The organism is Collinsella sp. AM20-15AC (assembly GCF_003471405.1).
Taxonomy (GTDB): Bacteria; Actinomycetota; Coriobacteriia; order Coriobacteriales; family Coriobacteriaceae; genus Collinsella.
In genome coordinates this window covers 1-57,671 of sequence record NZ_QRJA01000016.1, presented here as the reverse complement: position 1 = coordinate 57,671, position 57,671 = coordinate 1, and the positions used below count along the sequence as shown (strand labels likewise).

At 61.1% G+C, this 57,671-nt stretch carries 46 protein-coding genes and 1 tRNA gene (1 of these 47 running past the window's edge); 34 read left to right on the top strand and 13 right to left on the bottom strand.

Annotation, left to right across the window (positions count from 1 at the left end; all coding sequences use genetic code 11):
• The 3 genes in view from DW233_RS06675 to DW233_RS06665 are tightly spaced (at most 3 nt apart) and all read left to right on the top strand, a layout consistent with a single transcriptional unit that may run on beyond the window.
• Window positions 1–827, top strand: partial view of an L-aspartate oxidase gene (locus DW233_RS06675; protein WP_233547960.1) — the 3' portion only. Its footprint begins 550 nt before the window's first position; the window shows 827 of its 1,377 coding nt (coding positions 551–1,377); its start codon lies beyond the left edge, outside the window; its stop codon occupies window positions 825–827.
• 3 nt (window positions 828–830) lie between these two features.
• Window positions 831–1,691 (top strand): carboxylating nicotinate-nucleotide diphosphorylase, encoded by an 861-nt coding sequence (nadC, locus tag DW233_RS06670; protein ID WP_118267373.1) that lies wholly within the window; start codon window positions 831–833, stop codon window positions 1,689–1,691.
• A complete protein-coding gene (locus DW233_RS06665; protein ID WP_118267371.1) occupies window positions 1,691–2,236 on the top strand; it encodes a transcription repressor NadR in 546 nt (181 codons plus the stop codon). The genes nadC and DW233_RS06665 overlap by 1 nt, the downstream gene beginning before the upstream one ends.
• A gap of 86 nt (window positions 2,237–2,322) precedes the next feature.
• On the opposite strand, the gene DW233_RS06660 is transcribed toward DW233_RS06665, so the two are convergent.
• The gene (locus DW233_RS06660) at window positions 2,323–2,508 is read right to left on the bottom strand and encodes a DUF362 domain-containing protein (protein ID WP_006235216.1); all 186 of its coding nucleotides are present in this window, start codon (window positions 2,506–2,508) and stop codon (window positions 2,323–2,325) included.
• Window positions 2,509–3,051: 543 nt separating this feature from the next.
• Here DW233_RS06660 and dnaK point away from each other — a divergent pair.
• The 5 genes from dnaK to DW233_RS06635 all read left to right on the top strand — a co-directional run bounded on the left by dnaK (window position 3,052) and on the right by DW233_RS06635 (window position 9,941).
• Window positions 3,052–4,944, top strand: coding sequence for a molecular chaperone DnaK (gene dnaK, locus DW233_RS06655; protein WP_118267369.1), 1,893 nt, complete (start codon window positions 3,052–3,054; stop codon window positions 4,942–4,944).
• 2 nt (window positions 4,945–4,946) lie between these two features.
• Complete coding sequence (locus DW233_RS06650; protein WP_118267368.1) at window positions 4,947–5,789, top strand: nucleotide exchange factor GrpE; 843 nt, start codon at window positions 4,947–4,949, stop codon at window positions 5,787–5,789.
• Window positions 5,790–5,897: 108 nt separating this feature from the next.
• Window positions 5,898–6,863 (top strand): DnaJ C-terminal domain-containing protein, encoded by a 966-nt coding sequence (locus DW233_RS06645; RefSeq protein ID WP_055250811.1) that lies wholly within the window; start codon window positions 5,898–5,900, stop codon window positions 6,861–6,863.
• Window positions 6,864–6,936: 73 nt separating this feature from the next.
• The gene (locus DW233_RS06640; protein ID WP_089573643.1) at window positions 6,937–7,353 is read left to right on the top strand and encodes a heat shock protein transcriptional repressor HspR; all 417 of its coding nucleotides are present in this window, start codon (window positions 6,937–6,939) and stop codon (window positions 7,351–7,353) included.
• Window positions 7,354–7,640: 287 nt separating this feature from the next.
• Window positions 7,641–9,941 (top strand): hydratase, encoded by a 2,301-nt coding sequence (locus DW233_RS06635; RefSeq protein WP_118267366.1) that lies wholly within the window; start codon window positions 7,641–7,643, stop codon window positions 9,939–9,941.
• A 271-nt stretch (window positions 9,942–10,212) separates the two neighbouring features.
• Here the strand turns inward: DW233_RS06635 and DW233_RS06630 are convergent, their stop codons facing one another.
• Window positions 10,213–10,881 (bottom strand): hypothetical protein, encoded by a 669-nt coding sequence (locus DW233_RS06630; RefSeq protein WP_118267364.1) that lies wholly within the window; start codon window positions 10,879–10,881, stop codon window positions 10,213–10,215.
• Window positions 10,882–11,115: 234 nt separating this feature from the next.
• Between DW233_RS06630 and DW233_RS06625 the strand changes: the two genes are divergently transcribed.
• The 12 genes from DW233_RS06625 to DW233_RS06570 all read left to right on the top strand — a co-directional run bounded on the left by DW233_RS06625 (window position 11,116) and on the right by DW233_RS06570 (window position 25,827).
• Window positions 11,116–11,787: a hypothetical protein gene (locus tag DW233_RS06625; RefSeq protein WP_147329350.1), complete on the top strand. Its 672-nt coding sequence runs from the start codon at window positions 11,116–11,118 to the stop codon at window positions 11,785–11,787.
• A gap of 286 nt (window positions 11,788–12,073) precedes the next feature.
• The gene (gene clpB / locus DW233_RS06620; protein ID WP_118267362.1) at window positions 12,074–14,701 is read left to right on the top strand and encodes an ATP-dependent chaperone ClpB; all 2,628 of its coding nucleotides are present in this window, start codon (window positions 12,074–12,076) and stop codon (window positions 14,699–14,701) included.
• A 133-nt stretch (window positions 14,702–14,834) separates the two neighbouring features.
• A complete protein-coding gene (locus DW233_RS06615; protein WP_233547959.1) occupies window positions 14,835–15,041 on the top strand; it encodes a hypothetical protein in 207 nt (68 codons plus the stop codon).
• A gap of 345 nt (window positions 15,042–15,386) precedes the next feature.
• Window positions 15,387–18,140: a PRD domain-containing protein gene (locus tag DW233_RS06610; protein WP_118267360.1), complete on the top strand. Its 2,754-nt coding sequence runs from the start codon at window positions 15,387–15,389 to the stop codon at window positions 18,138–18,140.
• A gap of 260 nt (window positions 18,141–18,400) precedes the next feature.
• Window positions 18,401–18,889, top strand: coding sequence for a PTS sugar transporter subunit IIB (locus DW233_RS06605; protein ID WP_117759098.1), 489 nt, complete (start codon window positions 18,401–18,403; stop codon window positions 18,887–18,889).
• 15 nt (window positions 18,890–18,904) lie between these two features.
• Window positions 18,905–19,690 carry a PTS sugar transporter subunit IIC gene (locus DW233_RS06600; RefSeq protein WP_089573286.1) on the top strand — a complete coding sequence of 262 codons (786 nt, stop codon included), beginning with the start codon at window positions 18,905–18,907 and terminating at the stop codon, window positions 19,688–19,690.
• Complete coding sequence (locus DW233_RS06595) at window positions 19,683–20,564, top strand: PTS system mannose/fructose/sorbose family transporter subunit IID (protein WP_158561640.1); 882 nt, start codon at window positions 19,683–19,685, stop codon at window positions 20,562–20,564. The genes DW233_RS06600 and DW233_RS06595 overlap by 8 nt, the downstream gene beginning before the upstream one ends.
• Window positions 20,565–20,780: 216 nt before the next feature.
• Window positions 20,781–21,182, top strand: coding sequence for a PTS sugar transporter subunit IIA (locus DW233_RS06590; protein WP_117759094.1), 402 nt, complete (start codon window positions 20,781–20,783; stop codon window positions 21,180–21,182).
• Between the two features lie 57 nt (window positions 21,183–21,239).
• Entirely contained in the window at window positions 21,240–22,106 is an 867-nt protein-coding gene (locus DW233_RS06585) for a Nif3-like dinuclear metal center hexameric protein (protein WP_089573283.1), read from the top strand.
• A gap of 66 nt (window positions 22,107–22,172) precedes the next feature.
• Window positions 22,173–23,405: a neutral/alkaline non-lysosomal ceramidase N-terminal domain-containing protein gene (locus DW233_RS06580; RefSeq protein ID WP_118267358.1), complete on the top strand. Its 1,233-nt coding sequence runs from the start codon at window positions 22,173–22,175 to the stop codon at window positions 23,403–23,405.
• Window positions 23,402–24,229, top strand: a complete 828-nt coding sequence (locus DW233_RS06575; protein ID WP_158567820.1) for an HAD family hydrolase — start codon at window positions 23,402–23,404, stop codon at window positions 24,227–24,229. The genes DW233_RS06580 and DW233_RS06575 overlap by 4 nt, the downstream gene beginning before the upstream one ends.
• Before the next feature lie 245 nt (window positions 24,230–24,474).
• On the top strand, window positions 24,475–25,827 hold the full coding sequence (locus tag DW233_RS06570) for an ATP-binding protein (RefSeq protein WP_118267354.1): 1,353 nt from the start codon (window positions 24,475–24,477) through the stop codon (window positions 25,825–25,827).
• A gap of 44 nt (window positions 25,828–25,871) precedes the next feature.
• On the opposite strand, the gene DW233_RS06565 is transcribed toward DW233_RS06570, so the two are convergent.
• From DW233_RS06565 to DW233_RS06555, 3 genes are all read right to left on the bottom strand, one after another.
• Entirely contained in the window at window positions 25,872–27,371 is a 1,500-nt protein-coding gene (locus tag DW233_RS06565) for a hypothetical protein (protein WP_118267352.1), read from the bottom strand.
• A gap of 237 nt (window positions 27,372–27,608) precedes the next feature.
• Window positions 27,609–28,616, bottom strand: a complete 1,008-nt coding sequence (locus DW233_RS06560) for a DUF5692 family protein (RefSeq protein WP_117806530.1) — start codon at window positions 28,614–28,616, stop codon at window positions 27,609–27,611.
• 63 nt (window positions 28,617–28,679) lie between these two features.
• On the bottom strand, window positions 28,680–29,360 hold the full coding sequence (locus DW233_RS06555) for a TetR/AcrR family transcriptional regulator (protein WP_118267350.1): 681 nt from the start codon (window positions 29,358–29,360) through the stop codon (window positions 28,680–28,682).
• A gap of 188 nt (window positions 29,361–29,548) precedes the next feature.
• Between DW233_RS06555 and DW233_RS06550 the strand changes: the two genes are divergently transcribed.
• The 7 genes from DW233_RS06550 to DW233_RS06520 all read left to right on the top strand — a co-directional run bounded on the left by DW233_RS06550 (window position 29,549) and on the right by DW233_RS06520 (window position 36,719).
• Window positions 29,549–32,326 (top strand): FAD-dependent oxidoreductase, encoded by a 2,778-nt coding sequence (locus tag DW233_RS06550; RefSeq protein WP_199574601.1) that lies wholly within the window; start codon window positions 29,549–29,551, stop codon window positions 32,324–32,326.
• Window positions 32,327–32,380: 54 nt separating this feature from the next.
• Window positions 32,381–32,851 carry a hydrogenase maturation nickel metallochaperone HypA gene (locus DW233_RS06545; RefSeq protein WP_370448054.1) on the top strand — a complete coding sequence of 157 codons (471 nt, stop codon included), beginning with the start codon at window positions 32,381–32,383 and terminating at the stop codon, window positions 32,849–32,851.
• A gap of 374 nt (window positions 32,852–33,225) precedes the next feature.
• Complete coding sequence (locus DW233_RS06540; protein ID WP_089573275.1) at window positions 33,226–34,215, top strand: PTS sugar transporter subunit IIB; 990 nt, start codon at window positions 33,226–33,228, stop codon at window positions 34,213–34,215.
• Window positions 34,216–34,233: 18 nt separating this feature from the next.
• On the top strand, window positions 34,234–35,052 hold the full coding sequence (locus tag DW233_RS06535) for a PTS mannose/fructose/sorbose transporter subunit IIC (protein ID WP_118267347.1): 819 nt from the start codon (window positions 34,234–34,236) through the stop codon (window positions 35,050–35,052).
• Between the two features lie 16 nt (window positions 35,053–35,068).
• Complete coding sequence (locus tag DW233_RS06530) at window positions 35,069–35,989, top strand: PTS system mannose/fructose/sorbose family transporter subunit IID (protein ID WP_117564942.1); 921 nt, start codon at window positions 35,069–35,071, stop codon at window positions 35,987–35,989.
• Window positions 35,990–36,109: 120 nt separating this feature from the next.
• Window positions 36,110–36,508 (top strand): DUF956 family protein, encoded by a 399-nt coding sequence (locus DW233_RS06525; RefSeq protein ID WP_117736764.1) that lies wholly within the window; start codon window positions 36,110–36,112, stop codon window positions 36,506–36,508.
• A gap of 135 nt (window positions 36,509–36,643) precedes the next feature.
• Window positions 36,644–36,719, top strand: a tRNA-Arg gene (locus tag DW233_RS06520).
• A 279-nt stretch (window positions 36,720–36,998) separates the two neighbouring features.
• On the opposite strand, the gene pknB is transcribed toward DW233_RS06520, so the two are convergent.
• From pknB to DW233_RS06490, 6 genes are all read right to left on the bottom strand, one after another.
• On the bottom strand, window positions 36,999–38,954 hold the full coding sequence (gene pknB / locus DW233_RS06515) for a Stk1 family PASTA domain-containing Ser/Thr kinase (protein WP_118267345.1): 1,956 nt from the start codon (window positions 38,952–38,954) through the stop codon (window positions 36,999–37,001).
• Window positions 38,955–39,086: 132 nt separating this feature from the next.
• On the bottom strand, window positions 39,087–41,957 hold the full coding sequence (locus DW233_RS06510) for an FtsW/RodA/SpoVE family cell cycle protein (protein ID WP_117797273.1): 2,871 nt from the start codon (window positions 41,955–41,957) through the stop codon (window positions 39,087–39,089).
• A 16-nt stretch (window positions 41,958–41,973) separates the two neighbouring features.
• Entirely contained in the window at window positions 41,974–43,908 is a 1,935-nt protein-coding gene (locus DW233_RS06505; RefSeq protein WP_117655890.1) for a Stp1/IreP family PP2C-type Ser/Thr phosphatase, read from the bottom strand.
• On the bottom strand, window positions 43,905–44,321 hold the full coding sequence (locus tag DW233_RS06500; protein WP_006235180.1) for an FHA domain-containing protein: 417 nt from the start codon (window positions 44,319–44,321) through the stop codon (window positions 43,905–43,907). Before DW233_RS06500 ends, DW233_RS06505 begins: the two co-directional genes overlap by 4 nt.
• Window positions 44,322–44,327: 6 nt before the next feature.
• Window positions 44,328–45,338 carry an FhaA domain-containing protein gene (locus DW233_RS06495; protein ID WP_117564937.1) on the bottom strand — a complete coding sequence of 337 codons (1,011 nt, stop codon included), beginning with the start codon at window positions 45,336–45,338 and terminating at the stop codon, window positions 44,328–44,330.
• Window positions 45,335–47,188, bottom strand: coding sequence for a serine/threonine-protein kinase (locus DW233_RS06490; RefSeq protein WP_118267343.1), 1,854 nt, complete (start codon window positions 47,186–47,188; stop codon window positions 45,335–45,337). Before DW233_RS06490 ends, DW233_RS06495 begins: the two co-directional genes overlap by 4 nt.
• Window positions 47,189–47,627: 439 nt before the next feature.
• Between DW233_RS06490 and DW233_RS06485 the strand changes: the two genes are divergently transcribed.
• From DW233_RS06485 to DW233_RS06465, 6 genes are all read left to right on the top strand, one after another.
• Window positions 47,628–49,763 (top strand): LuxR C-terminal-related transcriptional regulator, encoded by a 2,136-nt coding sequence (locus DW233_RS06485; protein WP_158551214.1) that lies wholly within the window; start codon window positions 47,628–47,630, stop codon window positions 49,761–49,763.
• A 109-nt stretch (window positions 49,764–49,872) separates the two neighbouring features.
• Window positions 49,873–50,283: a hypothetical protein gene (locus DW233_RS10175; protein WP_147357140.1), complete on the top strand. Its 411-nt coding sequence runs from the start codon at window positions 49,873–49,875 to the stop codon at window positions 50,281–50,283.
• A gap of 156 nt (window positions 50,284–50,439) precedes the next feature.
• Window positions 50,440–51,321 (top strand): hypothetical protein, encoded by an 882-nt coding sequence (locus tag DW233_RS06480; protein ID WP_089573265.1) that lies wholly within the window; start codon window positions 50,440–50,442, stop codon window positions 51,319–51,321.
• A 38-nt stretch (window positions 51,322–51,359) separates the two neighbouring features.
• Window positions 51,360–52,157 carry a hypothetical protein gene (locus DW233_RS06475; protein ID WP_147326479.1) on the top strand — a complete coding sequence of 266 codons (798 nt, stop codon included), beginning with the start codon at window positions 51,360–51,362 and terminating at the stop codon, window positions 52,155–52,157.
• The gene (locus DW233_RS06470) at window positions 52,154–52,798 is read left to right on the top strand and encodes an ATP-binding cassette domain-containing protein (RefSeq protein ID WP_089573263.1); all 645 of its coding nucleotides are present in this window, start codon (window positions 52,154–52,156) and stop codon (window positions 52,796–52,798) included. Before DW233_RS06475 ends, DW233_RS06470 begins: the two co-directional genes overlap by 4 nt.
• 5 nt (window positions 52,799–52,803) lie before the next feature.
• On the top strand, window positions 52,804–53,463 hold the full coding sequence (locus DW233_RS06465; protein ID WP_117584193.1) for a DUF5028 domain-containing protein: 660 nt from the start codon (window positions 52,804–52,806) through the stop codon (window positions 53,461–53,463).
• A gap of 105 nt (window positions 53,464–53,568) precedes the next feature.
• Here DW233_RS06465 and DW233_RS06460 read toward each other — a convergent pair whose 3' ends face one another.
• On the bottom strand, window positions 53,569–54,285 hold the full coding sequence (locus tag DW233_RS06460) for a hypothetical protein (RefSeq protein ID WP_089573261.1): 717 nt from the start codon (window positions 54,283–54,285) through the stop codon (window positions 53,569–53,571).
• Window positions 54,286–54,401: 116 nt separating this feature from the next.
• Here DW233_RS06460 and dnaX point away from each other — a divergent pair, with 116 nt between their 5' ends.
• Window positions 54,402–56,882 (top strand): DNA polymerase III subunit gamma/tau, encoded by a 2,481-nt coding sequence (gene dnaX, locus DW233_RS06455; protein WP_158567818.1) that lies wholly within the window; start codon window positions 54,402–54,404, stop codon window positions 56,880–56,882.
• 21 nt (window positions 56,883–56,903) lie between these two features.
• Here the strand turns inward: dnaX and DW233_RS06450 are convergent, their stop codons facing one another.
• Complete coding sequence (locus DW233_RS06450) at window positions 56,904–57,377, bottom strand: hypothetical protein (protein WP_117648547.1); 474 nt, start codon at window positions 57,375–57,377, stop codon at window positions 56,904–56,906.
• Between the last annotated feature and the right edge of the window lie 294 nt (window positions 57,378–57,671).

The window sequence follows — 57,671 nt, the reverse complement described above, 5'->3', positions numbered from 1 at the left end:
ACAACTCGGTTCGTCCCGCCGACGAGCTGGCAAATGCCGCCGAGGGCGTGCATACCGGTGAGCCGTTTAAGATCCATGCCCGCCACACGCTGTGGGCAACGGGCGGCATCGGTGGCGTATACGATCATTCCACCAACTACCCGCAGCTCACCGGCGATGCCTGCTATATCGCTCAGGAGCACGGCATTAAGATGGAGCACCTGGACTACGTGCAGATCCACCCCACGGGACTGTTCTCGCCGCAGCCGGGCCGCACCTTCCTGATCAGCGAGAGCTGCCGCGGCGAGGGCGCGGTTTTGCTCAACGCCGCCGGCGAGCGCTTTACCGACGAGCTGCAGCCGCGCGACGTGGTCGCCGCCGCTATTCGCGAGCAGATGAAGCTCGACGGCGCCGAGCACGAGTGGCTGAGCTTTGCCCCCGTCGAGCGCGACGTGGTGACCGGGCACTTTGCCAACATCCGCGCGCGCTGCCTGGAGGACGGTCGCGACATCCTGGACGAGCCCATCCCCGTTACGCCCACGCAGCACTACTTTATGGGCGGCGTATGGGTCGATAAGGACGGCCGCACTTCGATGCCCGAGCTCTACGCCGCGGGCGAGACGGCTTGCAACGGCGTTCACGGCAAGAATCGCCTGGCTTCCAACAGCCTGCTCGAGTCCCTGGTTTGGGGCCGCCGTGCCGCCTGGTGCATGCGCACCGGCGAGTCGCTCGCCGTGGAGCAGGCGGGCGAGCCCGCGCTTGACGGGCGTCATCGCGCCCTGGGCGCCGAGACCCTTGCAATCGATGATTTGGCCCGTGCGGCCGGCACGCAGGCCGTGGAGGAGTAGACCATGAATCCCATTACCATGAAGCTCGTCGTCGATGATCTGATTTTGCAGGCTCTGCGCGAGGACATCACGTTTGAGGACGTGAGTACGGCGAGCGTGTGCCCTACGGCGCGCCCCGCTACCGTTGAGCTCATCGCCAAGGCCGATGGCATCATCGCCGGCTTGGATGTGTTCGCTCGCACTTTTGAGCTGCTGGATCCGCAGAGCTCCGTGTTGTTCGATGTCGCGGACGGCGACGAGGTGCACGCCGGTGACCACGTGGGCCAGGTGCGCGGCGATGCGCGCGTATTGCTTTCGGGCGAGCGCGTGGCGCTCAACTACCTGCAGCGCATGAGCGGCATCGCTACTTACACGCATCGGATGGCGGCCGCGCTCGAGGGCACCAAGACCGTGCTTGTCGACACGCGCAAGACCACGCCGGGCATGCGTGTCTTCGAGAAGGCCGCAGTCGAGATCGGCGGCGGCAGCAACCACCGTTACAACCTGTCGACGGCCGTCATGCTCAAGGACAACCACATCGACGCCGCCGGCGGCGTGATGCGTGCGATCGAGATGGCGCGCGCCCATGCATCGTTTACCACGACGGTCGAGATCGAGTGCGAGAACCTGGACATGGTGCGCGAGGCCGTGGAAGCCGGCGCCGACATCATCATGTTCGACAACATGACCCACGACGACATGGCTGCCGCGATTGAGCTTATCGATGGCCGCGCCAAGACCGAGTGCTCGGGCAACGTGGACGCCAGCAATATCCGCGTGCTCGCCGACCTGGGCGTTGACTTTATTAGCTCGGGGGCGTTGACCCACTCTGCGCCGATTCTCGACCTTTCGCTTAAGCACCTGCGTCTGCTGGACGGTAAATAATGGACGCCCGCGAGCGTCGCCGTGCCATCATGGGCGTGCTCGAGGGAGCCACGGGGCCCGTTTCGGGCAGTGCGCTTGCCCGCGAGGTTGGCGTGAGCCGTCAGGTCGTGGTTCAGGACATTGCCCTGCTGCGCGCCGATGGGCACGATATCGTGGCGACCAATCGCGGCTACGTGCTGCAGGAGGCCCCCAGCAGCCCCGCCGTGCCCACGCGCTTGGTCAAGGTTCGCCACAGCGTTGAGCAGGCAGGCGATGAGCTCACGAGTATCGTCGACGCCGGAGGCGCCGTGCTCAACGTGATCGTCAATCACCGCGTGTACGGTAAGATCACGGCCGACCTGGACATTCGCAATCGTCGCGATGTTGAGCGCTACCTGCACGATATCGAGAGCGGCAAGAGCTTTCCGCTACTAACGGTGACGAGTGGTTACCACTTCCATCGCATTGCGGCAGAGGATGAGCAAACCCTCGACGAGATCGAGACCATGCTCAAGGAAAAGGGCTACCTTGCCGATTTAATGCCCTACGAGGATGATTTGTCCTAGAACACATGCAAAAGGAGGCCTCCGCGGCGATGCGGAGGCCTCCTTTTTGTGCACGGTGTACTTTTGAGTGTGCAAGTGGGGAGTTGTTACTCCTCGACGATCTCGGTGATCGCGCCAGCGGGGCAAGCGTCCTGGCAAGCGCCACAGGCGACGCAGGAGTCCTCGTCAGCGACGGTAGCGACGTCCTGGAGCTCCAGAACGCCAGCGGGGCAGGAGTCGACGCAAACGCCACAAGCGATGCACTCGTCGGCATCAATTACGGGATGAGCCATGGTAGTTTCCTCTCTGTTGACCGACGCTACAGGCGATGCGCGTCGGTTTGATTCGGGCAAAAACATACCACGGGAGCGACCGTTTGCAATACCCTCTGGCCGGCATCTTCATACCGTTCGCCGAGTATGCCACGGCTTACTAAAAAACATGCAGGTGAGGCCGCTGAGCTGCGCAAATGTTAGCTAAAGATGACTTGAAATATTGAGCGATTGAGCGCGTCTGCGGAAAGGGCATCCCGTTATTTGGCCGAAAAACGGGTCGAACTTTCCCCAGGGAAGCCCGGGGCCGCCATGTGCGCTCCCAAGCCCAAACCTCAGCCATCTCTACATAGATCTCAATAGATCTGCCGAGAACTCAAACAGTGCATCTACCTGCGCATTTGAGAACCTAAACTCTCAGAGATAAGAAATCTTATATGAATTGACTTAGATTTTGTATATTCCGGCCCATAAGGGGATACACTACATCCTGAAAGACAAGCCGAAGCGCCACACGACAGACCGTCGAGGCGGCGCGAACGCAAAAGAGAGAGGGAATTTCTAATGAGTAAGATTCTTGGTATCGACCTTGGTACTACTAACTCCGCTATGGCCGTCCTCGAGGGCGGTTCTCCGACCATTATCGTGAACGCCGAGGGCGACCGTACCACCCCGTCTGTCGTGGGCTTCCGTGCTGACGGCGACCGCGTCGTGGGTAAGGCCGCTAAGAACCAGGCTGTCACCAACCCCAAGAACACCGTGTTCTCCATCAAGCGCTTCATGGGCCGCAAGTACTCCGAGTGCACCTCTGAGCTCAAGACCGTGCCGTATGAGGTCAAGGAGGGCCAGGGTGGCCGTGCCGTCGTCGACATCGAGGGCAAGGATTACACCGCCGAGCAGGTGAGCGCCATGGTGCTCGCCAAGATGAAGGCCGACGCCGAGAAGTACCTGGGCGAGACCGTCACCGACGCCGTCATTACCGTCCCGGCATACTTCAACGACGCCCAGCGTCAGGCCACCAAGGACGCCGGTAAGATCGCCGGCCTCAACGTCAAGCGTATCGTCAACGAGCCGACCGCTGCTGCTCTGGCCTATGGCCTGGACAAGCAGGGCTCCGACCAGCGCATCCTGGTCTTCGACCTGGGCGGCGGCACCTTCGACGTCTCCATCCTCGACCTCGCCGATGGCGTGTTTGAGGTTCTGTCCACCTCGGGCGACAACCACCTGGGCGGCGACGACTGGGATCAGCGCGTCATCGACTGGATGGCCGACAAGTTCCAGCAGGAGAACGGTGTCGACCTGCGTCAGGATCCCATGGCCCTGCAGCGTCTGAAGGAGGCCGCCGAGAACGCCAAGAAGGAGCTCTCCGCCGCCCAGCAGTCCACCATCAACCTGCCGTTCATCACCATGAACCAGTCCGGCCCGCTGCACCTCAACTACACGCTGACCCGCGCCGAGTTCGAGAAGATCACCCGTGACCTGCTCGAGCGCTGCAAGCAGCCTGTCACCAACGCCCTGCGCGACGCTAAGCTCAAGCTCTCCGATCTGACCGAGGTCATCCTCGTCGGCGGCTCCACCCGTATGCCCGCCGTCCAGGATCTGGTCAAGACCATGACCGGCAAGCAGCCCAACATGTCCGTGAACCCCGACGAGGTCGTTGCCGACGGCGCTGCCGTCCAGGGCGGCGTGCTCACCGGCGACGTCGAGGGCATCCTGCTGCTCGACGTTACCCCGCTGTCGCTGGGCGTCGAGACCATGGGCGGCATCATGACCAAGATGATCGACCGCAACACCACGATCCCGACCTCCAAGACCGAGGTTTACTCCACCGCTGCCGACAACCAGACCAGCGTCGAGATTAACGTGCTCCAGGGCGAGCGCGAGCTTGCCCGCGACAACAAGTCGCTCGGTAAGTTCCAGCTGACCGGCATCCCGGCTGCCCGCCGCGGCGTGCCGCAGATCGAGGTCACCTTCGACATCGACGCCAACGGCATCGTCAAGGTCTCCGCTAAGGACAAGGGCACCGGCAAGGAGCAGCAGATCACCATTTCCGGCTCCACTGCTCTGTCCGACGACGAAGTCGATCGCATGGTCAAGGACGCCGAGGCTCATGCCGAGGAGGACAAGAAGCAGAAGGAAGAGGTCGAGGTCCGCAACCAGACCGACAGCCTGTGCTACTCCACCGAGCAGACCCTCAACGAGCTGGGCGATAAGGTTTCCGCCGACGTGAAGTCCAAGGCCGAGGCTGCTATCGCCGACGCCAAGAAGGCGCTCGAGGGCTCTGACGTCGAGGCTATCAAGGCCGCTGGCGAGTCCCTGCAGTCTGTGGCCTACGAGCTGGCTCAGGTTGTCTACGCCGACGCTCAGCAGCAGACCGACGGTGCCGCCGGTGCCCAGCCTGCCGACGATGACGTTGTCGACGCTGACTACGAGGTTGTGGACGACGAGGACAAGTAATCATGTCCGCCCGTAAAGCTCGCACGGAGGCGGCTGCTGCTGGCGCCGCCCCCGTTGACTCTGAGGAGAAGGACGTGAAGATTCCCGTAGAGGCCGCAGACGATACCGAGGCCAACGAGGCCGAGGCCGCCGAGGCTGCCGAGAACCAGGTAGAGGATTCCAACAAGGAGGCGACGATGACCGAGGACGAGATGGTGGAAGCCGCTATCCGCGCCGGTGAAGAAGCCGCCGACAACGACTTTAAGCTCAAGTTCGAGCAGGCCCAAAAGGAGCTTGCCGATGTGCGCAATGAGCTCGATGCTGCGGCAGAGGCTCAGAAGGCCGCCGAGGACAAGGCGAAGGACGCTACCGAGCGCACCGCCCGTCTGCAGGCCGACTGGGAGAACTTCCGTCGCCGCACCGCCAACGAGCGCATCGCCGAGCGCGAGCGCGCGACCGAGAAGCTTGTCACCGCGCTGTTGCCGGTGATCGACGATATCGAGCGCGCGATCGACCATGCCCGCAGCCAAGAGCTTTCTGACGACTTTAAGCAGTTCGTCGATGGCGTTGACGCGGTACATGCCAAGCTGCTCGATGTGTTTGCGCACGAGGGCGTTGAGCCCATCGACCCCAAGGGCGAGGCGTTCGATCCGCTCGAGCACCAGGCTGTGGGTCGCGTCGAGGACGCATCGCAGTACGACGAGACCGTCAACGATGTGTACCAGAAGGGCTACCGTATGGCGGATCGCATTCTGCGTTCCGCGATGGTGACGGTGACCTACGGTGGCGAGAAGCGCCCCGCACCGGAGCCCGAAGCGGCGCCCGAGGATGCTACGGCCGATACGGCCGAGAGCACCGAGGAGTAATTGAGAAGGGCCCCGGGGCAACACCCGGGGCCCTTTCTGGCCTAGTGCCATATGAAAGCATGAGCCGTCGCCTGCATGGGCGGCGGACGTAACAGGAGAGGAGCTACGATGGCTGCAGGCAAAACCTTCTATGACATCCTGGGCGTATCCAAGAGCGCCTCCGACAAAGAGATCAAGAGCGCGTTTCGCAAGCTCGCGCAAAAATATCACCCCGATGCCGGCGGCGACGAGGCCAAGTTCAAGGAGATTAGCGAGGCCTACGAAACGCTTTCGGACGAGAAGAAGCGCAAAGAGTACGACCAGATGCTCATGTTCGGCGGCATGCCGGGCGCGGGCGGCGCGTATGGCGGCGGCTACGGTGCCGGCGCGGGCGCCAGCGGCTGGGGCGATATCTTCGACAGCATCTTTAGCGGCAACGGCGCCTGGGGCAGCGATTGGGGCTCGGGCTTTGCCGGGGCTGCGGGCGCTGCCGGTGCCGGCGCGGGCCGCAGCCGTGCTCGCAAGGGCGGCGACCTGTCGCTGACCGTCGATGTGACGGCCGAGGACGCGTTCCGCGGCGTGACGCACAAGGTCACCTATCGCATTCCCTCGACAGGCGAGCAGCAGACCATTACGGTCTCGGTGCCTGCGGGTGCGGTCGACGGCGGCAAGCTACGCTACAAGCGTCGCGGCGAGTATGGCGTTGCCGGCGGCGAGCGCGGCGACCTGGTCGTGACCACGCACGTGGAGGAGCACCCGCTGTTTAAGCGCAAAGGCGCCGATGTGACCATGGAGGTACCGGTCTCGGTCTACGAGGCGGCGCTCGGCTGCACGGTGGACGTGCCCACGCCCGGCGGTGCGACGGTCCGTCTGAAGGTGCCCGCGGGTACCCAGACGGGCAAGAAGTTCCGCTTTAAGGAGATGGGAGCGCCCGACGTTAAACACCGTGGCCGTACGGGCGCGCTGCTCGTCGAGATCAAGGTGCAGGTCCCCACGAACCTATCCGATGACGAGCGCGATGCCATGGCCAAGCTGCGTGAGGCCGACACGCGCGACTATCGCGAGAAGGTCAACCGTTACAAGGCGACGTACTAGGGCGGTTGCGTGGCCCACGGGCTGGCCGCAGGCTTATGATGGACGATAGCGAGACGGAAAGGGGTCAGGTAGCATGGCCGAGGACAATAGGAACAAACCGCTGTACATGATCAGCGTGGCGGCCGAGCTGACCGGCATGCATCCGCAGACTCTGCGCGTCTACGAGTCCAAGGGCCTGGTGAACCCCCAGCGCTCGGGCGGCAACACGCGTCTGTATTCGCGTGCCGATATCGAGCGCCTGGAGCTCATCAACCAACTGACCGACGAGGGCATCAACCTTGCCGGCGTGGTGCGCATCCTCGATATGAAGGAGCGTGCCGAGGAGCGCGAGCGCGAGAATGAGAAGCTCCGCGCTCGCGTGCGCCAGCTCGAGGACGAGCTGCACGAGTACAAGATGCAGAAGAAGATCACCGCCCTGGCCCCGCGCGATGGCTCGGTCAACCCCGAGCAAGTCATGCGCAAGCTGCTAGGTACGGGTAGCGACCTATAGCTCCGCCGACGCTGCCGGGCACTCATTGGGGACAGACTTAAATGAGTGCCCGCAGAATGAGAGTGGATAATCTCCCGTTTTTGGCCTGTTTGCAGGCTCAAAGTGGGAGATTATCCACTCTCGTCATTTCGGCGTCTAAGTCTGCCCCCGGCACCCAACTCGTTCTTTGCTTTACTGAGATAAAGTGAACGTGCAGATTCGTAACCCACTCGCAACCGTTCTATGGCACGATATTGAACGAATGTATGCTATGCGCCCAAATCGTTTTGGGCAGAGTGGGAGACAGTATGGTCAAGCTGTACGAGGACGGCATCTACCTGCGCGGCGGCAGCGAGGTCGTGCCTGCGGCCGAGGCTGCTGAGCGCGGCATTACGAAGACGCCCGAGGATGCCAAGCGCGGAACCATCGCGTATTCGATCCTCCAAGCACACAATACGTCCGGCGACCCCGAGGCACTCAAGATTCGCTTCGACGCCATGGCGAGCCACGACATCACCTTTGTCGGCATCATCCAAACGGCGCGTGCCTCGGGCATGGAGCAGTTCCCGCTGCCCTACGTGCTCACCAACTGCCATAACTCGCTGTGCGCCGTGGGCGGCACCATCAACGAGGACGACCACGTCTTTGGCCTCTCCGCGGCCAAGAAGTACGGCGGCATCTTCGTCCCGCCGCACATCGCCGTTATCCACTCCTTTATGCGTGAGAACTTTGCCGGTTGCGGCAAGATGATCCTGGGTTCCGACTCGCACACCCGCTACGGCGCCCTAGGCACCATGGCCGTGGGTGAGGGCGGCGGCGAGCTGGCCAAGCAGTTGCTGCGCGACACCTACGATGTCGCCTATCCCGGCGTCGTTGCCATCTACCTCACGGGTGCCCCGCGCCCCGGCGTCGGCCCGCACGACGTGGCGCTCGCCATCATCCGCGCCGTCTTTGCCAAGGGCTACGTTAAGAACAAGGTCATGGAGTTCGTGGGCCCCGGCATCTCGAGCATGACGACCGACTACCGCAACGGCGTCGACGTCATGACCACCGAGACCACCTGCCTGTCGAGCATCTGGGCCACCGACGAGGACACGCACGCATTCCTGGCCATGCACGGCCGCGGCGACGACTACCGCGAGCTCAAGCCTGCCGATGTTGCCTACTACGACGGCTGCGTCGAGGTCGACTTGTCGAGCATCAAGCCCATGATCGCGCTGCCGTTCCATCCTTCCAACGGCTTTGAGATCGACGAGCTCAATGAGAACCTCGAGGACATCCTTCACGAGGTGGAGCTCGAGGCCGCCAAGATCGGCGAGGGTAAGACGCACTTTAGCCTGCTCGACAAGATTGTCGACGGCAAGCTGCACGTGCAGCAGGGCGTTATCGCCGGCTGCTCGGGCGGCAACTACGACTCCGTGGTCCAGGCTGCCCGCGTGCTCAAGGGCGCCAACACCGGCTGCGGCGAGTTCTCGCTGTCGGTCTATCCCACGAGCCAGCCCGTGGCACTCGAGCTTACACGCCGCGGCTATATCTACGACCTTATGGAGGCCGGCGCGATCGTGCGCACGGCATTCTGCGGCCCGTGCTTCGGTGCCGGCGACACGCCCGCCAACAACGGCCTGTCGATCCGCCACACTACGCGCAACTTCCCCAACCGCGAGGGCTCCAAGCCGGGCAATGGCCAGCTGAGCGCCGTGGCTCTGATGGACGCCCGTTCCATTGCGGCGACGGCTGCCAACGGCGGCATCCTGACGCCGGCGACCGACCTGCCCGAGGACACCTGGGACGAGGCTTGCGAGTACACCTTCGACGACGCGCCGTACAAGAAGCGCGTGTACTGGGGCTTTGGCAAGGCGGAGCCTGCCGACGAGCTGGTCGAAGGCCCCAACATCAAGCCGTGGCCCGCGATGGAGCCTCTCGGCGACGACATTCTGCTCAAGGTGTGCTCCAAGATCATGGACCCGGTCACCACGACCGACGAGCTCATTCCTTCGGGCGAGACGAGCTCCTTCCGCTCCAACCCGCTGGGCCTGGCCGAGTTTACGCTGAGCCGTCGCGATCCGGCCTACGTGGGCCGCTCCAAGGAGGTCGACGCGGTGGAGAAGCGCCGCGTGGCCGGAGAGGCCGCGGGCGACCTGGCGGCGCTCGATGCCGAGCTTGCAGGCGTGTTTGAGGCACTGGCCGGCGCGGGTGTCGCGGCAGACACCAAGGCGACTGAGTACGGCTCCATGCTCTATGCCAAGAAGCCAGGTGACGGTTCTGCCCGCGAGCAGGCCGCGAGCTGCCAGCGCGTGATCGGCGGCCTGGCCAACATCGTCCACGAGTACGCTACCAAGCGTTATCGCTCCAACGTGATGAACTGGGGCATGGTGCCCTTTCAGATGGAGGCGGAGCCCAACTTTGAGGTGGGCGATTACGTCTTTGTGCCGGGTGTCCGCGCCGCGCTCGATGGCGACCTAAAGGACATCGCCGCCTACGTGGTGCGCGCCGATGGTGCGGTCGAGCGGATTGAGCTCTACATTGCCGATATGACGGCCGAGGAGCGTGCCATCGTCAAGGCCGGCTGCCTGATCAACTACAACAAGTTCAAGGCCGCTGCCGAGTAACGCACTTAATTGTCCGCCCGGGGCTTACCCTTTCCCGCTCGCTCACGCGCTTCGCGAGGGTCGCGTTCGGGAAAGGGTAAGCCCCGGGCTACATTTCTGCGTTCTCGTTGGGTCTTGAGGGGCGCCAAAAATAGACTTGCTTGATGCCGCCTCTGTTATCGGGGCGGCTTCTTTTTGTTGAAAACCACCACAAAGGGGGCAGGCACCTTTGTGGTGGTGGGGACGAGCTCGATGCTGTTGTGATCGTTGAGCGGCATGTTAATGGGCGGCTCTACAGAATTTCATCTGGGCTGGCGGGTTTGGTTGTTTTGGGGATGCCGAGTTTGGATGACGCGAAATCGTCAACATTGTCCTTAATTCCGTCTTTGGTGTAGACAGTGACCATATAGGTGCTGTGTCCGAATTCGCCCTTGTCGCGTGTTGCCCAGGCATCCCAGTAGGCGGCCCCGTTTCGCCCTTTGATTTTTCCGACACGGCGGAGTTCTGTTCGCTTTAATCTCTGGTTGCTATAGATGGTTCGACCGGCCTCCTCGGTGAGCCCGCACTGTCCAAGCATCTTGTCGAGGACTTGGTTCATGTGGCGCTCATCGGTGTTTGGTGCGTAGTCGTAGGCGAGGGTGATGAAGTCGAGTGGCTGGTCGTCGATTAGATAGTTTAGCGTCTGAGGTCCAAGGCAGAAATAGGGGGAGCATCCGTCGATCTGACCGAGCAGTGGCAACTTTGACTGCCAACTTCCGGTGGGAATTCCATCTTCGTAAAACACGCCGCGACAGATAAAGGAGAGCGAGGTGGCACGCGAGCCGGCGTCGACCATTCCGCATAAATCGAAGGGCGAGGTGATACCAAGGGAAAAGGGCGTGATGACGATAAGGAAGAGCATCACGATGGGTATGGCGAGAATGGCGATGACGTTGCGACCGGTGGAATGAGGCGGCTTCATATGCGCTCCTCGAGACAAAGATCTGTTGAGGATAGGCAGAAATGGATATGTTCAGAGAGCAATTCAAGTTTAATCTCATTGCGCGAGATGGTCGACCGTTAGCGTCGAAAACCACCACAAAGGTGCCTGTCCCCTTTGTGGTGGTGAGGAGCGCGCGGCTTCTTTTGGTAATAGTGTTAGCTGGCGGTATCATTAGTGCAGGTGGCGAAGGTTTGCATTGTGGGGTGTTTTGCCGTGAGCCGTTCTGCCCGTATTGGATTGATTGTCTTGGCGCTTGCGATCGCTGTGGTTGGCGCGGGCGCTGTCGGTATGGCATTTCTACCTGCTGCGGTGACGGAGCCGGTGGTCAAGCCTGTGACTCAATCTGTCGAACTTCTGACCGGCGACGACAAGCCCGAGACCATTACCGTTGATTTTGATGAGCAGCCGGCTGTGCTGGGTATTAGCAATTATCCGCGTATTCAGCTTGGGGCCATGCGCTATACCACGGATACAAGCCTGATCGATAGGGCGTCCGAGCTACTCAAGGGCAAAACATTTAAGCGTTGGTACGGATATGCGTCCTATCGGGCAAAAGCGAACGACATGGTTGGCGGATGCCACTCGTCCATCGAGCTGGACACTGCAAACGGCGCAAAGTTATGTGATGTCTCGTACGATCCGGGCTACGAGGGCAATGAGGGTCCGGGCATCTACATCATGGACGGCGATGTCGCCTATGTCATGGAGGGCGACCAGACCGAGCTCAACGATTTTATGGGTCAGTGTATCCAAGATGCCTATAAACAGACCTGCTTGCCTGACCCGCAGACTGCACGCGATAGTGGGTCTGCCCGTACATGGCTGTTCGAGGATGAGATGCCCTGGACCGTCGAATCGGGAAGTACGGGTTCGGCGAAGGAGTAGAGGCCGCGACCACCACAAAGGTGCCTGTCCTCTTTGTGGTGGTTTTCGGTCTGTCTCGATCTGTGACATCTAGGATCAAAAATGGCTGCTAGATGTTACAGATCGAGACGGTAGCGCGCCTGGGCAGCGGCGGGCTGACATCTCAGTACCCTATCCGTAATTCACTCAGAAAATCTTATATATAGAGACTTAGATTTGTGTATAAGATCGCGTAAAGCTGGCAACAATACTTCTCGAACAACGTGAAGCCGCCCCGTAGGGCGGCCGCCCCAAGAGAGGTGATTCCATGAGAATCGATAAGCTAGCAATGACGTCGCGCGAGGCGCTGCAGACCGCCATGAGCACGGCTGCCGATGCACAGGCCGGCGCGGTGGAGCCGATCCACCTGCTGTCTGCCCTGCTCGGTGCCGGCGAGCGCAATATCTCCGTGATCATCGAGCGCATCGGTGCCGACCCGGCTCAGCTCGCACGCTCCACACAAGATGCCATCGACCATGCGCCCAAGGTGTCGGGCGAGGGTCAGCAGATGGGCCTGTCCAACGAGCTCGTTCGCGTGATCGAGAAGGCCGAGAAAAAGGCCACCAAGATGGGCGACAGCTTTGTGGTGACCGAGCATCTGCTGATGGCACTTGCCGAGGACAAGGGTGAGGCGGGTCGCGTGCTGCGTGACGCCGGCGTGACCAAGGAGCGCATCGAGCAAGTCTACGAGGAACTGCGCGGCGATGACCGCGTGACGTCTGCCGAGGACAAGACGCAGTTTGAGGCGTTGGAGCAGTACGGTCGCAACATCTGCGATCTGGCTCGCGCCGGCAAGCTCGACCCGGTCATCGGCCGTACCGACGAGATCCGTCGTACTATTCAGGTTCTGTCCCGCCGCACCAAGAACAACCCCGTGCTTATCGGCGAGCCGGGCGTCGGCAAGACGGCCATCGTCGAGGGCATTGCTCAGCGAATCGTGGCCGGCGACGTACCGAGCACCCTGCGCGACCGCGACCTCATCGAGCTCGACATGAGCGCGCTGGTCGCCGGCGCCAAGTACCGCGGCGAGTTCGAGGACCGCTTGAAGGCCGTGCTCAAGGAAGTGCAAAAATCCGAAGGCAAGGTCATCCTGTTCATCGATGAGCTCCATACCATCGTGGGCGCGGGTGCCACCGAGGGCTCCATGGACGCCGGCAACATCCTCAAACCGGCGCTCGCTCGTGGCGACCTGCACGCGATCGGCGCGACCACGCTCGACGAGTACCGCAAGTACATCGAGAAGGACGCGGCGCTCGCCCGTCGTTTCCAGACCGTGATGGTCAGCGAGCCTACCGTCGAGGACACCATTTCAATCCTGCGTGGCCTGAAGGAGAAGTACGAGATCTTCCACGGCGTACACATCACCGATAGCGCGCTCGTGGCTGCCGCCGACCTCTCCGACCGCTACATCGCCGACCGCTTCCTGCCCGACAAGGCTATCGACCTGGTCGATGAGGCCGCGAGCCGCCTGCGCATGGAACTCGACAGCATGCCGGTCGAGATCGACGCCACCACGCGTCAGCTCACCCAGCTGCAGATCGAGGAACAGGCGCTCATGAAAGAGACCGACGACGCCTCTAAGGAGCGTTTGGAGGCTCTGCGCCAAGAGATTGCCGAAGTCCAGGAAAAGCTCAACGTGCAAAAGGCCGGCTGGCTCAACCAAAAGAACGCCATCGACCACGTGCAGGAGCTTAAGGGCCAGCTTGACGAGGCCAAGAGCGAAGAGGAGCGCGCGACGCGCAACGGCGACCTGGGCCGTGCGTCCGAGCTGCGCTTCTCCGTGATTCCGGGCTTGCAGCAGCAGATTCAGGAGTCCGAGGCTGCGCTCGAGGCACAAAAGGAGCAGGACGGCGAGGGCCTCAACGAGCAGGTGACCTCCGACGAGATTGCCGAGGTCGTGAGTGCCTGGACCGGCGTGCCCGTGTCCAAGATGATGCAGGGCGAGCTCGACAAGCTCAAGGGCCTGGAGGGCGAGCTGCATAAGCGCGTTATCGGTCAGGACGAGGCCGTGTCCGCTGTGGCCGCGGCCGTGCGCCGTAGCCGTGCGGGCCTCTCCGATCCGGACAAGCCCATCGGCAGCTTCTTCTTCCTGGGCCCCACCGGCGTAGGCAAGACCGAGCTCGCCAAGGCGCTGGCCGAGTGCCTGTTCGATGACGAGCGCGCGCTCGTGCGTATCGACATGTCCGAGTATATGGAGAAGTTCAGCGTCCAGCGTCTGATCGGTGCGCCCCCGGGATACGTGGGTTACGACGAGGGCGGTCAACTGACCGAGGCCGTGCGCCGTCGTCCGTACTCCGTGATCTTGCTCGACGAGATGGAGAAGGCCCATCCGGATGTCTTTAACGTGCTGTTGCAGGTGCTCGACGACGGCCGTCTGACCGATGGCCAGGGTCGCCAGGTGTCCTTCAAGAACACGATCATCATCATGACGTCCAACGTGGGCTCCAAGGCCATCGCCGAGCTTTCCGGCAAGGACGAGGAGGAGATGCGCCATCAGGTTGACGCGGCCATGGCTCAAACCTTCCGCCCCGAGTTCCTCAACCGTATCGACGATATCGTGGTGTTCCATCCGCTCGGCATGGCGCAGATCGAGAAGATCGTCGACATCCAGCTCGCCGACGTCCGCGCACGCCTGGCCAACGAGCGCATGACGCTTGCCATCACCCCGGCGGCCAAGCAGATGCTCGCTGTGGGTGGCCTGGACCCCGTGTTCGGTGCCCGTCCGCTCAAGCGCCTGGTCCAGCGCGAGGTCGTGGACGCCATCGCCGCCGCTATCATCGACGGCACGGTGCGCGAGGGCGATCAGGTGACAGTCGATGTCGACAAGGACGGCGGCTTTACCGTCGTGTGCGACAACACGCCGGCGGCTACCTACGAGGTCCCCGACGCGCAGTAGGTTTTTGGCGCATGCCTTACAATCTGCCTTTTGAGCCGAACGCCAAGGGCGGCGGATCCAATGGGGTCCGCCGCCCTTTTTCGTGCGACAATCGATAATGTTGAACACGATTGCATGGCAAGGAGATATGCAGATGATAGACAAGAACAAGACGAATGCGCCGGTCGCCAACGCCGCGCCGGCCGCACCCAAGCCTGCACCCAAGCCTGCGCCTAAGCCGGCACCCAAGCCGCGCGACCCCTACATCCGTGCCGAGAACGAGGATGACGACGGCTACGATCCCTACAGCGACCGCCGCCCCGAGCGCGAGCCGCTGTTCGAAGCCGACCCCTGGCGCTAACGAACTCATTTGGGACGGGGCTCTTTTAGCTACTTGGGCTGCTATGTGAGCCAGCATCTAATAGGAGCCGCTAGCCCTGGCCTTTGATGTTCGGCAACAGATGATTTTTCCAGGACGGGGATTTTTAAATCTCTCTGTACCTAATGATCTTTTAAGACTCTGCTAGACCGGAATTGACATGAGGCGACAATAGACAACACCCCCGTGGAGTTTTGCGTTCTATGGGAACGTTGCCTATCAATACTTCATGTCAATCCCGGTCTAACAGAGCCATTTTATTTGTATAGCACCGCCTCCCTTGGCTACAATCGCCCCAAGTGACCTAAGAGCAAAAGGGGCAGCGCCGTGATTACGTACGACACCAAAACCGAGATTCTCAAGACGCTCGACAAGATGACGCGCGACCTTAACCTGTGCAACATCGACAACTTCACGACGGCTAAGATCGCGAGCGAATGCCATGTGAGCCGCAGTCTGGCGAGCCAGTATCTTAACGAGCTCGTTCGTCAGGGCGACGTTATCAAGGTCAACGCCCGCCCGGTGCTCTATTTCCATCGCCACTCCGTCGAACGCTACTTTAGGCATGCGTTCGATAAATCCGAATATGCCTCGATAGACGAGCTGCTGGGTGCTGCGGGCATCGACGAAGAAGAGGACTTTGACAAGGCCATCGGCTTCGACCTTACGTACGGGACATGCGTCGACCACCTCAAGAGCGCCATCCGCTATCCGCCACATGGGCTCCCGGCGCTTTTGATCGGCGAGCCGGGGACGGGCAAGCGCATGATGAGCGAGCTCACTTTTGAGTACGGCGTCAATGCGGGGATTCTGCCGACGCAGGCCCGCTACGTGCGCATCGACTGCAAACGACCCGTCGAGGCGACAGAGGTCGAGTACGAGATCTTTGGTGCGGACGGCTTTGGTGGTGCGGTCAAAGAGGCCAACGGCGGCGTGATCTACCTGAGCGGCTACGACCACTTGCCCCGCGTGGCGCGTGAACGTATCCTGCAACGCATCGGTGCCGGCGACCCTACGGGCGAGACCGCGCGCGGCACGTCGGACGTGCCTCCCGCCCGCTTCTTGCTCTCGTCCGCCCTGCCTGCCGACAGCGATATCGTCAAGGGTATCGCGCGCTTTGTGCCCATCACCGTCACGCTCCCGCGCCTGGCGGAGCGCAGCGTCGAGGAGCGCACGCTCTTTGTGATGCACTACCTGCGCGTCGAGGGCCGTCGCGTGGGTGCCGACATCGCGGTAAGCCGCGGCGCCCTGCGCGCCCTCGTCGACGCCGACTTCAAGGACAACATCGACGGCCTCCGCTCATGTATCACCAACTGCTGCGCGGGCGCCTATCTCAACCGCGAGAGCGAGACGCTCACCATCCAGACCTACAATCTGCCCTCCAGCGTGCTGGGCAAGACGGCGCCCGAGCCCGACGACGACCAGCTCGTGAGCGGCGACAAGGATGTCAACGACCCGTCCGTGCGCGTGACGGGCTTTTTCCAAAAGATTGTCGACCCCGTTGAGGCACTCGAGCGCGGTCAGGTGAGCTTCACCGAGTTCTTTACCAGCGCGACCATGGCGGTGCGTGCCTACGACGACTACATGAACTTCGACTTTGAGAACAAGAGCGTCAACCCGCGCGTGGGCGCCTACGAGAAGATGGTCGCGCCCGTGATCGAGCAGGTGAACCACGCCTACGGCATCGAGCTTACGCGCAAGATCTCGCGCTCCATCGCGCAGTCGCTCTTTACGCAGCTCTGGGGCGGTGCGGGCCTGAGCAAGTGGCGGATCGCCAATGCGGACGCCGTGGAGCGGACTCTGACGCTTTTGGAGAAGAACCAACCCGGCACGGCGACCGTTGTGGAGGAAATCGCCGCCAAGACCAAGACAGCCCTCGGCATGGAGCTCGATGCGCTCTCACGCACGGTGCTCTTTATCGAGGTGGGGGACGCCCTGCGCGCCACGGGAGGCCCGCGCGACTACCTGGGCGTGGTGGTGTGCCACGGCTATTCCACCGCCACGAGCATCGCCGACGCCGCCGACCGCATCCTGCGAACGCATGTCTTCGAGGCCATCGACATGACCTACGACCAGGAGGTCACCGAGATCGTGGGGCAGCTCTCGCGCCTGCTCGCGCGCTACTCGCACTGCAAGACGGTGGCGATCCTGGTGGACATGGGTTCGCTCGAAAAGATCAACGACGCCATTACAGGGCTCACGACGTGCGACATCCACATCGTCAACAACGTGTCGACCGGCCTTGCCCTCGAGGTGGGAAGCGCGCTCATCGCCCACGCCGATCTGGACGAGGTGCTCGCCCACGCCTCGGCGGGGCTCGCGCCCAGCTACAGCGTGGTGAGGGGTTCGGTCGAAAACGACGCCGTGGCGTTTTGCTCGGAGTCGGGTATCGAGGCAGCCGACAAGATCCGCCAGATCGTGCAGAACAGCCTCCCCGGCACGCCCGAGGTGCAGCTCGTGACCTGCGACTACCCCATGCTCGCCCAAAAGGGCGACGGCGCCCCGGTCTTTAGCGACTACCGCGTGCGCGCCGTCGTGGGCACCATGGACCCGGGCATCGTGTCGGTGCCGTTTGTGGGGCTCGAGGACATTCTCTACGAGGGAAGCTCCGACGCGCTCGACCGGGCGCTCTTCCCGCTCGTGGACCCCGAGAGCGTCCAGGAGTTCCATGCCAACCTCCTGCGCAACCTGACCCTTCGCAACGTGATCGAGTCCATTACGATCCTTAACCCCGAGATGCTCTACATCGAGGCCGACCGCGCGGTCAAGCGCTTGGCGGAGCTGCAGGGCGAGGATATCGACGCGCGCCGCAAGATCGGCGTCTACGTGCACCTGTGCGGTCTTATCGAGCGCCTGGTGACCAAGAATTTTGTTGACTCCGCCCCCGACACCGAGGCCTTTGAGCGCGACCATGCGGACTTTATCGAGAACTTCCGCGAGGCCTTTATCGACATGACGCGACGCTACCGTGTCGAGATACCTGTGTCGGAGATTGCATACGTGCACCACATGCTGCATGTGAGCATGGCCGATGCGCAAAAGAAAGTCGAGATAGCGGGCATGATTCTCGAAGACGAGTAGAACAGCCGACACAAACCTGGTAAAGCCCTCGACACTGTTGCGATGAGTGTCGAGGGCTAGTGTTGAGAAAACCAAATATCTTGTCCATTTGAGTGGCAAGGCTGTTGCGGTTTGCGGCGCTCTGTCGATTCTGTTTGATGCCGCGTCCCGCCGGTCTGCGACCGCCTATCTTGGTTTCAGCAGGAGATCAAGGGTTGCAGCGGCGGCCCTCTCAAAGAAACGCGGGCGCCCGCGCCCGCACACGGAAAGGAAGGGTGGACATGAGTATCGTCGCAGGGCGAATCGACTATCGTCTGCTCCACGGAATCGTACAGGGCTTCTGGTGCCCCACGTACGCCACGCAGCGCACGATGATCATCGACGACGCCACGGCCAACGATGAGGTGCGCAAGGCGGCCATGAAGCTGTCGAAGCCCTCGGGCCAGGCGCTCTCGATTATTACCGAGGAGAAGGCCCTCACCAACTTCAAAGCCGGCAAGTACGACAACCACACGGTGTTTACCATCGCGCGCGACCCGCAGACGTTCCTAGATCTGATCGAGGCCGGGCAGAAGATCCCGGTGCTCACGTTGGGGCTTACGGAGACCCCGCCCGAGGGCACCCCGGGCGTCCAGGCCGGCAGGCGCGCCTTCATTCTGGAGAAGGACATCCCTGTCTACCAGAAGATCGCGGCCGCGGGCACCAAGGTCGAGGTCCGCTACATGACCACCGATAAGCCTGTGCCCATCTCTGAGTTCATTCCCCTGTAAAGAAAGGTGATAAACATGGATGTTAATGCGCTCCAGTTTGTCCTGCTCGTCCTCTTGGCAGGATTCCGCGCGGTCGACGCCTATTCGACCCAGGCGATCCCGTTTATGCACGCGCTCGTCTGCTGGCTCGCCGGTATCATCTTGGGCGACCCCAACACGGGCCTCATCGTCGGCGGCACCATCCAGCTCATGTCCATGGGCGCCGCGGGCTTGGGCGGCTCGTCTGCCCCCGACTACGGCATGGCCGGTATGGTCGCGACCGTCACGGCCTGCATCACCGGTAACGGCGACATCTCCGTCGGCCTTGCGATCGGCGTCGTGGTCGCCATGCTCTATGTCCAGCTCGACGTCATCTTCAAGATCTACAACTCCTGGGTCTTCAAGGTCATTCGCGGCTATGCCGTCAAGCGCGAGTACAACAAGATGCTCGCCTCGTGCTTCCTTTCGCACCTGTGGCTCTTCCTCCAGGGCGCTCTGCCCATGATCATCGTGCTCGCCTTTGGCCAGCAGGCGGTCGAGGCCATCAACGCCTTCATGCCGCAGTGGTTCACCGACGGTCTCTCCATCGCCGCAGGCGTGCTGCCCGTCACCGGTTTCGCGATCCTGCTCACCTTCATGCCGGTCAACAAGTTCTACGCGTTCCTTATCGCCGGCTATGTCCTCGCTGCCTACCTCAACCTCTCCGTGCTCCCCATCGCTCTCTTGGGTGCTGTCGTGGCCATCGAGTACTTCCGCAACAAGTCTGAGGCCGCTCCCGTGGCCGCCGCTACCGTGAATGGAGGCGAGCTCGAAGATGAGTAACTTCTTCAAGCCCAAGGAATTCAAGGACTTCAACGAGGCTCCGGCCCCCGTACAACTCCCCGATGGCTCCTATGAGCCCGTCCTTACCGACGAAGACCTCAAGATCTGCTCGCGCCGTATGTGCCTGATGGATACGGTCTCGTACTCCTACGCCACGCAGAACGCCCCGTGCGCCATGTTCGCCTCCTACTACGCGCTTCGCAAGATCTACGGCAACGACGAGGACGCCTTCAACACCGCGATCCTGAACCAGCTCGACTGCGTGTTCAACGCCACGCCTCCCGTCTCGGGCCTGCTTCTCGGTGCCGGCCTCGCCATGGAGGATAAGGGCCACCTTAACGGCATCCATGCCGAGAACGACCTCAAGGTCGGCCTCATGGGCCCCATCTCCGGTATCGGCGACGTCTTTATCTGGATCCTGCCGATGACGATCCTCGGCTCCATCGCCGGCTATATGGCCCAGCAGGGAAGCCCCGTTGGCATCCTCCTGTGGCTGGCGGTCTGGGCCGCCCTGTACTTCTGGCGTATGCAGAACTACGTCCAGGGCTACAAGGCGGGCGCTTCCGTGGTGACCAAGATGGGCGATAAGCTCAACGTCCTCACCGACGCCGCCTCCATCCTCGGCCTTACCGTGGTCGGCTCGCTGATCTACAGCTCCGTCAAGCTCACCACGCCCCTCGTGTTCCAGTACGGCGAGATCTCGCTCGGTATCCAGGAGGGCGTGCTCGACCAGATCTTCCCCAACATCTTGGGTCTGCTCTTGGCCGTCGTGGTCTACAAACTGATCAAGAAGGGCGTCAAGCTCAACTGGATCATCCTTGGTATCCTTGCCGTGAGCTGCGTCTGCGCCGCCTTCGGTATCCTGGCCGCCTAAGTTCCTTCACTTTTCCTCCGTCGGTGGCTTCCCCCGACCGCCGACGGGGCTGTGGGCGCCATCCCACGGCCCCGGTGTTACGGTTCGTATCTGATTTGAGCGAACCGTTCCACCGCACCCGCCCTGCACGTCTCCTTACACGCTTGTGCGCGGCGGGTGCCATGGAACGGTTTGTTTAGCGGGGTTCACTCCCGCTACTACATAAGGAGTTGGCTCATGAGGCAGGTAATCCTTGCGTCGCACCATAAATTTGCTCAGGGCTTGGCCGATACGCTGGAGTTTCTGGGCGCCAAGTGCGACTTTCACGTGATCTGCGCGTACGTGGACGATACGCCGCTCGAGCCGCAGGTCGAGACCGTGTTCGACGCGATTTCTCCCGACGACGAGGTGCTCGTTTTGACCGACATCCTGGCAGGCAGTGTCAATCAGAAGTTTCTGCCCTACGTGGCCCCCAACGTCTTTGTGGTGGCGGGCGTCAATGTGGTCCTGGCGATGGAGCTCTGCCTGGCACCTGCGCCGCTCACGGCCGAGGGTATCCAGAACGCGATCGACATGGCCGGGCAGTCCATCAAACTCCTCAACACCATCCAGGTCGAGGACGACGAGGACGACGAGTAGCATCTGCCGCTCAGACGGCACATGCGGTTGGTCATTTAGTTCCAAAAGGAGATTCATATGCTCATCAGCGAGGTTATCCAACACGTCAAGGACTTCTCGACAGGCGTGGACTCGTTTACCGGCAAGGCAATCGACGACGCGACTACGCGTGACCAGGTGCTCTACGGCGCTACCGACACCGAGTGCACGGGCATCGTTACCTGCATCTGGCCCACGGCAGATATCATCCGCCGCGCTCAGGAGCTTGGCGCCAACCTGATCATCAGCCACGAGGCACTTTTTTGGAACCATGGCGACCATCAGGACGTGGTGGGCGATACCGTAACGTTCAAGGCCAAGAAGACCCTGCTCGACGAGTGGGGCGGTGCCGTCTGGCGCTGCCACGACTATATCCACTCGCGCGTGCCCATCGACGCGGACGGTGCTCTGGCAGACGGCATCTTCTACGGCCTGGCCGATAAGCTCGGCTGGCTCGACTACCGCATGGGCGAGGACAAGGGCTTTTGCCTGGAGTACCAGATCCCCGAGACAGACGCCACGGAGCTCGCGCAGGAGCTCGTGCACAAGCTCGGCCTCAACGGCACACGTATTACCGGCGACCCGCACGCACGCGTCAAGAGCGTTCGCGTCCCGATGCATGTGACCGGCGACGCCAAGAGCGATACCGCCGAAATCAATCGCACCGATGCCGAGGCCAACGACTGCCTTATGACGATGGAGTTCATCGATTTCACCACGTGCGAGTACATCCGCGACTCTGGCATGCTCGGCCAAAACCGGTGCGCCATCACCATCGGGCACTTCAACCTGGAGGAGCCCGGTATGGAGTACATGGTCAACTGGCTGCCCGAGGCTCTGGGGACGAGCGAAATCCCGGCCACGTTTGTGCCGATGGGCGACACGTACCGCTACGTGGTCGCATAGCGAACAATATCTGCACTGCATGCCCGGGGCGCCCTGTGCGTCTCGGGCTTTTTTGAAAGGAGAGCCATGAAGGCTGCAAGCATATCTGTCGATATCACTCCCGCGGGCACGTTTTGGATGGAGGGCTATATCCATCCCATCCGCAAGCAGCCGGCGACGGGCGTGCACGATACGCCGCGTGCGACGCTGCTCCTGCTCGAGGTCGAGGGCACACGGTCGCTCTTTGTATCGATCGACGTGTGCATCCTCACGGCCCAGACGACCCGCGCGATGCGCGAGGGCCTCGCCGCGGGGCTTGGGGTCGCGAGCGAGAACATCGTGATCAACTCCATCCACTCGCACTCGTGCGCCAACGGCTTTGAGGGCGCGGGCGCCATGGGCATCCCCACCACGCCCGGCTATGTCGAGCTGGTCACGGGGCTGGTGCTGCAGGCGGCGACGGGTTTGGATGAGGAGCTCGTCGACGCCGCGCCCGAGATGCTCACGAGGCACGTACGCGGTTGGTATTCCAACCGCAACGATGCCGACCTGCCGTTTGACGATGAGGCCCTGGTGCTGCGCTTTGTGGCTGAGGGCGGCAAGACGCTGGGCGCGATGCTCAACTTCAACTGCCATGCCACGGTGGTCGGCCCCACCAACCGCCTGCTCACGACCGACGTGCAGGGAGGCGTGCGCGACAAGCTTGCGGACTGGATCGGCTGCGTGCCGTATATCTTTACCGGCGCCTCGGGCGATTTGGGCAACCGACAGTTCCGCCAGGGCAACGACTTTGCGGAGCTCCGCCGCGTGAGCAACGGCATCGCGGGCGAGATCATGAAGGGCGCCTTTGAGCCCATTGAGCTCGCTGCGCCCAAGGTTTCGCGGTTTGAGCACCATGTCCACTACAAAAACGAGGACTTTTACCCGCAGTACCAGGCGCAGCTTGACGAGGTGCTCGAGGTGCTCGCCAACAATCCCACGTTTGACGAGAAGAAACTCGCCGATACCGAGAAGGAGATGCTCGAGCAGCAGCTCCAGCGCCACGAGATGGACTTCACCGTTGCGATGACGACGCTCGACTTTGGCTCGGTGGTGTTCACGACCTTCCCCGGCGAGCTTGCAAGCGAGCTAGGCGCCATCGTCAAGGGTGCGTTCGACGGGACGGGCAAGCATCCGGTGATCATCGGCTACGCCAACGATTACCAGGGCTATTTTGTCGCCGCCCACACCTATGGTGGTTCGAGCTACGAGAGCTACGTGACTCAGATGCCCAAGGGTTGGACCGAGCAGATGCTCGCGTCCTATGGGGAGCAGCTGTGAGCGCCGGCGGGGTGCGCTTAGAGAAGGGTCCGGTCGTTGCGTTTTTCGACGTTGACGGGACGTTGGTGTGCCGCGATCCCGTAACGGGCCCCGGCAGCTTTCCCACTGAGCGCGTGGTGCGCGCCGTGGAGGAGTTCGCCGAGCGCGGCGGCATTCCGATTCTCTCGACTGGACGCGCCCGGGTGGGGATCGACCAGCTGCTCAACAACCTCCCGTTTCGCGGATATGTTTCGCTCGACGGAGCGCACGTGGTGCTCGACGGCAAGGTTATCCTCGACTGTTGCTTTCCGCGCGCGGTGCTCGAGCGCATGGTAGCGGAGATGCTCCGCGTGGGGATGCCCGCCTTTTTTGAGGGGACGGAGCTCTGCCTGGAGCTCAACGCGAGCGGTGGGAGCCTCTACAACTGGGGTCCTGTGGCGTGCGACCTCGAGGAGATGCGTAGTACCAAGCCCGACCTGCGGTTTGCCAAGGTCGATTTTGTCGACGAGGCGTACGGGGCCTACCGGGCGAGCGACTTTTTGATGGAGGAGCTCGGCTACTACAACGTGGGCGAGGGGAGCCACGAGCTCGTCATGCCCGGGGTGTCCAAAGGTGCTGGGGCCCGGGCCCTGCTCGCGGAGCTCGCTGCTGCGGCGGGTGCGGCGCCGGCGCGTGTCTTTGCCTTCGGTGATTCCGAGAACGATCTGTCTCTCTTTGAGACCGCGGACGTTGCCGTGGCGATGGGCCAGGCAGCACCCCATGTGCGCGAGGCCGCCGACTACGTCGCGGTCCCCTGTGCAGACGACGGCGTCGCCCAGGCCATGGAACACTTCGGCCTGATCTAGCCCCGCACTTTACAATACCCTGCAGGACTGAGGGGGCCAAATGTTCCTAGTTAATTTTTATCACGGCTCTAACGGGAGCATTTGACCCCTCAACTGTTTTGTAGCCATCCGAGGCATGTGATCACCCGGGCAATTCGACAGTGAAAAACTTGCTTAACTACTAATCAAGCTTCACACAATCTTACTTATCTGCTAATCAAGAATCGATATAATCTTGATTAGCATATAAGCAAGATTGGAGAATCATGGCATTCAACGACTTGGTGGCCCAGAAAATAAAGGACTTTGAGCAACAAGGAGTTCCACAGGTCTTTGAGCGCGACCTTGATCTGGGAAACCCGCAGGAACCCAAGCGCGACAACATCGTAAATGTGATTGTGGGAGCCCGTCGTTGTGGAAAGACGTATCGCCTGTATCAGGAGATGCAGCGGCTTCAGGGTCAAGGTATCGAGCTTGACCGGATGCTTTATTTCAATTTTGAGGATGAGCGCTTGCGTCCGTATGAGCCGTCGCTGCTAGCGGACGTGCTCGATACATTCTATGCGCTATATCCTGCTGCTCGAACCGAGGGTGCCTACATTTTCTTCGACGAAATCCAGGAAATTCCCGAATGGGGTGCGTTTCTGCGGCGTGTGGTCGATACGGAGAAAGCGACCGTCTACGTGACGGGATCTTCTTCTAAGATGCTGTCCTCAGAACTTAAGAGCGAGTTCAGGGGTCGTTCTCTTGTGCGAGAGCTTTTTCCGTTGAGTTTTTCGGAATACGTTCGATATAAGACGGGGAGCGTTCCCGAGCCAGATGCGACCTTTTCCCCGAGCGATGCAGCGCTGCTTCGACATCATCTGATCGGGTATCTTGAACAAGGGGGATTCATCGCGACACTTGAGCAGACGCCTGCAGACGCGATTCAGCTGCTACAGGAATATGCTTCGCGAACGGTCGCCATGGACGTCGTTGAACGTTACGACGTCAAGAACCCTCGCCTGGCATCGCTGTTCTTGACGCGGTGTATGGCATCTTCGGGACGAGAGCTGTCAGTGAACAAAGTGTACAACGAGTTCAAGAGCAGACAGATACCCGTCAGTCGTAATTCGCTCAGCGATTTACTTGAGTATTATGAGGACGCCCACCTGTTATTTTCTGTGCCGGAGTTCACGCGTTCACTGGCAAATAACATGCGGTCTGCGTCTAAGGTCTACGCTGTCGACCCTGCGATGTTTGGAGCATTCTCTCCCGCATCGGCATTGGACCAGGGCCAGAGGCTCGAGACCGCAGTGTTCAATGCGCTCAGAAGAAGGACCCCCGCCGTGCGGCCCGGTTCGGTTTGCCGCCTGCTGATTAAAGATAAGAATAAAAGCCATGAGGTGGACTTTGTGGCTGGGGATGCACTGCTCATGCAGGCTTACGGCCTGATTCAGGTAAGTGTGGATATGACAAGCGAGAAAACGCGCGAGCGCGAAATTGCCGCGCTCGATGCCGCGATGGCCCAGTTTGATCTTGGCGAGTCGGCAATCGTTACCATGGATGAGCAGGCCGATATTCCATGCAAACACGGCGTGGTACATGCTGTGCCCGCATGGAAGTGGCTCCTTTCCTAATCGTCTATGGATTTGCGAGGCCAGGACTCAGGTGTCATGGTCCGCTAGTCCAGGGCCTTGATGCTCGGCAGGAGAATCTGGGCGAGATAGTCGGTCTCGAGTTTGGTCGCGGCGTTTGCTTTGCCGTCTTTGCCGACCAGTACGTTCTTGATCTGGCTATAGGTGTAGCGGTTGCCGGTCGTGAGCTCGACAAGCTCAATGGCCGTGTCCATGGGGTAGGTTGACAAGGGATTCTGCGTCCGTCCGTTGATGGTCTGGGGCACCACGTACGGATAGACGGGGCCGCTGGCGTAGACGGTATAACCGTTGCCTAGGTTGGCCGCACCCAAAACCGTATCGCCCTCATCGGGCGTAAAGCTCTCGCCCTCGCGCACCGCGACGAGCGTCACAATCGGCGTATCGCTGTCGCCGGCAAGATAGATGCATAGCGTGCTGCCATTTTGCCAAGTCTCGACCTTGCCGTACCACTCGACGGGGATATCGAGCTGGTAGAGGTCGGTTGCCTTGTGACGGGCGTCGGCATCACGGGCCGCCTGTGCCTTTTGCGCGCTCACGGCATTGACGGCGGCGTCGCGCCGTGCGGTTGCCGCCTGCTGGAGCACCTTGGCGGTGGCGGCGGAGCTCGCGCCTCCCTCCTCGGCATATTTGGCGGCGGCATCGATCTGGTCGTCGGTTACCGTGTCGGCCGAAGGCACCTTGAGCTTAAAGGCGGCCTGGCTGCTTAGGTCCTGTCCGTCGCTCTCGATCGTGACCTGCGCCTTGGTGGTCGGCACGGTATAGACGGTGCCGTCGGACGCGATGGGGGAGGCGGCAACGGAGAGCGTGTAATCGCCAGGCAGCAGCTTAATGCCGTGACCGTGCTCGTCAACATAGAGCGTCTCACTCACAGAGGAGCCGTCAGAATCCTGGCCGCTCACCTGTACGGGAATCTTGGAGCCGGTGGAACAGTCGAGGCCCGCGGCATGCACGCCAATCTGCACCGACATCATCGTGTGCGCACTGGCGGCGACAGCGGCAGCCTGCTCTTGCTGATATCCGTTCCAGGCAGCATAGCCTGCGCCGCCGGCGACGAGCGCGACGGCCACAACGCCGGCAACCATCAGGTTGCGGCGCTTGGGCGGCATCTTACGATGACGAGCCTCGGCTTCGCGTGCCGAAGGAACGGACGGTAGGGGAATATCGCCCATGGCGATGGTCTCGTCCACGGCAGGCGCAGAGCCTAAGCCAGGGAGCTCGCGGGTCAGCGAATCTTCGGCCGGCAAGTTGTCGAGCAAGATGGTTTCCTCGCTCGTGTCGGATTCGGGCTGGTCGTCGGCCTCGCTTTCGGTGTCTTCGTGATCTGCCTCGTCTTCGGCAGGCTCAACATCGTCTTTTGCATCCTGATCATCGGGCTGCGCCTCGATTTCCGGCTCATCCTGCACATCAACGCTCGAATCGTCAAACGCAATCTCGGCCAGCGCGATCTGGTCTAGGCTCTCCAGGGCCTCGGCACACGCTTCTGCATCTTGGGCCGCGTCCTCTTGGCCCATCGTCTCATCTTTCATATATCCCCCAAGCTCGATATCGGGACAACACTGTACCCAAAAACGGGGCTCCATAGAGCCGCCGCATGATTTGAAATCCGATTTTATATATGCGCGTTTTTTTGAATAGATGAATAGAGGCGCAACGACAAAAAGCCCCCGGAAAGCGAGCGAATCGCTTTCCGGGGCTTTGTGAGACATTGGATTGAAAGGCCTGGTGAGCGGGCCTATGCCCAAGTGCCAACAGCGGCCAACACGTTACTCGGCGTGCGCGTAATCAACCTTGGCGCGGCGAGCGGTGGCCTTCTCCCAATCGCTGGTGCCCTCAAAGACATCCTGCTTGTAGGGATTGCGGCCGAGCTTCTTGGCGCGGTAGGCGATGTAGATGATTGCGGCGACGTTGGCGACCAGTGCGGCGATCGAGACCGCGGTAGCGGCGCCGGGGTCGAGCGTGGAGTGGGTCACAAAGATGGACTCCTCCTGGAAGTAGGGGAACACCTGGGCAAACATGCACCAAATGGCCAGCGTAAAGGCGCGGTTCTGGATCCAGCCGCCCTTGTTCCAGATAAAGGCGGCGACGGTGGGCGCCAGCAGCAGCGCAAAGCCGCAGAACCAGGAGTGGGTGGGCAGGCAGTTGTAGGTGTAGCAGAAGTTCCAGATATCGTAGGCGATGATGTAGACCCAGGTCATGTCGGGCCACAGCATGTCGGTCTTGTCCTCGGAGGCGTAGACGCTCCACCAACCGGTCATGCAGAAGATGTTGATGATACCGGCGATGCCGTTGAACACGTTGTTCCAGCCGGCCAGCTGCGTAGCACCTTCGGAGGTGACCCAGGTGGACTGGCCCAGGACAAAGAAGTGATAGGCACTCTCGAAGTCGGACACGACGGCGATCATGATGTTGATGGCAACGATCACAAACGGCCACGCGCGGAACCAATGCGCCTTGCCGATCTTGCCCCACTGGTACTTAATGGCAATGAAGCCCCAGCAACCGGCCAGCGCCGCGTATACCTTGGCGTAGTGGAACCAGCTGTTCTGGTACACATGGGTGGGGTTGGTGAGCGCCCACTCGGCACCCTGCGAAACGCCGATGGCGATGGCGACGCAGTAGATGGTCATGGCAAGCGGAGCTACGCCAAAGATAATTGCCGCGCCCAGCTTGGTGCGGCGGCCGACCTCGTTGAGTACAATCAGGCCAATAAAGACCATGGCCCAGCCGGCCCAGTGGATAAGGGTATCGCTACCCCAAACATCGAACAGCATGCTGCTCTCCTTTCACACGCCCGCGGCCCCTCTTCTGATCGCGGGCAGTTTGGCCAAATGTCGTCAGTTCTGGGGCTTGCGCTCCGGATACTTGGCGGTATAGCCCTCGATGTGGAGTGTCGAGGCGATGATTTCCTTGACCGTCTCGTCGGGCACATCGGGGTGCGTGCGGATATACATCAAAAGACCCATGATGAGGGTGTAGAACGTCTCGTAGACATGGTCGATGCGTAGCTCATGATGGGCGACAAAATCCACCACGGTGGTATCGCAGATATACTGCGCCACGCGCTGGACCACGTTGTGCAAAAAGCCGCCGTAGAGCGCGCCGCTGCTCGAGGTGAGCGTGCTCGGCAGCTCGTGGCCGCTGGCGACCAGGCGCTTAAAGAGCGGGGCGACGGTGTCGAGCGCGCCCTCGATATCACCAACGGTGCGGCCGGCATTCCACTGCTCGAGCTCGGAGATAAAACCGTCGATTGCCTCGTCCATGACGGCGGTGACGGCGGCGTCCATGTCGGCGAAGTAGTGGTAGAACAGCGAGCGCGTGCAGCCGGCTCGCTTGGTCACGGCCGATACCGATAGGTGGGACACGCCCAGCTCGGAGCTTACGGTGCGCACGGCATCGAGGATCTCGCGACGGCGTTCGTCGCCCGTCAGGCGCTTTGCCGTGCTGTCGGACGCGAGGACGGCATCAGCCACGGGGACGGCATCAGCCACAGAGATGTTTGCCGTGTTATCGCTCATGCGTTTGCCGCCTTTCATCCGTTTGGGCCCGACCGTTCGCCTAACAGTCTTGAATATTGTTGACGGTTCGTCAATACTGTTTTTGACACAATGTCAACAATAGCGGGTGAACGGCGTGGGGGCATGTCGAACCCGTACAAAGAGGGGCGCCGCGGTCTCGCCGGGCTGTGGCAAGAGAAGGGACGACTATGATTCTCAACGGACCGGGGATTAGCTATACCGAGCCCGATATCGGCGCGGAGTTCGTGCCGCCGATACCGGAGCATCCGCGCGAGGCCATCGTCAAACTGTGTGAGCACTGCACCAACCGCCTGTTGCACCGCGACGAGCTGCTGGGCTACGAGTACTGGTCGTTTGCCGAGGCCGCAACCGACGAGCAGGCCGAAGTGCTCTGCAAGATGAAGATGCGCCGTCCCTATACGCTGCCCGAGATGGTCAAGCTCACCGGCATGCCCGAAGCCGATATCGAGAAGATGCTCGACGACATGAGCTACACGGGTCTGCTCGAGTACAACTGGGAAAACCCCGAGCGCGCCAAGCAGTGGGTGCTGCCCATGCTGGTGCCGGGTTCTGCCGAGTTCCTCAACATGCGCATGGGTCAGCTCGAGGAGCATCCGGTCTATGCCAAGTTCTTTGAGCAGGCGTCCAAGGGACCGCTGTCCAAGGCCACGCCGATGGTGCCGCCCGGCGGTGCCGGCATCGGCATGCATGTCATTCCGGTCGAGAAGGCCATCGATGCCGCGAGCACCTCGGTGCCGATCGAGCATATCGAGCATTGGCTCGACAAATACGATGGCAAATATGCCGCTAGCACCTGCAGCTGCCGCGCGAGCCGTCGCGTGATGGGAGAGGGCTGCGCCGACGACCCGGCCGATTGGTGCATCGCCGTGGGCGATATGGCCGACTACGTGGTCGAGACCGATCGCGGCCATTATGTGACGCGCGAGGAGGTCTACGACATCCTGCGCCAGGCCGAGGACAACGGCTTTGTGCACCAGATCACCAACATCGACGGTGAGAACAAAATCTTCGCCATCTGCAACTGCAACGTCAACGTGTGCTACGCCCTGCGCACTTCGCAGCTGTTCAACACGCCCAACCTGTCGCGCTCAGCCTATGTCGCCAAGGTCGAGAAGGACAAGTGCGTGGCCTGCGGTCGCTGCGTTGAGGTGTGTCCGGCCGGCGCCGCCAAACTGGGCCAGAAGCTCTGCAGCAAAAAGGCCGGCGGCCGCGTGCCCGAGTATCCGCGCCAGGAGCTGCCCGATGCCACCAAGTGGGATCACACCAAGTGGTCGCCCAACTACCGCAACGACAACCGCATCGAGACGCACGAGTCTGGCACCGCGCCCTGCAAGACGGCTTGCCCCGCTCACGTTGCCGTTCAGGGCTACTTAAAGCTTGCGGCGCAGGGCCGCTACGACGAGGCTCTGGCGCTCATTAAGCGCGAGAACCCGCTGCCCGCTATCTGCGGCCGTGTGTGCAACCGCCGCTGCGAGGATGCCTGTACCCGTGGTCGCGTGGACGAGGCCGTGGCCATCGACGAGGTCAAGAAGTTTATCGCCCAGCGCGATCTGGACGCTGCGACCCGCTACGTCCCGCCCGTGGTGACGCCGACGCGCGCTGGCGGCTTCGACCAGAAGATTGCCATCATCGGTGCCGGCCCGGCCGGTCTGTCCTGCGCTTTTTATCTTGCCGAGAAGGGCTACAAGCCCGTCGTGTTCGAGAAAAACGAGCGCCCGGGTGGCATGCTCACCTACGGCATTCCCAGCTTTAAGCTGCAGAAGGATGTTATCGAGGCCGAGGTCGAGATCATTCGCCTGATGGGTGCCGAGTTCCGCTATGGCGTGGAAGTCGGTCGCGATGTGACGCTCGACGAGCTGCGCGAGCAGGGCTTTAAGGCCTTTTATGTTGCCATCGGCTGCCAGGGCGGCCGCCTTGCCGGCATTCCGGGCGAGGACGCCGAGGGTGTGACCGTGGCCGTCGACTTTTTGCGCGAGGTCAACAGCGGCAAGATTGACGCGCTGCCCGGCCGCACCATCGTGGTGGGCGGCGGTAACGTGGCCATCGACGTTGCCCGCAACGCCTGCCGTCTGGGCTCCGAGTATGTTGAGTTGTTCTGCCTGGAGAGCGAGGCCCAGATGCCCGCCAGCGAGGAGGAGCGTCGCGAGGCCATTGAGGACGGCGCGCACATCAGCTGCGGTTGGGGCCCTAAGGAGATCCATCTGGACGAGGCCGGCCGTGTGTGCGGCATCACTTTCAAGCGCTGCACGCGTGTCTATGATGACGAGGGCCGTTTTGCACCCGAGTACGACGAGAACGACCTGCGCCGCGTCGATGCCGACCGCGTGGTCATGTCGATTGGCCAGTCCATTGTGTGGGGCGACCTGCTGGCAGGCTCCAAGGTAGAGCTCGGCCGCGGCCAGGGCGCCCTTGCCGATCCCCAGACCTATCAGACCGCCGAGCCCGACATCTTTGTGGGCGGCGACGTCTATACCGGTCCGAGCTTTGCCATCTATGCCATCGCCGCCGGTCACGAGGCCGCCGTGTCCATCCATCGCTTTGTGCAGCCGGGATCCACGCTCACCATCGGCCGCAACCAGCGCCGCTACACCGCGCTCGACCGCGACGATGTCGTGATCGAGAGCTACGACAACGCGAGCCGCGAGGTTGCCCACGTGGACCGCGAGCGCGAGAAGGCTGCGCCGTTTAGCGAGTATGTTGAGACCTTTACCGAGGAACAGGTGCGCGCCGAGACCGCCCGTTGCCTGGGCTGCGGCGCCTCGATCGTCGACCCCAACAAGTGCATCGGCTGTGGCCTGTGCACCACCAAGTGCGCGTTCGATGCCATCCATCTGGATCGCGACCGCCCCGAGTGCTCCACGATGGTCAAATACGAGCAAAAGCTCCCGAGCCTCGGCAAGTACGCTTTGAAGCGCGCCATCAAGATTAAGTTCGGTCGTAAATAGGTAACCATGGCGGGTAAGGGGACGGCGCAGACTAGATTTCGCCGTCCCCTTGCTTTGAGTTTGCATCGAATCAACCTCTGCAGAAAGGGTTTCGACTTGCATGAATTAGGGATTGTGTATCACATCATTCGCGATGTTGAGAATGTGGCGCGCGCCAATGGCGTGCGTCGCGTTTCGAGTGTGACGTTGCTGCTGGGCGAGGTCTCGGGCGTCGTTCCCGATCTGCTGCTTGACGCTTGGCGCTGGGCGGCAGATAAAAAGCCTATCACGCAGGGCGCGGAGCTTATTGTGGAGCCTGTCGAGGCCGTGACGCATTGCGAGGCGTGCGGCTGCGACTACGCGACGGTCGAGCACGGCAAGACCTGCCCCCATTGCGGTAGCGGCGAGACCTATCTGCTGCAGGGCCAGGAGGTCATGATCAAGCAGATCGAGACCCCCGACGAGGACCCGACAGACGCTGCCCCCGACGGCCTCTCCGATGCCCCCGACGCCGTCGACGCCGCCAACCCCCTCCATATCGCCTAACTTAGTCGTTGGGGACGTTCTTAAACGACTAGTCATTAAAGAACGTCCCCAACGATTACTTTGCTAGAGCATATTTCTTACCATTAGTCAAGCACCATCTGTTTAAACGAAATAGCCTCAACCCGAGCACATTTGTGTCTGTTTAAAACCAGCAATAATGAACAGCGTGCTCAATTCGGTCATGTACATAGATCAGCTATCAATCCTCAGCAGCAAATCAGCCAAAATACTGGAATGTAATCAGCTTGTAACAAAACAAGACGTTTAAACAAATAATGCTACCTTTTGCAGTTTTTCAAACAATTCTGCTGTATTTGCAGCTATACTCCATAACTGTCGTGTAGGAATTACGTAGACAAAAAGGAGGTTATGTGATGGTAAGTATTGTTCTTGCTAGCCATGGTGACTTGGCGGCTGGAATCAAGCAGACGGGCTCGATGGTCTTTGGCGATCAGCCGTCTGTAGCCGTGGTCTCGCTCGAGCCGAGCATGGGCCCCGACGACTTCCGCGCCAAGGTCGAGGAGGCAATCGCTTCCTTCGAGGACCAGGAGCAGGTGCTCTTCCTCGTTGATCTGTGGGGCGGCACGCCCTTCAACCAGATCAGCGGTCTCATCGAGGGCCATGATTCCTGGGCTATCGTCACCGGTGTCAACCTGCCTATGCTCATCGAGGCATATTCGCAGCGCTTTGACGCAAAGAACACTGCACATGCGATCGCAAAACATCTCGTGACTGAGGCTAAGGCCGGCGTGCGCGTCAAGCCCGAGTCTCTGGAGCCCGAGGAGAAGAAGCCGGCTGCGGCCGCCGCTGCTCCTGCGGGTGCCATTCCTCCGGGAACGGTGATCGGCGACGGGCACATCAAGATCGCCCACGTCCGTATCGACACGCGTCTGCTGCATGGTCAGGTGGCCACCACGTGGACCAAGCAGATCAACCCCAACCGCATCATCGTGGTCTCCGACGGCGTTGCTCACGACGAGCTCCGCAAGACCATGATCGAGCAGGCTGCCCCTCCGGGAGTCCACGCCAACGTCGTGCCCATCAAGAAGATGGCCGAGGTCGTCAAGGACACGCGCTTTGGCGACACCAAGGCCATGCTGCTGTTCGAGAACCCGCAGGATCTACTCAGGGCCATCGAGGCCGGCGTCGACATCAAGGAAGCCAACATCGGTTCCATGGCCCACTCCAAGGGCAAGGTCGTCGTCACTAACGCTGTCGCTATGGGCGATGACGACGTCAAGACCATCGAGGCCCTCAAGGCCAAGGGCGTCAAGTTCGAGGTCCGCAAGGTTCCTTCGGATTCCTCCGAGGATCTCGACGCCATGTTGAAGAAAGCAAAGGCCGAACTGGCCGCTCAAGCATAGTAAAGGAGGGTCCGATACATGTCTGCAATCACTATTCTGCTTGTTGCGATTGTCGCGTTGCTTGCCGGTATGGAAGGCATTCTGGATGAGTTCCAGTTCCATCAGCCGCTCGTGGCATGCACGCTTATCGGTCTCGTAACCGGTCACCTTCAGGAGGGCATCCTCCTGGGCGGTTCGCTCCAGATGATGGCCCTTGGCTGGGCTAACGTCGGCGCCGCCGTCGCGCCTGACGCCGCTCTGGCCTCGGTCGCTTCTTCGATCATCATGGTGCTCGCCCTCAACGGTGGCGCCACCGATTCGGCCAAGGCCGTTACCGCCGCCATCGCCGTCGCCGTCCCGCTGTCGGTCGCTGGTCTGTTCCTGACCATGATCTGCCGTACCCTGGCTACCGCTATGGTTCACGGCATGGACGCCTGCGCCGAGAAGGGCGACTTCGCCGGCATCGAGCGTTGGCAGTACGCCGGCATCCTCATGCAGGGTGTTCGTATCGCCATCCCGGCAGTACTTCTGTGCATCATCCCGGCCGAGGCCGTTACCAACGCGCTTAACGCTATGCCCGATTGGCTGTCCGGCGGCATGGCTGTCGGCGGCGGCATGGTCGCTTCCGTCGGTTACGCCATGGTCATCAACATGATGGCCACCAAGGAGACCTGGCCGTTCTTCATCCTCGGCTTTGTCCTTGCTGCCATCCCTCAGCTCACGCTGATCGCCCTTGGCCTCATCGGCATCTCCCTTGCCCTCATCTACCTTGGCCTTAAGGATCTGGCCAAGCAGGGTGGCGGCATGAGCGGTGGCTCCGGTGACCCGCTCGGCGACATTCTGAACGATTACGAGTAGGAGGGGAGTGATACATATGGCAGAGAACAAGATTCAGCTCACCAAGGCTGACCGCAAGAAGGTTTGCTTCCGTCATCAGTTCCTTCAGGGCTCGTGGAACTACGAGCGTATGCAGAATGGCGGCTGGTGCTTCGCAATGATCCCTGCGATCAAGAAGCTCTACACCAGCAAGGATGACCAGATTGCCGCTCTTAAGCGCCACCTGGAGTTCTATAACACCCACCCCTATGTTTCCGCCCCCGTCATTGGCGTTACCCTCGCCCTCGAGGAGGAGCGCGCCAACGGTGCTCCGATTGACGACGTCGCCATTCAGGGCGTCAAGGTCGGTATGATGGGCCCGCTCGCCGGCGTCGGCGACCCCGCCTTCTGGTTCACCCTTCGCCCGATTCTGGGCGCACTGGGCGCTTCCCTGGCCCTGTCCGGCAGCATCGCCGGTCCGCTGCTGTTCTTCTTCGCGTGGAACATCATCCGTTACGCCTTCCTGTGGTACACGCAGGAGTTTGGCTACAAGGTCGGCTCCTCCATCGCCAAGGACCTCTCCGGCGGTCTGATGGGCAAGGTCACCGAGGGTGCTTCCATCCTGGGTATGTTCATCATCGGCGCCCTGGTCGAGCGCTGGGTGTCCATCTCCTTCACCCCGGTCGTCTCCAAGGTCACGCAGTCCGCTGGCGCCTATATCGACTGGGCCAACCTGCCCGCCGGTTCTGAGGGCATCAAGCAGGCATTGACGATGTACAGCTCTGTCGGTGCCAACGCACTCGACCCGGTGAAGGTCACCACGCTTCAGGCCAACCTCGATCAGCTCATCCCCGGCCTTGCCGCCGTGTGCCTGACCCTTCTGGTCTGCAAGCTCCTCAAGAAGAAGGTCAGCCCGATCGTCATCATCCTGGCTCTCTTCGCCGTCGGCATCATCGGTCGCGTCTGCGGCTTCATGTAAGCACGCTTCGGCTTAAGACCGAGAGTTGCTAGGCAAGGGCTTTTGAGCCATTGAAACGGACCGCACCCGGTGGGTACACTGGATGCGGTCCGATTGTTTTTATTGGAGGGCGAGGCGCGTATGGCGCAATCTCAGAACAGCACGGTCGATTTGGCAACGCCGGCAACCTGCCTGATGGGGCTTACCAGTCACGGTAACGTGATGGTGGGCAATAAGGCGTTTGAGTACTATAACGAGCGTAATCCCGAGGATTATATCCAAATCCCGTGGGACGAGGTCGACTATATTGCCGCCGAGGTTTTGCGCGGCACCAAGAAGATTACGCGTTTTGCCATCTTTACCAAAGAGAATGGCCACTTTACGTTTTCGACGCGCAATGACAAGGAAACGCTTCGCGCGGTGCGTAAGTACATTGACGAGGACAAGCTCGTTCGTTCGCCCGACTTTATCGATGTGACGGCCAAGGGCGCCAAGAGCATCCCCTCCGTCATCAAAAGCCTCTTCCATAAAGGCGACTAGCTCCCCATAAGTTGTGGTGAAATAGCTCTGATATACGGCTTTAGATGCTTTAGGCAGGAACTATTCCATCGCAACTTCGAAGTCTAGTCATGCGACGTATAGCGATGCAGTAAATCTGCTACACTAGTACAACATGCCTCCGTAGCTCAGGGGATAGAGCACCGCTCTCCTAAAGCGGGTGTCGACGGTTCGAATCCGCCCGGGGGCACCAGAGATTTGCCGAGCCCGGTACCACCACGGTGCCGGGCTCTTCTGGTCTAAGGGCCGGATTCGGACCGTCGACACCCGCGTCACTCATTTCCCCGCGGGGGGAGTTTTCGAATCCGCCCGGGGGCACCAGAGATTTGCCGAGCCCGGTACCGCCACGGTGCCGGGCTTTTCTGGTTCAATGCCATATCAAAAATGAAGCGCCCGCTTGCTGGGGGAGCAAGCGGGCGCCTGTGAGCGAATATGTTTGCGGCGAGAGCCGTAATGAGCGGTTGGGTGGCGACTAGTTGGTCGTACCGGAATCGCCGCCCGTACCCGAACCCGAACCCGAGCCAGAAAGTGCAACCGTCAGCGTAATCGTGCTGTCGGTGGACTGCTTGCCGGTGGGGGAGACGCCCGTAACGGTGGCATCCTCGTTACCGCTCACGGGATTGCCGTTCTGGTCACAGAAGCCAATGTTATAGAAACCGGCGTTGTTGAGCGCGGTAACGGCGGCGGAAATGCTCTTGCCGTATAGGTTGCCCGGGACGGAGGCCTTGCCGGACTTCTTGGCAATGACGACGGTAATCGTGGCGCCGGGCTTCTGCTTGCCGCTGGGGTTCCAGCTGATCACGGTGCCCTCGGTAACCGAGTCGTTCTCCTGGTAGCTCACGTCGACGCCAAAGCCTGCCATATCGAGGGCATTGCGCGCCTGGGCCTCGGTCATGTCGGTCAGGTCGGGGACGGACGTGGTATCCGGGCCGCTCGAGACCTTGTACGAGATGGTCGTGCCCTTCTCGACTTCCTTACCGGCTTCGGTGCCCTGCTCAAAGACCTGGCCCTCATCGGCCTCGTTGGCCTCCTCGGAGGCGTTGCCCTTCAGGCCAACGCTTGCCAGCGCGGCTTCTGCCTGGTCCTTGGTCAGGCCGACAAGCCTGGGAACCTCAACCTTCTCGGAGGGCTTGGGGCCCTTGGAGATCACCAGGTTCACCTTGGTGCCCTTGGCCTTCTTGGTGTGGCCGTTGGGCGTTTGCTCGGCGACCTTGCCTTCGTCGACATCGTCGTTGTAGCTTTGGTCGATGGTGCCGACCTCGAGGCCGGCTTCCTTGATCTGCTCGACGGCAGCCTGCTGGTCCTTGCCCAGTACATCGGGAACGGTGACCTGCTCGCCGCCAAAGAGTCCTGTGGCAAATGCCACCACGATGCCGATGACGGCAACGGCTGCCACCACGGCGGCGATGATCTTGTTCTTGTTGGATTTGGGCTTTTCGACCTCGTAGGAGCCGGTGGAGCCCGAAACCGAGCTACGGGCGGTATTCTGGCCGCTCACGCCCGAGACGGGACGCACCATGGCGCGCGTCTGATCGGAAAGCTCGCGAGTCTTGGTGGCGCCCAGCTCGCCGGGGGCACCGATGATGCGCGTGGGCTCCGAGATGTTGACGGCACGGCCCGACAGGTAGCTGTTGAGCACCTGACGCAGCTCGTCGGCGGTCTGGAAGCGGTTTGCCGGGTCCTTCTCCATGCACTTGAGGATGATGCGCTCCAAGTCGGCATCGACGCCGGAGTTGATCTGGCTCGGCGGGATGGGCAGCTCGTTGACCTGCTTGAGCGCAACCGAGATGGCGTCGTCGCCGTCAAAGGGTACGCGGCCGGTGGCGCACTCGTACATGACGACACCCAGCGAGTAGATATCCGAGGTGGGGCCGAGGTCCTGGCCGCGGGTCTGCTCGGGGCTTACATAGTGGGCGGTGCCCAGCACGTTGTTATCCTGCGTGAGGTGGCTGTTCTTGGCGCGCGCGATGCCAAAGTCCATCACCTTGATGTTGCCGTCGGGCAGCACCATGATGTTCTGCGGCTTGATGTCGCGGTGGATGATCTCATGCTTGTGAGCGACCGAAAGCGCGGAGCTGATCTGCGAGCCGATCTGGGCGACCTTCTTGGGGTCGAGGGCGCCGTGGCTCTTGATGCCGCTCTTAAGGTCGGTACCGCGCAGGTACTCCATGACGATGTAATAGGTGTCGCCGTCCTTGCCCCAATCGTAGACGCCCACGATATAGGGGGAGGAGAGACCGGCTGCTGCCTGGGCCTCCTGCTTAAAGCGTGCGGCGAAGGTTGCGTCGCCAGCATACTGCGGCAGCATGATCTTGACGGCAACCGTGCGGTCGAGGACCTGGTCCTGTGCACGGTAGACGGTCGCCATGCCGCCTGTCCCCACCTTATCCTTGAGGAGGTATCTTCCCCCGAGGACCCTCTGTTCCATTCCTGCTCCTAACATAACTATTCGCTCAACGATGTGTGTAGTACCTACGATGTGGCCGCTGGGGCCGTGTGGCGCGTTGCCGCTAACTCTTCGGTCGCGGCGCGCCTCGGGTGTCCGATTCGATCATGGGCATCACGCTCCCTGTGCGGCGAGCGCTGCGGTCAGGACGATGCCGGCAATCTTGGCCGCCTTGACGTCGTGTTTGTCGTAATCCTCCAAGGCCACCGAGATGGCGACCGTGGGTGAATCGTAAGGTGCAAAGCCAACGAACATCGAGTTGACGTTGGTGCCGCCGGTCTCGGCCGAGCCGGTCTTGCCGGCGACCTTGACGCCGGGGACCTGGGCATCGGTGCCGGTACCGGACTGGACGACGGCGAGCATGGCCTGCTTGACCTGGTCGGCCGTGGCGGAGCTGACGGCCTGACCCAGCGAGCGGGACTGCGTGGTCTTGACCACAGTTCCGTCCGGGGCGAGTACCTGGGCTACAAAGTACGGGTCCATGACCACGCCACTGTTAGCGATGGCGGCGGCAATCACGGCGTTTTGCATGACGGTGGTCTGCGGGCCGGGCGTGTGGTCCATGCCGACAGGCTGGCCGGCGCCGGCCCAGGCGGTCTCCCACTCGGTCATGAGCGACGGGTCGGCCATGATGGAGGCCGCGGAGGTCAGGTCCTGGCCGAGCTTTTGGCCGTAGCCAAAGGCGTTGGCAAACTGCACGAGCGTGTTTGCGCCAACTTCGTTTGCCACCTGGCCAAAGACGACGTTGGAGGACACGGCAAAGGCCTGCTGCAGGCTGATGGTGCCGTAGCTCTCGTTGGCATAGTTGGTGACCGGCGCGTTGCCGATGTCCATGGAGCCGGGCGCCTGGTAGGTGCTGGTAAGGCTGGCGGTGCCGGTCTCGAGTGCCGCGGAAAGCGTAACGACCTTAAACGTGGAGCCCGGCGTGTACAGCGCGTCCATGGCGCGATTGTACATGGAGCCGTCCTCGCCGCCGCCCGCCTGCAGCAGGGCGTCGATGTTGGTGTTGTCATAGGTGGGCGAGCTGGCGCATGCGAGCACCGCACCGGTACGCGGGTCGATGACCACTACAGCGCCCTTAAAGCCCTTGAGCGCCTGCTCGGCCGCCGTCTGGATACGCGAGTCGATGGTGAGCTTGGCGGTGTTGCCCGGCTGGGTCTGGCCCGCGAGCGACGCGATGGCGTTGTTCCAGCTGGAGTAATCCTTAGAGCCGGTGAGCGTGTCGTTCATGACACTCTCGATGGCGGTGGTGCCATACTGCTGGCTCACGTAGCCAACCACGTGCGCTGCCAGGTTGCCGTTGGGGTAGGAGCGTACGTAGGTGCCGTCCTCCTGCTGCAGCGACTCGGCCAGCGTCACGCCGTCGGACGTGATGATGGAACCGCGCTGGATGTACTTGGAGCGGGCGATAGTGTGGTTGTTGGTCGGCATATCCTGATAGTCCTTGGCCTTGATGACCTGGACATAGGTGAGGTTGCCGATAAGGATGGCGAACAGTGCCGTAAAGGCGAGCACCGCACGGGTTAGACGGTTGGCGAGCGCAACGCGGCCGAGCACACCGGATTCAGGCGTGTCGAGCAGGCGACGGCGCATGCGCGAGCCGACGGAATGGCTGCCGCTGCCGTAGGAAGACGAGGTGGCAAAGCGCGTGCCCGTCGGGGCGGCGGCGGATGCGACCTGATCATCGGTGATGGCGGTCATGGTGCCGGTGCCGGTAAGCTCGGCCTCGCGTCCGGTCGCTTCGTCACCGGCGCGCAGCAGGAGCGCGACGATGATAAAGCTTGCCAGCAGCGAGGAACCGCCCTGGCTCATAAAGGGCAGGGTGACGCCGGTCAGCGGGATCAGGCGGGTAACGCCGCCCACGATCAAAAAGGCCTGGAAGCTGATGGCGGCCGTAAGGCCCGTGGCGCTAAAGGCGGCGAGGTCGGATTTAGCGCGGGCAGCCGTGGTGAGGCCACGCACGGCAAAGAGCATAAACAGGATGAGCACGGCGCCGCCGCCCAAAAGGCCCATCTCCTCGCCGATGGCAGAGAAGATAAAGTCGGACTCGACGACAGGGATGTTGTTGGCCATGCCGTTGCCGATGCCAACACCGACCAGACCGCCATCGGCAAGCGAGAAGAGCGACTGGACGATCTGGTAGCCCTGGCCCTGGGCGTCCTTAAACGGATCGACCCAAACCTGGAAACGCACCTGAACGTGCGACAGGAACTTGTAGGCGCCCACGGCTCCAACGGCTAAGAGCGCAAGGCCGATAACGACATACGAAAAGCGCCCCGTGGCAACGTAGAGCATCAGCAAGAAGATGGTGTAGAACAGCACGGCCGAACCCAGGTCGCGTTCGAAGACGACAACGAGTAGGCACACGCCCCACACGGCAAACAGCGGCAGCAGCAGTCGCAGGCGAGGGATCTTAAAGCCCAGGATCTTGCGGTTGGAGATGGAGAGCAGCTCGCGGTTCTCGGCCAGGTACCCGGCCAGGAACAGCACGATAAAGACCTTGGCGAACTCGCCGGGCTGGATGGTAAAGCCTGCGATGCGAATCCACAGCTTGGAGCCCGAGATCGTGGTGCCGATAAAGATAGGCAGCATCAGCAGAATGATGCCGATAATGCCAAAGGTGTACTTGTAGCGCATGACCACGTCGAGGTTTTTGACCAGTGCGAGCGTTCCCACCATCAGGGCCACCGAGACAAACAGGATGATGAGCTGTGAGATCGCGAGAGCGGGTGCGAGACGCGTCACGAACGTGATACCGATGCCCGAAAGCACAAAGACAATGGGCAGGATGGCGGGGTCGGCACCGGGCGCCAAGATGCGCACGGCAATGTGGGCCGCGGCAAAGGCGGCAAAGAGGCCGATCGGTACGGCGAGCGTCTCAAAGGAGATGGCAGCGCCCGCGGTGAGCACGTACATCGCATACAGCAGGATGACGGGGAACGCCGAGGCGATGAGCAAGAGCAGCTCGGTGTTGCGGCGACTCATAAGCGGCACTCCCTTTCTAGTTCTTTTCGGAGGCTTCGGCCTCGGCGGACTGTTCGGCGGTTTTCTCGGAATCTGATTCGGAGGTCGATCCCTGATTGGTGTTGTCGCGAATCGTTTGCGCGTCGATCACCTGGCGGGTCTGCTCCTCGTCGATCTGGTGGCGGTACTTGGATATCGTGTCCTGCGCATCGTCGACACTTGTTTGCGGAATGCCCGCCTTGAGGCGGTTTTGCGTGTCTTCGGGCAGGTCGGACAGCTTAATACTGGTTTCGCTTTCGAGCCAGTGAAGCTTGAGTCCGAGCGGCTTGCCGGGCAGGCCGCGCCAGACGGCGACATTGCCCTGGTGGGTACCCAGGTAGTACGAGCCGGTGACACCCGTGTAGGCCCAGATGCCAGCTGCCAGCACAAAGACGAGGGCCAGGATGGCGGCGATAGTAATGTTGCGGCGACGCACGCGTTGCGCCTCGCGCATAACGCCATCGTCAACCAGGTCAACGACTACTACGGTCACGTTGTCGTGGCCGCCGGCGGCAAGCGCCGCGTCCACTAGGTTGTCGACGCAGATTTGCGCGGTTGAGGACTGCGTGGCGATGTTCTCGATATCGCTATCAGGAATCATGCTCGAAAGGCCGTCAGAGCAAAGGATCAGGCGGTCGCCTTCCTCGATATGCAGAGTGAAGTGGTCGGCATACATGGCGGGGTCCGAGCCCAGCGCACGGGTGATGACCGAGCGGTTGGGGTGGACGCGAGCCTCGTCTGCCGTAATCTCGCCGGCGTCCACGAGCTCCTCCACGTAGGAGTGGTCGCGGGTCACGCGGATGAGCGTGCCCTCGTGGAGCAGGTAGGCGCGAGAGTCACCCACGTGGGCGATGGCGAGCGTGTCGTTTTCGATATAGGCGCAAGTGGCTGTGCAGCCCATGCCGGGCTTGCCCAGGCCGTTCAGGGCCGCCTCGATTACGGCGGCGTTGGCTGCCTCGACGGCTGCGGCTAGGCGTGCTGCGTCGGCGGACTGCGGGGCCGTCTTGGCAATAGTCTCGACGGCGATGGAAGAGGCTACCTCGCCGGCGGCGTGACCGCCCATGCCGTCGCATACGCAAAAGAGCGGCGACTGCACCAGGTAGGAATCCTCATTGTGCGGGCGTACGCAGCCAACGTCAGAGCGGGCGCCCCACATGAGTTGCGTGGTGGTGCCGGCATCATAGGTCGAGTCGGTCTCGATGCGCTCCTCGGTCAGGGGCTCAAAGCTCATGGTCGAGCCGGGGTCTTTGAGCTTGGCCTCAACGGCGGCAACGTCGATCTCGGCTGTGTCACCGGGAGAGACGGTGTCGGTCTCGGCGTTTGATTCGGAATCGCCGGTGTCCGGGGAGCCGGGCTCTGCGGACGCGCAGGCGATCGACTCGTCGTCTTGCGGGCTGACGTCTATAGGCTCGGGCGTCGCAAAGTGCGACGGCGCGGGTGTGCTTTGCGACTGGGCGGCGGGCTCGGCCACGGCATCGGACTCGCTTGCGGGCGCAGGCTGCGGGGCCTTGGGTGCAGGGCCGTCCTCGGGGGATGGCCCCGCCTCGGGCGCCGGCGTAGACGCGGGCGCAACCTCGGATGCCGGGGCTATGGGAAACGCCGGCGCGGCGGGTTCGGGTGCCGCAAACACCGCAGCGCTCTCGTTGATTGCCGCGGCGACGGGCTCTGCAAAGTGAGCCGGCGCCGGGGTTGCTTCGGGCGCTGTGGGCTGTTCCGCAGCATGTGCGCCGATGGGCGCCGCTACGGCATCCTCTTCGCCCTCGTTATCGGCGAGATCCGAAATATCATGCGTTACATGCGAAAGAGGCAGGGAGAACACGGTGTCCTCGGGTTCCACGGGTGTGGAGTCCGCCGGAGCGGCGTGGGCCGGTGCAGCTACGGCGGCAGCCGGTGCCTCGGTCATGGTTGCGGACTTGTTCTCCTCGTCGATCATCGACGGTTCACCTTCATGACCACGTCGCCAATCTGGACTTCGTCGCCCTCGCGCAGCGTTGCGGGCTCCACAAGCTGGCGGCCGTTGACGAGCGTGCCGTTAAGCGAGTTGAGGTCCTCGATGATGAGCGCCGGGCCCTGCAGCGAAAAGCGCGCATGCGAGGCCGAGACGAACGGTTCGTTGATGCAGATGTCCGAAGATGGCGAGCGACCGACGATGACGGGGCCGAGCATGTCTACGTGGATGCCGCGGATACCGCGCGGACCCTTGTCCACATCGATCGTCCAGATAGCCGAGTCGCGACGCTGCCCGCGCACAAGTCCCACGCCGGTCTTCATGACGGCGAACAGGAAGATATAGAGCAGGGCGACCAGGACGATGCGGCCTGCAAAAAGGACGATATCGATGTTCATAAGAGACTATCCCCTAAATTCAAAGGTGCTCAGGCCAAACGTCAGCAGATCGCCGTTGCGCAGCGGGCAGCGCGTAATGCGGCGGTTGTTGACGAGCGTGCCGTTGGTGGAATTGAGGTCCTCGATCGACCAATCCGAGCCCGTAAAGGTGAGCTGGGCGTGGCGGCGCGACACGTTGGGGTCGCGCAGGGCAATATCGGAAACTGAGCGCTCGCGACCGATAGTCACCTGTGCGGAGGTGATGCTATGGCTCTCGCCGCTCACGACGTCGACGAGCTGGGCGAGCGGGCGCTGTGGGGCGCGAGTGCTCGCCATGTTGGAGGCGATGCCGGCTGCGGCGCCTAGGCCCACGGCGGCACCGGTCGCGGCGGCTCCGCCCATGCCGGCAAGCGCGTCGCGCGAGACGGTCTGCGGCACCGGGATAGGAGCGGCGGGGTCGGGGACGCTAGGCGCGAAGGGATCTGCTACGGCAAGCGGGTCAGGAGCGGCGGCGCGAGGCGTCGGCTGCTGCTGGGGCATGGCGGCGGGGCGCTGCGGCTGCGGGGCAGCAAACTGCTGCTGGCCGGCGCGCGGGGCGCTGGCGGCACGGCTTGCCGCGGAGTTGTTTTGGCCCAGACCGTTTTGATAGGCGCGCTCTTCTTCGTACAGGCGGCCGAGCGTGGGGGCATCGACGTTCTCGGCAAAGACCGAGAACTTGCCGGCGCGCAGCTGCGGATCGATCATAAAGCGCACGAGGGGCTCGCCGACAAAGACATAACGGCGCTTTTCGGCCTGCGCCTTCACAAACTCGCGGACCTCGCGCGAAAGCTCGGGGTAGAACGGGGCGAGCATGGGATCGTCGTCGGCGGCGATCAGGATGGTATAGAGTGCCGGCGCCGTGTTGACGCCATTGATCACCAGAGTCTGATCCTCCATGTCGCGAGCGGCCTGCTTGGCAAGCTTCTTAAAGGAGAACGGGGCACGGGTGGCACCGAAGATGCCGGCCACGTGGTCCTCGAAGATGTTCAGGAAGTTCACGAAAGATCACTCTCCGTATAGGTTCTTTGGTATCCGAGCAAATATAGGCATATCCCAACGATTATAGAGGATAGGGTTCCCGCAACTGCCGCCTTGGCGGCGACCGCGGCTGCAAGGCTGGCAATTTCCATATGGTGTGCAAGACAGGATGCCGCTGCGCAGCCGATGCCGGTGACAGCGATGGCGGCGATGGCGGCAAGGTTTGAGCCCTGATCGGCACGCTTGGCATGGGCATTGAGCAGCGCAGATGACGCCGCGGCAGTTGTCGCGACCAGCGCAAAGGCAGCCCAAAGGAGCGGGTCTTCCAGCGCTGCGGCAACGTTGCCGAGCCCCAGCACGCCTCCGGCTGAAAGCGCGACCGTGGCCAGACGGGCAAAAAGCGCGCCCATGCCCGTTGCCGCGGCGGCGCTTGCCGGGCCGAGCCAAAATGACGCGACGCCGGCGGCGACCCCAGCTGCCAGGAAGGTATTGCCGGTCAGACAGCCAAGCGCAAGCGCGCAGGTGAGTGCGGCGCTCGCGGCAGCCTCGGTGCGACCCCAGGCGATCCACCAACCGGACATGGCAGCGGCAAAGATCACCGCGACGGGCAACATCGACAGGATGCCCTGCGCCTGCATGGTGGCGTTGGCCATAAGTACCAAAAAGCCCACGGCCGAGATAGCCGAGCCAATCTGCGGGGCCAGGCCGGCGGCCGCCCCAATCGCGATGGCCGCGGTAATAAGTCCGGGAAGCGCCGCGACGCCAGCCGTCTGCATGAGCAAAAAGCTGAAGGCTCCGCATGAGAGCGCCGAGATGGCGCGCATGGTGTAATCGCGTGCGCAGCTCCAGCGCGTGCCCGCCCAGCCAAGTGCGGGGTCGACTTCGATGGTGTCGTCCTCGTAGGTCGATGGCTCGATACCGTCTGCCGCGCGCTCGTCATCCGACAGCTCGCCCACCATCTGCTCCAGGCTGCGACGGCCCTCGCGCACGCTGCCCAAGCCGGCGAGCAGCTGGTCGCAAAATGCCTCGATGCTGTTGGGGCGGTCTTGCGGCATGGGGGAGAGGGCGCTCATGAGCGTAGCCTCGGCTCCCGGGGGAAAATGCGGGATGAGCTCGCTGGGGTAGGTGGCGCCGCCGATGATGCGGCCGAGCGAGTCGCCGGGCGTGGCGGCCATAAAGGGAGCGCTGCCGCACAGGCCCTCGTAGATCACACAGGCAAGGGCAAAGACATCGGCGCGCTCGTCAACCGTGCCGGTCTCGATGTCGAGCTGCTCGGGTGGCATGTAGCCGATGGTGCCGCCGCGCGAGCCGCCAAAGCCGCCAGCAGACGACAGCCGCGCCATGCCAAAGTCGGTGAGCTTTACATTGCCCGAGTGGTCGATGAGCACGTTGGCGGGCTTGATGTCCAGGTGGAGCACGCCATTACTATGGGCAAAGGTGAGCGCCTGGCCCAGCGCGTCGGCAATTGCCGCGGCCTCGTCAAAGGTGAGCGAATGGCCGTCCACGCGATGCAAAAACTCGGCCAGCGACATGCCGTCGACATATTCCATAACCAGGTAGGCATAGGCGGTGTCGTGCGTAAAGTCGATAACCTGCACGATATTGGGATGTTGAAGCATGGCGGCGGTGTGTGCCTCGCGTAGGACATCCATGATGTTGCTGGCGGGCATGCCGGCACCGTTGATAAGGGGGATGCGCTTAATGGCGACGCGGCGGCGCAGGTGCGTGTCGCGGCAGATCTCGATGGAGCCAAAACCGCCGGTCGCAAGCGTCTCGAGCGGCTGGTACCGCTTGAGCAGCTCGCGAGAGCTGGTGCCCTCCAAAGGAACGTCCGGCGAGAACCGGGCGGTATGTTGCGAGAAAAGCGGCATGGCCAACCCTCGTGCGTTTAAAGTTCGTTTGCGAGTGGCGGGCACGGGGCCGAGCCATTCGCGGTGGCATAGATGCTGCTAGTGTAGCACGCTCGGGCAGATGGCGAGGATAGCGGGATGCGAGGTGGCCCGATCGATTCGGCCCGTTTCGGCTCGTTTGGAAAGCGCATCTCAGTTTTCAGCCAAATTATGGGATGCGCTTTCCAAATGGGGTGGGCTGCGGAAACTGCATCCCAGAATATTGCCCTGGAACGGGATGCGCTTTCCGAACCGGCGTCCAAAAGGAAACCGCATCCCGCTTTGATGTGGGGACTGCGAACAAAAGCCGGACCGTGATCTGGCGCGGATTGGAGTTCGCCTGAATCATTGATGCTGGCTGGTGTGAGAACAGAGATAAACGAGCGGCTCGAGCGATATAATGACACGCTATGGAGGCCGTATGCTCTTTTCCCGCCGTTCTGCTACATTTGCCTGCGCCATTGCGCTTGTCGTAATGGCGGTCACCCCTTATCACCGGTTTTCATCTTCAATCGGCCTAGCGTCAGGTGCAATGACCTGGCTCGTTATCCTGGGCGCATGCCTCGCGGCGTTTGTTCATGGTGCTGCGCTATGCAAGGGGGGAATGAGAAGGCCGAGGCATCTCGGTGCCATCGGTGTTTTCCTTGGTGTTATTGCAACGGTTCCCGAATGGGCCGACCTGGCTTTCTATGCTCGCGGAGACTCTATTCCAATCGTGTTTGCACCGATTTGGTTGTTACATGGCGTTTCGTGTGTCTCGTGCTTTGTTGGGTCGCTGCTTCTCTCATATGTTATTTGGGGCACGGCGGACTCTCCTTTGACGCAGAGGTCGACACGGACTGACGAAAGGGAAACTCGTCACCCGCAGGACGCGATTTTTACAGAAACAATAGCCGTCATGTCTTGCCTGCTGTTTTGCTGTCGAGTTTCATGGAGAGTCGTTCCCGAGCCATGGGGGATGCCCCCTGTAACGGCCGCGTCAATTGGCCTTGCGCTTTTAATTCCGTTGGTCTATCTCGCATTGACTGTGGCCCCGCCGTTTTGCCGCCCTCGTGCCTTTGGCCATGGGCGGCGCGACGTGTTTGCCTGTTCTGTGCTCGTAGCAGTTCCTATTGGTCTTATTCCGGCTGTTGAGGCGGCATACTTCGCAAGCGATGCCGTGGTCATTGCATTGCTGGCGATGGGGTCCGTTATCGCTGCTGCCTTCGTATGCATGTTGCTAAGGGGGAAACGGGACAACAATTCGGATATCGCCTGTGCGTCCGACACATTCGATGCGGGGGTGTTTTCCCCTGCCCTGTCGCCTAGAGAAGAGCAGTTTGTTCGACTGCTGCTCAAAGGGAAAACGCCGGCGGAAATTGCCAAGGAGACGGATACGAAGCCATCGACGGTGAGAACAACGCTTCACCGAGCATACGGGAAGGCGTCGGTTGCGGGCTCACGCGAGCTCGTGGCGCTGTTTGCGGGTGAGGGCGATACTGTAGGGCATGAGCTACCGCAGCGGCATGCTGACGATATAGTGGCATCAGCTCGAACGCGCCGGCTGTTTCGATACCTGCTCACATTATTCTTTATCCTCCTTGCGGCGGGGCCCTTGGTAATGGCGGATAGCGATTGGGGGTCCGGTGTTTCGCGGGCTGTCGCCTTTTCCCTCTTAAGCTACGCATTGGGTCTCGGACTGCTTCTGTCGCTACGCTACGCGGGTGGAAAAGCGAATCGTGGCGCTGCGCTGGATAGAGCGGGTGAAGCGATTTGGCTCGGAAGCCCGTACGTATGGGCGGTGCTATCTGCTGTGGAATGGTCTTTTATCTATATCGCGGCATTGATGTGCATACGCGTTCCGTTGATGGCTGTGCCGGTCCTGTTTTGCGGCGTGGCGTCTACGGCTTCGCTCGCTGTTGGGCTGCGTCCGTTTAAGGTGCATGCCCATGCTCGGGCTATCGTGCCGTTGGTGTCAATGGGCATGGTTGCCTTAATCTATGCGGTCGCTAGGGGGCGAATCCATGGACTTGCGGTGCTGACGGGGGTGCTGCTCACATATATAGTGATGCGAAGCTGTCCGCAGCGCAAAATGCTTGGGATATGGATGCTTTGCTTCGGGGCGACGGCTCCTGTTTGGGCTGTCTTGCTCAATATGGTGCAGGATCTGACGGTTTTCGAGCCGTTGTTCCTCGCGTCGTTGTTGGGGCAAAGTTCGGCTGTCAATGTCGTCGTGGCAACGGTGATTGTTTGCTGGTCTGTGCCCATGTTCGTTACGCACATCGCGCTCGCCCGCTCGGTTGAGGACGAGAAGGCCGTCTTGGAGTACCGGGCGAACGGGTCCACCGAAACGGCCCGCGTGCGCCAGCTGGCCCTGCTTACGTCGCGCTCCCTTTCCGATGTTCAGTCGCAAATTTTGCTGATGACGGCAGAGGGGGCAACGACAAAGGCCATTGCGGAGGATGTCGGTTACGCTGCATCTACGGTGCAAGCGCTGCGGTCTGCATCTTACCGCCAGTTGAAGATCAAGAATAAGGCGGAGCTAATTTTATTGTTATCGCAGGTAAATAACGTGTAAACGCCTGAGCAATCAACTCAATAGCGGGTGTTTACAGACATCTTTCTCTATTCATGCGAAGGTTGCCGTGCGTCGACGCATTGTTAACCGCTTTTGATTGGAGAAGGCCATGATTAAGCCAAGGAGCGCTATTGCTCGAATCGGAGTCGGCTTGGTGATTGCAGCTGGTCTGTCCCTAGGGGTTCCCGCTGCATCGTTTGCACAAGAGGAGTTTGACACCTCTCAGGTTTCCAGCATTACTCAAAACGCCGATACGGGAATTACGACCTGTACGAACAATGCCGATAAGGCATTTAGTTTTCAATGTGCCGGGACGAGTGCAACTGGCTACCGTCAAAAGGATGATTCCTCATCGCCCTATCTGGATATCCAGGGCCATACGGGAAATCCGCTTCGGTTATATACAGACGGTGCGTATAACACAAGCGGTAGCGGCAGCATGAATTGTACTCAGGGAACGTATCGTTCGAATCACAAGGGACAGTGGGAAATGTATAACCTCGTCCGTGAGAACGGGTGATCTGCGGCGCGACTGACTGCATGGGCGGAGTCTGGCTACGGCACTGTTATTGGTGTATGGAGCCCCGACTGCGTCGGGCATTTCCACAAGCTTCCCGCATAGTTGTTTGAAATGGCTCCCTTCCGGCTTTCTGGGTCGGAAGGGGGAGGAGGACGTATGAACCAAAAGCTCGCAAGATACGAACTGTCGAAAACGATTAGACGTCCAGCTTTTATCCTTGCTCTCTTGATTGCGGTCGCAGTTGCAATAGCTGCCGCGCTGGAGCCGTGGGCAAATTTGGAAAAAGAGCGCCACAACCTTCTTTCTTTTGGTTACGGCGTTGGCGTGCAAGCCGAAAATTATCTCGGTCAAACACGTGAAAGCAGCTTCGGTAACTGGATTGTTGTGAGCGCGAACGCGCCACTGTCTGCGTCGGTGTTTTTCTATGCACTGCCCCTGCTTGCAATGTTGGCTGGATCTTGGTCGTGTCTCTTTGAGCGTTTGAGTGGTTATGACATGCAGATATGCACGCGCGTTTCCAGAAAGGCGTACGTGAACGTAAAGATGCTGTCTGCTTTCCTCTCCGCGTTTACAGTGACTGCCATTCCTCTGCTCGTCAATTTCCTGATCGTCTCGATGCTTTTTCCTGCGTATCTTCCTCGGGTCGATGAGTCGACTTACGTAGGACTTTACCTGCATAGCTACTTCTCCGGTCTATTTTATTCGCATCCTTTGTCATATGTGCTCGCATACACGCTGTTCGATGCTGTCACGCTCGGGACTTTATCCATGGCTGTAACTGGCTTCTCAATTTTGTTTCGTAGCAGAATCAAAGCGATAATTGTCCCGTATCTGCTAATGGTTGCGTGGCATTTTGCAAATGGCTGGATCTTCGGCGTAATGGCTTGTGTGGGGTTTAACTGCAATATCCTCAACAGCATCAGGTCGGAATCGCTGAATAACTGGCCAGACATTCGAGCCGGTTTTGCGGAAATCATATTATTGACCCTTGCTTCGTTGGCTTTTTCTGGGGCGTGGAAAAGACGCGAGGTGGTCTGATGCTGTTTAGGCTGGTCGCCGCGGACCTGAGGACCGTTTTGAAGAAGAACATCATCACTTTTATTGCAATTGCGGCAGTGACCGTTGCGAACTTGGTGTACGCCTACGGATTGTCTTCTGTGTATGGGGTTAGAACGGATACCTTGGGGTTTGCGGATAATCTTGCGCTCGTGTTTGCCGGATCTGCTCCGTTTGAGCCTAGGCCCGGGGTCATGTTTGTGCCTCCGCTAGGATGGCTATTTCTCATTCTGCTTATTCTCTATACAACACTCGACTATCCGACCGAATCGTTGCACGGGTTTGGTTTGCAAGCGCTTGTTCGATGCCGGGCAAGAACCCTTTGGTGGGTCTCGCGTTTTATCTTGGTGGCGGCAGTAACGGCATTTTCACTGCTCGTGGTGGTTTGCTCTGTTGTGATTTGGAGCTTGGTGGTGAGCTCCTCGTTCAGCGCGGTCATTCATGGTGAGTCGCTTCAACTGGCTAATTTGGCGCCGTGGTTTCTCAAAGCTGCCGAGGCAGATGCGCTGCCGTTTTTCATAGGTCTCTTATTTGCTTTTGAGGCGCTTGCGTTTGCGCAGGCAGCGGTTGGGTTTGTGCTTGGGTCGTCAGTCTCGTTTGTGGTTTTAATGAGCTACCTGATCTGCTCGGCATATGCACGACATTGGGCGCTATTGGGTAACGCCTTGATGCTGTTGCGCTGGGGTGGAATTGTCAAAGAGGGAATCGCGGCGGGCTCGAGTGTCTTGTCATCAATTGGGCTTATGTCGTTATGCCTATCGTTGGGTGGACTGTGGTTTCGAAGGGCCGACCTTATAGAAAAGGGGGACAAGATATGAGTGTGATCGTAAGGGGCGTATCGAAGCGCATGGGTAAAAACGATGTCCTGCGCAACGTGTCCATCGAGGTTGACCCTGGGACTGTGGTCGGGCTTCAGGGGATAAACGGTTCGGGTAAGACCATGCTCATGCGAGCGGTTTGCGGGTTGATCAAGCCTACCGAAGGCGAAATCTCTATCGATGGCCAAAGGCTTGGGGCGGACATCTCGTTCCCGCCGAGTCTGGGGATGTTGATCGAGGCGCCTTCCTTTTTGGGATATCTGTCTGGCTACGACAATCTGAAGCTCATCGCTCAGATCAAGGGCGTTGCCACCCCCGAGGACATTCGCTCTGCCCTGCGGCTCGTGGGGCTCGATGCAGACGAAAAAAAGAAGTTCCGAGCATACTCGCTTGGGATGAAGCAGCGTCTGGGGATAGCTGCGGCAATTATGGAGAAGCCGAAGCTGCTTGTTCTCGATGAGCCAACGAATGCCCTCGACGAAGCGGGCGTTGAAATGCTCAAGCGCGTTGTGGCGATGGCGGCATCAACGGGTCGTGAGGTCCTTCTGTCCAGCCATGACGGAGAGGTGCTCGAGGAACTGGCCGATCGGGTTTACTGCATGCGCGACGGTGCCGTTGTGAAAGTTCGGGAAAGGTCGTGAGCGCGATGAAGAAGACCCTGTGGACGAGAAGATCGGCGCTCGCGCTTTTTTGCTGTGCTGCTGCCGGCCTTGCGGGCATGAGGGTGAGCGTCGTTAACGGGAACCGGACGGTCATTCCTGAGAAATATTACGCGGAGGGCGAATGGCTCTCGATGGATGGAGCGTTTCTGGGGTCGAAGGATGTGGTGACTGATGGGTATTCGTTTTGCATAGACGGGGCAGAGTTGCTCACGCCGCGCGAGTATCTCAAACGAGCACATGACGATTATTCAAAATATGGCACCGTGGATACGAAAACGAGACTGAAGGATGCCGACATCACGTGCGTTATCGCCGTAAAGATGCGTGTCAGAAATAGGGATAATATCGACGGTGGAATCAAAGCGTATGTTTGGCATCTGGTTCCGGAGTCTGCGCCAAACTATGATTTTGTAGTCAATACCGATCTGATAACGCAAGCCATGCCGGTCCTTGGCGGCTCTGCTGCGTTTGCCGTGGAGGTTGGGGCAGAAAACGAGTTGCTCGTCCCATTTATGATGCAGAACACCAACGACTATTTCGAAGGTTACGAGACCGTCCGTTTTGAGAAAGCATTTCCCGGGACTTACACGATGAAGATGACCGATCTGCCGGAGCGGAGGCTCTTAAGGTTTGAAGTGAAATAGCTCGAGAGCAAGGCAAAACGGGTCCATTGGCGGTACGCGCGCCCGATTCCAGGCGCCCCGGCCCGGAATCGGGCGCGGGACGAGGCGCCTTCGGTGTCGGCCGGCCTACCGCTTCTTCTTGCTCTTCTTCTGCTTGCGCTGCTTGCCCTTGGTCTCCTGGGGCTTGTCGCCCTGTTTTGCTTCGGCAGCGGCCTTTTCTGCCTTCATCTTCTTGCGTTTGGTCTCGATGCGGAGTTTTTTGTTGATGCGCGCCTTAAGGAAGGGACCGAACTGCTCGGCATCGCCGCGGACAAAGGTGTCCTTAGGGATCGTCACGCCCTGGTCGGCGAACATGGCCACAAAGATGCGCTCGCCGTCGAGCACGTGGTCGAGCTTTTCAAACGGGAAGAACTGCGACTTGCCGCTCGTGCCCCAAACCATCAGGCCGTCCTCGTTGGCGGCGACGCGGCGATAGCGGCCACCCATGGACTCGTCGGCCTCAACGGCGTCGATAAAGTCGCGGGCGAGGGTGTGGTGCAGGTTTTTGCTCCACCAGGCCAAAAAGGCGCCGAATACGATCAAGACGACGCCAAACTTGATCCAGTTGCCGCCGGCCACCAGCATGCCGATGCCGATGAGCGCGGCAATTGCCGCGGCGACATACAGCGAGCCGCGACGCCTGGGCGAGGCGACCAGGCGGGCGAAGTCGGTGACGAGGTCGTTTTCGTATTGGTACTCGTTGAGGTACAGGATGCCGTCGTCGGCTGCGGCCTGCTCCTCGAGCGCGACCTCGACCTGGTCGGCTGCTTCGGAGGGAACGAGGTTGCTCTCTGCGTCTGCCATGCTCTTTGGACTCCTATCGCGGCGGGCTCGCCGTACGGGTTATTATGGAATGCAGTATGCCGTGCGACCGCATGGCCGCCGCGGCAACAAGACTCAGTATACCCGGGGGAGCACCCATGGAATCGTTGTACCGAAAGTATCGCCCGCTCACCTTTGACTCCGTGGTGGGCCAGCAGCATATCGTCTCGACGCTCGAGCACGCCATCACCGAGGGGCGCCTGTCCCACGCCTACCTGTTCTGCGGACCGCGCGGCACGGGCAAGACCACCATGGCGCGCATTCTGGCCAAGGCGCTGCTGTGCCGCAATGCCGAGGCGGCGCGCGCCGAGGGTGCAAGCGGCTGCATGCCCGACGGTACTTGCGAGGAGTGCGAGCTCATTGCCGAGGGTAACCACCCCGATGTCTACGAGCTCGATGCCGCCTCCCGCACGGGCGTGGACAATGTGCGCGAGGAAATCATCAACTCCGTCAACTTTGCCCCGGTGCGCGGCAAGTACAAGATCTATATCATCGACGAGGTCCACATGCTCACGACGGCGGCGTTCAACGCGCTGCTCAAGACGCTCGAGGAGCCGCCGGCACACGTGATCTTTGTGCTGTGCACCACCGACCCGCAAAAGATTCTGGAGACCATCCTCTCGCGCTGCCAGCGTTTCGATTTCCATCGCATCGGCAACGAGGATATCGAGCGTCGCCTGGCATACGTGTGCGAGCAGGAGGGCTTCGATTACGACGATGAGGCGCTGGCTATCGTGGCGCGCCATGCCAAGGGCGGTATGCGCGACGCGTTGTCCACGCTGGAGCAGCTGAGCGTCTTTGGCAACGGTTCTGTGCATGCGGACGACGCCCGCTCGCTTTTAGGCGAGGTTTCGGACCAGATTCTGGGCGAGTTTTCCCGCGCCATTGCCGATCGCGATGTTGCCGAGCTCTATGGACTGATCCGTGCGCAGGTCGAGGAAGGAAACGACCTGCTGGAGCTGACGCGCGACCTGGTGGCGCATGTGCGTGACGTGTACGTTGCCTGCGTTGCCGGTGCCCGTGCCGAGCTGTTTGAGGGCGGCTCCGAGCAGGCCGAGGCGCTTGCTGCCGAGGCCGCTGCCTTTGGCGAGCATCCTGCCGACCGCCTGGCCCGTGTGCTGACGGTGCTCGACGATGCCGCACTGGAGATGAGGGGCGCGAGCGACGTGCGCCTGGTGCTCGAGATCGCCTGCACGCGCCTGGCACGTCCCGAGGCCGATTTAACGATTGAGGCATTGGCCGAGCGCGTGGCCCGCTTGGAGGCCATGGTTGCCAACGGCGCCGTGCCGGCGAGCGTGGCTGCTGCTCAGGCCGCCGCGCCTGCAGCATCCGTACCCGCTGCTGCCCAACAGCCGACGCTAATTTCGGGCGCTCGTGCTGCCGCTCCGGCGGCATCCGCTGCCCCCGCTGCTACGTCCGCGCGCCAGGGCGGTATGCCTTGGGACCGTGGTGCTGCTGTTCCGGCTGCCCAGCCTGCGTCCCGTTCTGCGTCCGTGTCAGCTTCCAAGCCTGCAGCGCCTGCACCTCAGCCTGCGCCGACTCCGACGCCTCAGCCCGTTGCGGCTCCCGCGCCTGCCACCGCTCCGGCACCTAAGCCCCAGTCCAACACCGCCGCCCAGGTTGCCGCCGCCGGTACTGCCGAGACGCCCGCGGTCGAGGATGCCGGAGAGCTGCAGCGCAAATGGGCCGAGGTTGTCGAGCGTGTCAAGGCGCGTCAGGCTTCCTACGCGGGGCTTTTGCTCAATGCCCGCGCCACGGCTGACGACGGCTCCAGGCTCACGGTCTCGTTCCCCGCGGGCTCGACCTTTGCCATCAAGATGCTTGGACGCGCCGACACGCAGTCGGTGGTCCTGCCGACAGTCAGTGCGGTCTTCGGTCGTCGTACCGTCGACTATGTCCTGGATGGGGGTGGCACGCCGGCTCCTCAACATGAGGAGCATTCTCCATCTGCACGGGCTGCGGTATCTGCGGACCCGCAACCCGTGTCCTCGGCGGCCCCTGCATCCTCGAGCGCCAGCGCGACGCAGCCAAAAGCAGCACCGATAGCGGCGCCGACCCCGTCGGCGCCTAAGCCCGTCATGGCCAAACCGGCTGCTCCGACACCCGCGCCCAAGCCTGCCTCGCCCGCGCCCAAGTCGTCTGACCTGGGCAAAGCCCCCTGGCTGCGCTCCGACAACCCCGCCGGCGCTCCTGCCACGGGCAAGCTCCCGACCGAGCCCGCGCCCCGAGCGCCCGAGCGCGCGTCCGCTCCCAAGGCTCAGCCCGCCGCGCCGTCTGCGCCATGGGAATCCGAGCAGGTTCCCTACGACGATGCCATGGTTGGCGGTTTTGTTGCCGATGCTGGTGGGGACGATCTGCCTCCGTTCGACGTGCCGGGTGCGGCGTCCGCGCCCAAGTCCGCTGCAACTGCCCCCAAAGAGGAGGACGCTCCTGCAGCTCCCTGGGAGTCCAACTCCGGTGCGGGCGGCCCCTTCGGCCATCAGGGTGCAGCCCCGAGCATCCCGCAGACCGAGGACGAGGCCAAAGCCCTCATCCGCAGCGTCTTCGGCCAGTCCACCATCTTCAAGCCGGTGGAGTAGCTGCGCAGGCGGGTATACTGCTCAAGAAGAGAACCCCTTGCCCGGGCGCATCTGTATTTCGGACATGTGCAACGTGGTGCCGCGTATATCGCATTCGAGCAGACAGGCGCGTGACGGTCGGCCTAGGATGCTGAGGTCGATACGATACGTCGCATGGCTGTCCGTGTACTCGACTTGCTCGGCGTTGACGGTTGCTCCGATTGTAAATAAAGAGCCCAGTTCGGCATCGACAATCTTGGAGTCCTTTATCTTGACCTTGAACTCTTGGTAGAGGGACGGGCTGTTGTAGTAAATGGTTCGGGTTCCGTCGGTGCATTCATCGGTCGTCTCCCATTTGACGACGGGCTGGTCCGAGCTGGCTATCAGCAGTTCTGCTCCAAAAGCTATGGCATGGGTGATGATAACCAGTAATACCCAGACGACAAAGAGATAGAGAACCACATATGCAACGGGGTGTTTTGAGCGGATGTTTTGGAGTACGGCTGGGACATTCACGAGGGCACCTCCAAATCGTCATCTATGACAATCAAATTATACCCAGCCGCCATGCGTGCCGCCTCGAGCAGCGGCTCGGCATTTTGCCATGTAGCCTTGTAGCCCTACGCATAAACTGCCTGGTTCCAGCTCTGCTAGATGTAGCTTGAGATAATTATGCAACCTTGCATAATTCGACCTTGCATAATCTTGGGCGTGCGTCACGCTCAAGGACATGTATATCGACTGAGGTAGCGTGTCCGCCCCGGGTGACGCATAATTTCTTTCGCAAATTGACAACCGCATAGCGGAACA

Bases quoted from the DNA above. Each gene is read 5' to 3' on its own strand.
- nadC (WP_118267373.1), top strand. From the start codon at position 831: ATGAATCCCATTACCATGAAGCTCGTCGTCGATGATCTGATTTTGCAG.
- DW233_RS06665 (WP_118267371.1), top strand. From the start codon at position 1,691: ATGGACGCCCGCGAGCGTCGCCGTGCCATCATGGGCGTGCTCGAGGGA.
- DW233_RS06660 (WP_006235216.1), bottom strand. From the start codon at position 2,508: ATGGCTCATCCCGTAATTGATGCCGACGAGTGCATCGCTTGTGGCGTT.
- dnaK (WP_118267369.1), top strand. From the start codon at position 3,052: ATGAGTAAGATTCTTGGTATCGACCTTGGTACTACTAACTCCGCTATG.
- DW233_RS06650 (WP_118267368.1), top strand. From the start codon at position 4,947: ATGTCCGCCCGTAAAGCTCGCACGGAGGCGGCTGCTGCTGGCGCCGCC.
- DW233_RS06645 (WP_055250811.1), top strand. From the start codon at position 5,898: ATGGCTGCAGGCAAAACCTTCTATGACATCCTGGGCGTATCCAAGAGC.
- DW233_RS06640 (WP_089573643.1), top strand. From the start codon at position 6,937: ATGGCCGAGGACAATAGGAACAAACCGCTGTACATGATCAGCGTGGCG.
- DW233_RS06635 (WP_118267366.1), top strand. From the start codon at position 7,641: ATGGTCAAGCTGTACGAGGACGGCATCTACCTGCGCGGCGGCAGCGAG.
- DW233_RS06630 (WP_118267364.1), bottom strand. From the start codon at position 10,881: ATGAAGCCGCCTCATTCCACCGGTCGCAACGTCATCGCCATTCTCGCC.
- clpB (WP_118267362.1), top strand. From the start codon at position 12,074: ATGAGAATCGATAAGCTAGCAATGACGTCGCGCGAGGCGCTGCAGACC.
- DW233_RS06615 (WP_233547959.1), top strand. From the start codon at position 14,835: ATGATAGACAAGAACAAGACGAATGCGCCGGTCGCCAACGCCGCGCCG.
- DW233_RS06605 (WP_117759098.1), top strand. From the start codon at position 18,401: ATGAGTATCGTCGCAGGGCGAATCGACTATCGTCTGCTCCACGGAATC.
- DW233_RS06600 (WP_089573286.1), top strand. From the start codon at position 18,905: ATGGATGTTAATGCGCTCCAGTTTGTCCTGCTCGTCCTCTTGGCAGGA.
- DW233_RS06595 (WP_158561640.1), top strand. From the start codon at position 19,683: ATGAGTAACTTCTTCAAGCCCAAGGAATTCAAGGACTTCAACGAGGCT.
- DW233_RS06590 (WP_117759094.1), top strand. From the start codon at position 20,781: ATGAGGCAGGTAATCCTTGCGTCGCACCATAAATTTGCTCAGGGCTTG.
- DW233_RS06585 (WP_089573283.1), top strand. From the start codon at position 21,240: ATGCTCATCAGCGAGGTTATCCAACACGTCAAGGACTTCTCGACAGGC.
- DW233_RS06580 (WP_118267358.1), top strand. From the start codon at position 22,173: ATGAAGGCTGCAAGCATATCTGTCGATATCACTCCCGCGGGCACGTTT.
- DW233_RS06570 (WP_118267354.1), top strand. From the start codon at position 24,475: ATGGCATTCAACGACTTGGTGGCCCAGAAAATAAAGGACTTTGAGCAA.
- DW233_RS06565 (WP_118267352.1), bottom strand. From the start codon at position 27,371: ATGAAAGATGAGACGATGGGCCAAGAGGACGCGGCCCAAGATGCAGAA.
- DW233_RS06560 (WP_117806530.1), bottom strand. From the start codon at position 28,616: ATGCTGTTCGATGTTTGGGGTAGCGATACCCTTATCCACTGGGCCGGC.
- DW233_RS06555 (WP_118267350.1), bottom strand. From the start codon at position 29,360: ATGAGCGATAACACGGCAAACATCTCTGTGGCTGATGCCGTCCCCGTG.
- DW233_RS06550 (WP_199574601.1), top strand. From the start codon at position 29,549: ATGATTCTCAACGGACCGGGGATTAGCTATACCGAGCCCGATATCGGC.
- DW233_RS06540 (WP_089573275.1), top strand. From the start codon at position 33,226: ATGGTAAGTATTGTTCTTGCTAGCCATGGTGACTTGGCGGCTGGAATC.
- DW233_RS06535 (WP_118267347.1), top strand. From the start codon at position 34,234: ATGTCTGCAATCACTATTCTGCTTGTTGCGATTGTCGCGTTGCTTGCC.
- DW233_RS06530 (WP_117564942.1), top strand. From the start codon at position 35,069: ATGGCAGAGAACAAGATTCAGCTCACCAAGGCTGACCGCAAGAAGGTT.
- DW233_RS06525 (WP_117736764.1), top strand. From the start codon at position 36,110: ATGGCGCAATCTCAGAACAGCACGGTCGATTTGGCAACGCCGGCAACC.
- pknB (WP_118267345.1), bottom strand. From the start codon at position 38,954: ATGGAACAGAGGGTCCTCGGGGGAAGATACCTCCTCAAGGATAAGGTG.
- DW233_RS06510 (WP_117797273.1), bottom strand. From the start codon at position 41,957: ATGAGTCGCCGCAACACCGAGCTGCTCTTGCTCATCGCCTCGGCGTTC.
- DW233_RS06505 (WP_117655890.1), bottom strand. From the start codon at position 43,908: ATGATCGACGAGGAGAACAAGTCCGCAACCATGACCGAGGCACCGGCT.
- DW233_RS06500 (WP_006235180.1), bottom strand. From the start codon at position 44,321: ATGAACATCGATATCGTCCTTTTTGCAGGCCGCATCGTCCTGGTCGCC.
- DW233_RS06490 (WP_118267343.1), bottom strand. From the start codon at position 47,188: ATGCCGCTTTTCTCGCAACATACCGCCCGGTTCTCGCCGGACGTTCCT.
- DW233_RS06485 (WP_158551214.1), top strand. From the start codon at position 47,628: ATGCTCTTTTCCCGCCGTTCTGCTACATTTGCCTGCGCCATTGCGCTT.
- DW233_RS10175 (WP_147357140.1), top strand. From the start codon at position 49,873: ATGATTAAGCCAAGGAGCGCTATTGCTCGAATCGGAGTCGGCTTGGTG.
- DW233_RS06480 (WP_089573265.1), top strand. From the start codon at position 50,440: ATGAACCAAAAGCTCGCAAGATACGAACTGTCGAAAACGATTAGACGT.
- DW233_RS06470 (WP_089573263.1), top strand. From the start codon at position 52,154: ATGAGTGTGATCGTAAGGGGCGTATCGAAGCGCATGGGTAAAAACGAT.
- DW233_RS06465 (WP_117584193.1), top strand. From the start codon at position 52,804: ATGAAGAAGACCCTGTGGACGAGAAGATCGGCGCTCGCGCTTTTTTGC.
- DW233_RS06460 (WP_089573261.1), bottom strand. From the start codon at position 54,285: ATGGCAGACGCAGAGAGCAACCTCGTTCCCTCCGAAGCAGCCGACCAG.
- dnaX (WP_158567818.1), top strand. From the start codon at position 54,402: ATGGAATCGTTGTACCGAAAGTATCGCCCGCTCACCTTTGACTCCGTG.